Genomic DNA, 57,671 nt, shown 5'->3' with positions numbered 1-57,671 from the left:
ATGTCGCATCTGCGCTACCAGGCTCAATACCCAAGCTCTCCGGTGGCCCATAGATGTGGTAGATCGGCTCCGCTGTGGTCCAGAACAGCACCCCCACCGCCAATGTGGTACAGAGTACAATCATAAACCAGCGCTTTTTGCTGATACGAGGAGTACTTGACTCACCACCAATACGAATATTACCCAACTTGGAAAAATAGGTGATCACGATCAGCACCAGTAAATAGAAGCTCCCAAGGCTGAATAGCCAAGAAAAATTCTGCAAGATAGTGTTGTTGATCGCGCCAGTTACAGCGGTGAAACTTTCTAAATCAACCAAGCTCAGCACTAAGGCGGCCATCAATATTAAGAAAGTCGGAAAAAAGACCAAAGGTCGAATATTTTTTATCATAAGTTCTTCCGTGAACATTAATTACATGTAGTTGCGTTTGATGGTCTCATCAAAGCTTTTCTCGAAGATCACATCGCCATCGCAACAGGCTTTCCACTGCGCCTGAATATAAAAATGTTGAGCATCACATGTCATAACATAATGCGCATCTATAGCCGTACGCCAACCATCACGCCCCATATCCACACTCAAGCGAAGATCATTTTTCGCACTTAAAGGATCTTGCGGGTGAATCGACATCGACTGCTCAATCGTAAAATCAATTTCACTTTGTGATGAATTGATAAACTGACAGCCAAAATCTTCAACGGTTTCAAGGGTACTGACACCCGTTTTATAGTCACGGTGAACGACGCGTTTGCTACTTGCCGCACGCATTACTTGACCATCAAACCTGACTGGCTTGTCATAACTCGGTACCAATTCTGACACCACAGGTGAATCGTTCAGTGGAATACTGACCGAACATTGCGATGGATACAGCGTCAGCGTAGCATCTTCTGCACATGGCCATATCAGGGGCCAGTAAGAAGTTGAAACGGCAATCCGCACCTTGTGACCTTTGGGCACCACATAAGCCATATGGTTTAACGCAACGTCGACATCATACACTTCGCCCACCACAAGAGGTTCGGGAAATTCGTGACTGTTACGGTGAGACAAGTTCAACAGGCCGTGAGTTATCCGAGTCACCTCGCCTGTAGGATGTACATCACAGATCCTGACAATAACATAGGCCTGCGGTTTGTCGCTTGAGAGGGACAAGCGTGCTTTTACCTGCCCTGCTATCGGCAAAGCTTCAGACAGTGTCTCTGAGTCAAAAACCAATGAGCCTGCATCATCGATGCGTTGATCGGCGGGGTTTTCCATATCTAGCCGAATGCCGACGCAAAAGCGGCCTCCGTCTAAACCGACCGTTTGCGGAGAGCGGATAGATTGCGGGCGACTGTCAGTGGCAGTGTCCGATAAACCGTAATCAGAGAAGTGCCATTCCCTATACTGGGTATGTGGGGATGGCCATGTTGGCTCACTAACCCAACATCCCGGGCGATGATCGTAATCGGTGTGTGGCAGTACGCTATCTTGCAAGTAATAATGCAGCTCAGGCTCTTTATCAATACCGTTATCAACGCCTTTCAGCCATCGATCCCACCACCTTACAGATTCAGCAACGTAATCCATTTTAGGATTTGGATAGGCGATATTGGGGTACTTGTGTGCCCATGGCCCCACTAAGCCTTTCTTAGGGCCAGATAAATTGCTCAACAGGGAAAAGATAGTATTGCGATAACCATCTGCCCAGCCCCCCATCGCATACACAGGTATATCGATACTTGAGTAGTCTTCACAGACCGAACCGTGTTTCCAGTAATCAGAACGTGTTTGCTCTGTCAGCCACGGCTTGGCCAAAAACGGCATCTGATTGAGCCGGTCCAGCCAGATATTTTTCCAGTTATCACCCACCAGCTTGGCATCGGGAGAACGACCCAGCGCATAGGCCCAGAAGAAAGCCGCCCAATCCATATTATCGTTAAGCAGGCAGCCCCCAGCAAAGTGGATATCGTCCCTGAAACGGTCGTCAGTCGAGCACTGGGTAATAATCGCCTTTAATGCAGGAGGCCTAAGCGCGGCAACCTGTAGCGAGTTAAACCCGCCCCAAGATATTCCTACCATGCCGACATTCCCATCACACCACTTCTGCTTGGCAATCCAGGCAATCACATCGCAACCGTCTTGAAGCTCCTGTTGGGAATATTCATCATCAAACAGGCCTTCAGATTCACCGCAGCCCCGAAGATCCACTCGAATACACGCGTAACCGTTCGCAGCCGTTTCTGGCATTGTGATTTCATCACGGATGATGGTGCCATCGTTTTTACGGTAGGGAAGAAATTCCAGTATCGCGGGAACAGGGGTTGTTGCTGCATCATCAGGCATCCACGCGCGATATGCGAGGCGTGTACCGTCAGGAAGGGTTAGCCAGTCATGGTGGATCTCTTGTACGGTCTTCATTCTCATCCTTGTTTTATAGCCAAAGGACCCTCTATGTTATAGACCGTAGTTTGTCAGTAAATCAGTAATTAGTTACCATGGTGTTAACTATAAGTTCATACAAGTAAAACTATGCCCATAAACTCCAGATTAATACCCTCCACAAATAGCTTAATTATGTTTGAAGCCGCAGCGAGGTTGGGGAGTTTAACGAAAGCAGCAGATGAGCTATGTGTAACGCCAACGGCGGTAAGCAAGCAGATTAAACAGTTAGAATCACTACTGAGCACGGAGCTGTTTACCCGCTCCCCACAAGGGGTTCGCCTGTCTGACAATGGGCGGCGCTATTTAGACCGAGTTACGGAAGCTCTGACAATCCTTGCCGAAGAAACGCTTAGCATGGATGAGGCGGCCAATGTTCCAGCACTGGATATTGAAGTTGGTCCCTGCTTCTTGCACTTTTGGTTACTGCCTAAATTAGACCAATTCCGCCAGGAGCATCCTGACGTGCTGTTTAACCTGAATGTGAACAACGAGCGTCAAGTTGCTACCGATGACAGCTACGATGTTGCGTTTTTCTATTCCCCTATACACTCGCAAAACCATAATAACTATCTGGTATTTCATGAGCGGGTATTGCTGGTTTGCAGCCCGGGATTCCTCGAAAAACACGATGGGCATATTGATATATCAACCGTGTTTGATTTGCCCCTTGTGATGCTAAAGGATGAACTGGAATTCTGGGAAGGCTGGCAGACGTGGGCGAAAAAAGCGGGCTTGGAATATCGAATTCCACATGATGCGATTTGCATGACAGATCAAGTTGCCGTGATACAAGCGGCTATCAATGATGCCGGGATCGCTCTCGTGTGGGACTGGCATGTTGAAGAGCTGTTAGACACTGGCCAGTTAGTTGCCCTGACTGAATTATTCGATTTCACAGATAAAGCCTACTTTCTCTCGATTGCCGATCACTGCACCGATCCTGCCGCGAAAACATTCGTTGATTGGGTACTGAAACAAGTTAACTCAACGCCTATCAGCAAATAATGATGCCTATACAAAAACGCCGACTCATTCAGTCGGCGTTTTAGTTAATTGGCAGGCATTGTAAGCTGCATCAATTATTTTTTCTTTGGACGGAAAGGCTTCATCACCTCTTCGTTACACTCAAGGAATGGACCTTCCATCAAGTCGATACAGTAAGGGATTGCAGGGAATACGGCATCCAAGCATTCACGAATTGATTTTGGTTTACCCGGTAGGTTAACAATCAGGCTATCGCCACGCAGGCCCGCCGTCTGGCGCGACAAAATGGCAGTCGGTACAAACTTCAACGACTCAGCACGCATCAACTCACCAAAGCCAGGCATCATGCGATCACATACCGCTTCAGTGGCTTCTGGGGTCACATCACGCTTCGCAGGGCCGGTACCACCTGTAGTTACAATCAAGCTGCAGTCTTGCTCATCGGCCATTTTGATCAGCGTTGCTTCAATCACGTCCTGCTCATCAGGAATGACTTCGTATACTGGCTCCCACTCCGAGGTCAGGTAATCATTCAATGTATCGATAATCGCCTGTCCAGAGATATCTTCGTAAACACCTGCGCTAGCGCGATCGCTGACAGTCACGATGCCGATTTTTGCTTTAGTCATTGGTTGTTCCTCAGGCTGAGCCTTGTTATCCATTTCTACTTTCTTGTAAGCAGGAAAGTAATGTTTCTTCATGCATGCAAGTTTAAGAAATTCTCTTGAATTGTTAAACACCTAAAAGCAAAAAGCCCTGCCAGTGACAGAGCTTTTAAATATCTGTACCCCTTTGAGGGTAATAAAAGTGAAGACTATACCCAAATCACTTGGGTATAACACTTGGGTATAACGTATGTTAAGCCACACATTCTTCAAGTTGTTGCTCAGTCAACTGGCGGTAAGTGACGAGGTCAGAAATCAATCCCAGCTTCAAATCGTGTTTCTGTGCATACACTTCAAGTTCAGGACGTCTTGCCATGGTGCCATCTTCGTTCATGATTTCGACAATCACGCTTGCAGGTTCAAAGCCGGCTAATCGGGCCAAGTCACACCCCGCTTCAGTATGCCCTTCACGAACTAAAACACCACCGTCGCGTGCTTTAAGTGGGAAGATATGTCCAGGGCGAGTTAAATCTGACGCTTTAGCCCCTTTACGTACAGCCGTCTGTACCGTGTGGGCACGATCATGAGCCGAAATACCCGTTGTCACACCTTCTGCCGCTTCAATGGTAATCGTAAAACCCGTGCCTTGCGGATCGGTACTGTTCTCAACCATCATAGGTAAACCAAGCTGCTCACAACGTTCGGCGGTCAGGGTTAAGCAAATAAGTCCACAGGCCTTACGCGCCATAAAATTAATGTGCTCTGGCGTGACGCATTCAGCCGCCATCACAAGATCACCCTCATTTTCACGACCTTCGTCATCCATTAAGATCACCATTTTTCCTAATCGAATATCTTCAATGATGCCTTCAATATTACTGATCGCCATGTTACGTCCTCTGAACTGTGTGGTCATTTGTAGCGTATAAATGTTAATTCAAACAAGGGTTAACATTACCAAAAGGGTGTACTAGCCCCTGTTCATAGCACCCCATGTATAAACCAAATTGGCCGTGGTCTTCTTCATTGATATATCGGCTAAGTATTTGGCCTATCGCAGGATAGGTTAAAGCCTGCCAAGGTACTTCGTCTTTCGTAACAAAAGTAACTTCTGCGGTTTCATCACCGAATGGTTGTTGAAAGCCAATGAACCGAGCGCGAAAGATGATATAAACCTGATTCATTTGCGGCACACTGAAAATCGAGTACGGACCAAGAACGTCAACCCTTGCCCCCGTCTCTTCCAGCACTTCCCGTACTGCAGCTTGTTCAACTGTTTCGCCATTTTCCATAAACCCTGCTGGAATACTCCATTTCCCCATCATGGGTTCAATGGCACGCTTACCAAGCAGAAACTTTCCTTCATGCTCAATAATACATCCGGCAATAACGGTAGGGTTTTGATATACAACGTGACCACATTGCTGACACACAGGCCGCTGGTGTGTATCCCCAGAAGGCACCTGCATCAGCACCTCATTACCCCCGCATTGTGAGCAAAAGTGAATCGTTTTATGCAACATACCTTCCTCCTTGGTTATATCTTGATATCAATCGCACTGGGATTAAAGTCAGCACAAAAAGTGTGTGCTAAGCGGGTTGGGCTTCACGCTCGTACTCATCAATCACTTCTTTAGCCGTACGGAAAGCATCGATCGCCGCAGGTACACCACAATAAATCGCCGTTTGCAGTAGCACTTCACGAATTTCTTCTTTGGTACAACCGTTATTAAGCGCCCCACGCACGTGTAATTTAAGCTCATGCGGACGATTGAGAGCCGTGATCATCGCGAGGTTAATCATGCTACGCGTTTTCAGCGGTAAGGTGTCTCTCCCCCACACTTCACCCCAACAATACTTGGTGACCAATTCCTGCATCGGCATCGTAAAATCAGTGGCGTTATTAATCGAAGCATCAACATAGTCAGCACCTAATACCTGACGGCGAATAGCTAGGCCTTCCTCAAACTTATCGCTCATTTTCATATCCTTATTGATTATTCGCACAGTTGCTTAGCTGCTTAATTGCACAGCTGATTGTTCCTATCAAGAGGCGAGCATTGAGTGGAGGCCTAAAGGCCTCCCATCATCACATATTTGGTTTCCATATAATCTTCAATGCCCTGACGTGCGCCTTCACGGCCTAGGCCTGATTCTTTTACTCCACCAAATGGAGCAACCTCGGTCGAAATCAGTCCTTCATTGATCCCTACCATGCCAGACTCAAGCTCTTCACTTACCCGCCATGCGCGTTGCAGCGAACGGGTATAGGCATAGGCTGCCAAACCAGAATCCGTATCATTAGCACGGGCAATGACCTCATCATCGGTGCTGAAGCGGAACAATGCGGCCAACGGGCCAAAGGTTTCTTCTTTTGCAACCAACATGTCATCGGTGATTTCTGTCAGGATCTGTGGTGGGAAGAAGTTAGTCCCTGCAGGCTGAATATCACCAAAGATGCGTTTTGCACCTTTAGATAGCGCATCATCAACATGGCTTTGTACTTTAGCAACAGCGGCTCGGTTGATTAGCGGGCCGATCGTCGCACCAGGGGTAAAGCCATCTGCAACCTTTAACTCAGCAACACGCGCCACCAGCTTTTGTGCAAATTGATCATAAACTGCATCATGCACATACAAGCGGTTGGCACAAACGCAGGTTTGCCCAGCATTACGGAATTTTGCGATCATGACACCGTCAACGGCCGCATCTAAATCCGCATCGTCGAAGATAAGAAATGGCGCATTGCCCCCTAACTCCAATGACATTTTCTTCACCGATGAAGCAGACTGCTCCATCAGCAATTTACCAATTGCCGTTGAGCCGGTGAACGAGATTTTTTTCACCGTTTTACTACTTGTTAATGCCCCACCGATTTCGACAGCATTACCTGTAATGACACTAAACAACCCGGCAGGGATCCCTGCTCGTTCAGCAAGCTCAGCCAGGGCTAATGCAGTTAACGGGGTTTCAGGTGCAGGTTTCAACACCACTGCACAGCCGGCGGCAAAAGCAGGGCCACATTTACGGGTGATCATCGCGGCGGGAAAGTTCCACGGGGTAATTGCGCCAACCACTCCTACAGGCTCTTTGCTTACCACTAAACGTGAGTTCGGTTTATGGCTTGGGATCATTTCACCATAAGTACGCTTAGCTTCTTCAGCAAACCATTCAATAAAGTTTGCAGCATAAGTAATTTCGCCTTTTGCTTCAGCCAGTGGTTTACCTTGCTCAGCCGTTAAAATCGCCGCTAAGTCATCAGCATTTTCAACGAGCAGCTGATACCAATTACGTAAGATAACTGAACGTTCTTTCGCTGTGACTTTCTTCCATGCTTTCTGCGCTTGCTCTGCCGCTTCAATGGCTGACAATGTTTCTTCACGCCCTAGCTCTGGCACATAGGCAATCACCTCACCGTTTGATGGGTTTAAAACAGGCACAGTCGCTTCATTTTCTGCTGTTACCCATTGTCCGGCGATATAACAAGACTGCTTAAGTAAACTTGAATCAATTAGCTTCACTGGAAATTCCTCATCGCATCTTTATTTAAATTTGTGCCAAGTGGCCTACTCTCACCATGGCGCTGCAGCACACGGTAATAACGCCACTTTAACTTTTTAATTCATATCAGGAATACTACCCATTTTGCTGCGGCAATAAAGTAAGGGATGTTCTTCATTTGTATCTGCCAGTTCAGCATTTACAACCTGACCGACCAAAATAGCATGATCTCCACCGGGATAATCATTCCATAGCTCACACTCCAGCACCGCTAATGCCCCCTCAATAACAGGTAGGCCATGTTCACTTTTTTGGATATTCAACCCTTCGGACTTATCAATCCCTTTTTTAGCGAATTGGTAAGCAACGGCTTGCTGGTCGTCAGCCAAGATATGGATTGCAAACTTCTTGGTATCGCGGATCACCGGGTACGAATCAGACGAATAGCTAGGACAAACCAGCACCAGAGCCGGATCGATTGAAAGCGCGCTAAAAGCACTTGCGGTAAAGCCAACCACATCACCCAAATCGTTATAGGCGGTGATCACAGTAACGCCTGTTGGGAACTGGCCCATAATGTTCTTGTATAAATCCGGTGATACGGCTTGTTCTACTTGTTGTGTTGTCATAATGATTCCCTTCTTAACGCATGGTAAATGGGTCAGCCATTGGCTCGGATGAAGTATTGATCCAGACAGCTTTTAACTGCGTGAACTCATTAATTGCATCACTGCCGCATTCTCGGCCATAGCCACTCTGGCCATAGCCCCCAATCGGCGCAGAAGCAGAAACCGCTCGATAGGTATTCACCCATACAATGCCAGAGCGGATGCCTTTGATCATACGGTGTGCTTTAGCCAGGTTTTGCGTCCAGATCCCAGCGGCAAGGCCATACTTAGTATCATTCGCAAGCAATAACGCTTCAGCTTCATCGGCAAAAGGGATCACCGTTGCCACTGGGCCGAAGATTTCTTCCTGAACGACGGTATCACTATGATTGGTGCACTCTAAAATGGTTGGGGTGTAGTACCAACCCGATGCAATATCTGGACGTTTACCACCGGTACGCAATGTGGCACCTTCGGTTAAGGCGATATCAACAAAGCGTTCTACCGTTTCTAACTGAGCTAATGTTGCCATTGGGCCCATTTCAGTTTCAGGCTGTGATGGGTCACCTATCACGATTTGTTCGGCGCGTGCTGTTAACTTGGCGACAAACTCATCATAAATATCTTGTTGAACCAGCAGGCGAGAGCCCGATACACAGCTTTGGCCAGCCGCCGCAAAGATACCTGCGACAGCCCCGTTAACCGCGCTCTCGATATCAGCATCATTAAAGATAATATTGGGCGACTTGCCACCGAGCTCCAGCGAAAGTTTGGCGTAGTTTTCTGCAGAATTTCGAATAACATGCTTCGAACTTTCGCTACCCCCGGTAAACGCAATTTTACGTACCAAAGGATGACGGGTTAATGCCGCACCACACGGTAAGCCATAGCCGGTAATGACGTTAACGGCACCGGCAGGAAAGCCAGCCTCAAGGACTAACCGCCCTAATTCAAGCAAAGTTGCAGACGCATGTTCAGAAGGTTTAAGAACGACGGTGTTACCCGTGGCCAATGCAGGTGCAATTTTTATTGCGGTTAAATACAGCGGCGAATTCCAAGGAATAATGCCAGCAATAACACCCAGTGGTTCACGGACGGTGTACCCAAACATGTCAGATTTATCGAGCGCTAAGGTTTCACCTTCAACTTTATCGGCCAAGCCAGCAAAGTAATAAAAGAACTCAGGTAAGTAGCTAACTTGGCCACGTGTTTCGCGAATTAGCTTGCCATTGTCACGGCTTTCAAGCTGGGCTAGTTGCTCTGTGTTCTCGGCAATCAAATCACCGAGGCGGCGAAGTAGTTTCCCGCGTTGGGCTGGTGTGGTCGATGCCCACTCTGGCGATAAAAATGTGGCATGTGCCGATTGTACTGCCTGCTCAACATCTTGCTCGTCAGCATACGGGAACAATGCCCACGGCTGTTCATTGGCAGGGTTAATACTTTCGAATGTTTTACCGCTTTGTGCTGAAACCCACTCTCCGTGGATTAGCATTTGAAATTGTTCAAGCGCCATTGACGACCTCCTGTATTGTCACTTGCTCTTGCTGGCTTTGCTTCAGGCTTTCAAGGAAGGTTCGAAGCATGTCATTCACTAACTGTGGTGATTCAACGGGCATCATGTGGCGTTGTTGATCAAGTACAACCACCTTGGCATTAGATAAATACCGCGCCAATCCATAGGCCATTTCAGGGGTCGAACCTACATCAAGCTCACCTGTCGCGACCAACACGGGTAAATGCAGGGTGTTGAGTTGCGAAAGACCATAATTATCATTTTCACCAAATAACTGATAGGTATGTAAATAACCATTTTTGCTATTCGTGATAATACGCGCTGTAATTGCGTCGATTTGGGCCGGGTTTGCACCTCGGTACTCTTTGCTAAACCAACGCTCAATCGCGGCCTCGACATTGGCACCAGGGCCTAGCTTTTTTACGTCTTCGCAGCGAGAAAGCACGTTCATACGCTGCTCGTCACTGCGGTTGAAGACGCTGTTTAGAATGACCAGGTTATCAATGCGGTGCGAGTATTTAAGCGCAAACGCACGGGCAACCAAGCCCCCCATTGAAAAGCCAGCAATGGTAATTGGCTTATTAAGTTCTAATTCTGTGATCAAGCGTTCCAATTGCTCGGCATACGCGTCGATTGTGTCACCCCTTTCTGGCTCAGGGCTATCGCCGTGGCCAAGCATGTCATAACCGATCACATGGTAATGTTGCATGAGGCCAGCCACTTGGCCACCCCACATTGATTTGTCCAGACCTACACCATGAATGAAGATGACGGTATCGCCATCTCCACATGAAAAGTAGCTGGTTCCATCAACTAATTTCATGTCCTCCATATCGCTTCCTTATTGCTGCTGTTGGGCGGCTTTCTCTTTTGCGATTTCTTCTAGATCGATATAGCGGTTACCAATTCGTGGGTGCACACGTCCACCATCAGATGCTCCGAGTACCACAACGATTTCATTGGCTGCTGGCGCATCTTCAATTTTCATTTCCAGCGTAACGTAGTGCGAACGCAGCCCTTCGTCATCCTTATGCATCATCGGCACTTGAATTGACGTACCACCTGCACCACGTTTGTTGGTGAAGCTTAAGTAACTTTTTGCATCAACCGCTTCGCGATAGTGGTTCCCGAAGCGCAACGTATGAATAACGGCGGAGGCATGCTCGATTTCACCCTCCATACCAACAACGGCTGCCTTACCGTAAGCTTCAATATTACCCGCACCGCCCATTACGCCAGCGAGCTTATCGACAATTAAGGCACCTAAGTCTGAACAATGCTCCGTAATTTCAGGACGAAGGTTTTCAACAAAGCCTTTGCCATGCCAAGGGTTTTCAATCACAACAGCAACCGCTGCCATCGTGACTGGCTTATCACCGACTTTGCCGCCTTCAATGCGAGTTTCTTCAATATAGGTACAGATCTTACGGATATTAAAAGCCATTGCGTTTTCCTTCTTACATGTATGTTTTCTAGCGATAGGATATATGTCATCGCCCAACTCGTATTATGGTATACCAAACTTTTAGTACAAAAAGAAACCACTCATCTCTTAGTTAACAGCTATCGCTCTATACCAATGCCTATAAAAACACCCTAAAAACAACAACTTAAACAGTGCACCTGCCATAATATCGATATTGGTACTTTTATCAAAAAATCTACAATGATCACAATTTGTTAAATTCCCATCACTAATTGATTTGGTTGCAAACAAGCTCAAACCCAAAGTTAAACCATAAAATTCAAACACTTAAATAAAATCCCATGTTAAATCGTTGTTAAAATCAATGGTTGATGCGCTATTTTTTGGTGTTATGGTATACCAACAAAACACATACAATATCAGCCAGGAATGTGCTGATGACATAACGAAAGGGGTGTTCGAGGGTTATGTAGTCTGAAGGCTGCTGCAGTTTATCCAAGGCACGATAATACAGCGCATAAAGGAGCAATCCTGCTATGACATCCAATGACAGCATGGTTAACAAAAAAGGTTTATTTTCCGGTGTTAACCAAACGATGACAGTAGCTTCATTAACTATGGTTACGGCTTTTGTACTATTTTCCGTTTTACAGATAGATCTCGCGAACACGGTTTACAGTGGCGTGAAAAATTGGATCACAACGAACTTCAGCTGGTACTACATAGCCGCTGTCGCCGTTATTTTTGTTTTCTCGGTATGGGTTACTTTTAGCCAGTTCGGTAAAATACGCTTGGGCAAAGATACAGATCGACCTGAGTTTAATAATTTCACTTGGTTTGCGATGCTATTTAGTGCCGCAGTCGGTACTGGATTAATGTTCTGGAGTATTGCAGAGCCACTTACCTATATTCAAGGTAACCCGTTTGCGGAAATGGCCAATGTTGCTGCAAGTACCCCAGACGCCGCTCAGATTGGTATGCGCATTACGATCTTCCACTGGGGATTGAATGCATGGAGTGTGTATGTACTCGTGGGTTTGATCTTGGCCTATTTCGCCTACCGAAAAGGCCTGCCGCTCACGATCCGTTCAGCGTTATACCCCGTTCTGGGCGATCGTATCTATGGGCCAATTGGGCACGCGGTCGATTTACTCGCTATTTTCAGTACTCTTTTTGGTACCGCGACAACACTCGGCCTAGGTGTATCGCAAATGAACGCAGGGCTGAATTACCTGTTTGGCATTGAAATCAACTCGGTTAACCAGCTCATTTTGATCGTGCTGGTTGGTTCGATTGCGACCTTCTCGGCGGTCTCAGGTTTACAGAAAGGGATTAAGTTCCTGAGCCAGTGGAACGTTAGGATTAGCTGTGTTTTATTTGGCTTCTTCCTCATTGCTGGGCCAACCGTTTATTTGTTCAGCACTTTCTTCACCAACATGGGTGATTACCTTGCCAACTTTATTGGGATGTCTCTTTGGGTTGACCCACAGCCTGAACGCCAATGGCAAGGTTGGTGGACAGTCTTCTACTGGGCTTGGTGGTTAAGCTGGGGCCCATATGTCGGTATTTTCATCGCCCGTATCTCGAAAGGACGCACCATTCGTGAACTGATGCTAGGCGGGATTTTAGCAAGCACACTCGGCGCCTTTACTTGGATCACCATCATGGGCGGCACAGCAACGTACCTTGAACTGTATACCGCTAGCAACCTTACGGCTGTAGTGAATGAGAACCTTACCATGGTCCTATACAGCACAATCGAAGCCTTGAATGTTCACTGGCTAACATGGCCGATGGCTGCACTCGCAACAGTGATGATTATTTCGTGGTTCGTCACTTCGGCCGACTCAGCCACGCTCGTAATTTGTACCATCTTGTCGATGGGTGGAAACCACCCGCCTATTAAGATGCGCGTTATTTGGGGGGCTGGACTGGGTTTAGTTGCCGGTATTTTGCTGATGGCGGGTGGACTGGAGGGCTTGCAAGCAGCTTCCATTGCCGCAGCATTACCGTTCTCAATGGTGCTCATCGTCATGGCTTATTGCCTAATGAAAGATTTGTACTCAGGGACTGAATATCAAGAGTCGCCACAACCATTGGTAAAAAAAGACGCTCAAACGTTAAAGCCCGCATCTGCACTATCTAAATAAGATTTTGTAGAGAGCAAATAAAAAGAATGAGGCTGCTTGCCAGCCTCCTATAAACATCACAGAAAGGATACTGCTATGAAATTCTCTCTTTTCCTGCACATGGAACGCTATGATGACAACAAAACTCACCAAGAATCATTGGCTGAACTGACAGAGCTGGTGCAAATTGCTGAAAAAGGTGGTTTTGAAATGGCGTGGGTTGGCGAGCACCATGCTATGGAGTTCACCATTGCGCCCAACCCCATTAACTACATTACTTACCTTGCCAACAAAACCAGTACAATTCGCCTTGGCGCTGGTACGTTTATCGCTCCATTCTGGCATCCGGTAAAGTTAGCAGGAGAAGCCGCACTCGCAGATATCATGTGTGATGGCCGTTTAGAATTTGGTATTGCCCGCGGCGCTTACCAAGCCGAATTTGATCGTCTGATGAATGGTATGCCAGCAGCCGATGGCGGCAAATACCTTCGTGAAATGGTGCCCGCATTACAGAAGCTATGGACTAGCGATTATGCCCACGACGGTGAACTCTTTCAGTTCCCAACAACCACCAGCGTGCCAAAACCTCTCCAGCACCCTCACCCACCAATGTGGGTTGCAGCACGCGATCCCGATTCACACAACTTCGCCATTAGTAGTGGCTGTAATGTGATGGTAACGCCACTACAGAAAAACGATGAGGAAGTACAAGATCTGATGAACAAGTTCAATGAGGCTTGTGCAAACAACCCGCAAGTTGACCGCCCAGACATCATGCTACTTCGACACACATTCGTTGGCGAAAACGAACAAGACTTAGCGGCAGGTACCGATGCCCTGCACCACTGGTATTCCATGTTTATGGCTTGGGCACGTAATAACCAAACCCCTGACGATGGCTTCGTCAACCGTCTAAGTAGCGAAGATCTTGGTGAAGGTTTCAGCAAAGAAGTACTCCGTAACAACCTTGCAGTTGGTACACCAGAGGAAATTGTTTCCCGCTTGAAGTACTACGAAACACTCGGAGTAAGCCAATACAGCTACTGGGCAGATAACAGCCTTAGCTTTGAAGAAAAGAAGAAGTCACTACAGCTGTTCATCGACAAGGTTATTCCACAATTTAAATAGACGTAACACTTGTAACTACTGCACTTGAGACAATCTCTCTTTCCTAGCTTGCCCCATTAGCGTGGGGCCTTTTTACCTAAAGCAATTCAGCGAAAACGGAGTAGACCATGAAGGGATACTGGCTTGCCCATGTAACTGTACACAATCCGGAACAATACCAGCGCTATACGGCATTAGCGCCGCAAGCTTTTGCCACTTACCACGGGAAATTACTTGCTCGCGGTGGGCGCTACGTCCAGATGGAAGGTGAAGAACGCCAACGCCATGTAGTGATTGAATTCCCGTCTTTTGAGTCGGCGCTGGCATGTTACCATTCTGATGCTTACCAGCAGGCTGCCGCCCAACGCAAAGGGGTTGCAACGGCCGAAGTGGCGATTGTTGAGGGCATCTAGATAACAATGGGCATAGAAGCAAAATAAACCGACATTGGAATTAACAATCACTTATAATCGCCAATGTAGAACGACTTATAATCAAAGAGATGCACTAAAAAGCACATGGTTTTATCAGCTTCCCAGCAGCTTGCTAATGGAATGCTATACAGTAGTGAGAATACAGCATGATTAGGCAACCTTCGCAAATTACCAAGATTGACAACAGCCGCATTCCTTTGCGCGAGAAAGTGCTAGCAACCCTCAGAAGCGCTATCATGAATTTCCAGTTAATGCCGGGTGATCGCTTAGTTGAGCGGGATCTTTGTGACATGCTCGGAGTCAGCCGTACATCCGTACGTGAAGCCCTGCGTCATTTAGAGTCAGAGGGACTGGTTGATTATCTTGAAAACAAAGGGCCCATTGTTACTCGCCTAACGCTGGAAACTGCCAAAGAAATATACGAGTTGCGAGCAAGTCTAGAAAGCCTGATCGTCCAGCTGTACACGCTTAATGCCACCGACAAGCAATTACAGATGCTTGAAACCACCTTACACTTGCTGACTCGCCGTTTAACCCAAGGTAACGTAGCCAACATCCTTGATAGTGTGAATGACTTCTATGAATTACTTTACGAAGGCTGTGGAAATCAAACGGCGGCCAAATTACTTCGCCAGCAACAAGCTCGCATCAACCTGCTACGCGCGACATCTATCTCACAAGAGAACCGCTATATGCAGAGCATTGAAGAAATGAGTGCCATTGTTGATGCCATCATGAAGCGTGATTGTGCTGCTGCACACCATGCCTGTATTGAGCACGTCCGCCTCGCATCAGAAGTTGCACTTGCGGCAATGGCGGAAAAAGAAGGCATCAATGAAGTACCCTCTATCTTCGTTTCTGAGTATTCGCTGACATAATCTTCTCAAACCGCCTCTGTACATAAAGAGGAGCCAAGCGGCAACGAGTTTGCCGTTTGGCCTGAAACGATTTAATAAAACTTAGCCGCCAACTATTTCAACGCTGTGTGTTACGTTAATTTTCGGCTGTAACATTAAGCAAACGTGGCAGTATTTTTCCAATGCCCCTTTTGCAGCCGCCGACACCTGTGCAGCTGATACATTGTCAGCTTCAACAATAAAGTGCAGGTTAACCGTTTTGTACAAACGCGGGGAATCCTCTGTTAATGTATAGGTCAGTTTATTCTCTAGGTGTTTAAGAACAACGCCCTGCTCCTGCAACCCCATCACTACATCGGTGGCACTGCAAGACCCCAGCGCAGACAACAAGATCTCTGTCGGACAGGGTGCCTGCTTACCATCGGCGTCAACGGTGAATTCAAATTTATCTTCAGTAACAACGTTAAACTGGCAGTTATCCAGCCAACTGACACTTATTGCCATCGTGATTTTCCTACAAAATTAAGCAACTCAATCTCCCTGTCTCCTAACACTCATCCACACTGTGCCCCAAACCGCCTCATTAGATAACAGCGACTTAACTTCGGCTCACTAGTTTCATCAATAAAAAAATGGATAGAAGCAGATTTATCCCTATTATCAATACGTTTGATTCACAATCAACAGTAGATTACTCTGTTTGCCACAGGAGTAAACACAACACAAGGCGAATAATGGAAATCTCAAATACATACCCTATCGGTACCGTAGGCCAAAAATGGGGTGAAGAAGAAAAAGCCCAATGGCTAGCTCAGCAAACAATTAAGCGCTCTTACCAAGATGAAGTTGTCACGAAGATAGACGCCCTTCGTGATCGTTTTGATGTATCGCAATATGGTGCCCTCAGCTATGATCCAACAAAATATCCGCTATTGGTGATTAAGTCGCGTAACTGGAGTAACGATAAGCCAACAGCACTAGTAACCGGTGGTGTCCATGGTTACGAAACCAGTGGTGTACATGGTGCGCTTATGTTTGCTGATACTGAAGCTGAAAAATACGCAGAGCACTTCAATATCGTCATCGCGCCTTGTGTTAGCCCTTGGGGTTATGAAGTCATCAACCGCTGGAACCCACAAGCCGTTGATCCAAACCGCTCATTCTTCGAAAACAGCCCATCGGAAGAAGCCGCTAGCCTAATGGCTATGGTGAAAGAGCTTGGCGTAGAGATCCTTGTTCATGTCGACTTGCACGAAACCACAGACTCTGATGAAACGGAATTCCGACGCGCACGCGCAGCACGAGACGGCTTAGATCATTTTGAAGAAATGATCCCTGATGGCTTCTACACCGTGGGTGATACCGAAAACCCACAACCTGAACTACAAAAAGCCATTATCGACTCTGTTCGTAAAGTCACCCACATCGCTCCGCCAGATGCTAACGGCAAGATCATCGGATCACCGATTACCCAAGAAGGCGTCATCAACTATCCGCTAAAAGAACTAAGCCTTTGCAATGGCTTGTCTGATTGTACCTATGGCACAACCACGGAAGTTTACCCAGATAGCGAAAAAGTCACCGACCAAGAGTGTAATATTGCTCAGGTTGCAGCAATTACCGGTGCGCTGGATTACGTGATTAAACAACTAGGCTAGTCACTGCACTCACGTTATGGCTACACAGTTCGAAAGCTGGAGCCTAGGGCTCCAGCTTTCTTTATTTGCCCCTATCCGATCCCTGCGGGATGCCACCACAGCCTCAATCCATCGCACAAATTCCAACACATCTCTCAAATTAACCCGACACCCCGTGGTTAAAACTTCTATAATTATTTAATTTCAACAAGTTATAATCTCTGGTGGCTATGCGCATATTCTTTTTATTGATATTAGCGATGTTCGTTAGCGCCTGTTCGAGTACCCATCACACGGTTTATTCAAAAGACCTACAAAGCTGCTTCAACCACTTAATCACATTCAAACAAGAAGTGAAGCGCCAGCAAGTCCGCGATGGACAAGTTATCAACGACAAGACATTTCCTTATCTGGCCTTCGACCGCTTCAGCCAATCTCAATTACAACGTATTGAAACCGAAAACGACCGACGTCAGTGGCTCGACTACACATCACAGCTCGCGACTCACCAGCGCCAAGCTGAATTCAATAATCTGATTATTAACCCGTTCGACCTGCCGGTACTGGATTACTGCGCAGACAAGCTCACCGAAGAAGCCAAGCACAATGATCGGGTATGGGAACAAATCAACCAACAACAGATCTCTGTTGCTGACAGCTATGAGCCTTGGTTACGTGTATTTGGCCTATACCCACTAAGCAGCCGAGTTGCTCAATCCTCCATCGATAAAGAAAAGAAAAGGATCTTGCTGGGGTTTAGTGAAAATGGCTTCAACGAGCCAGACAGCCGCACTCGTCAATACCAAATCGCACAGAGCCATATAACACAGAGCTTTGCCCAAGACAGAAACTCAGAAAGTGCGTCTCTTATAAGCCAAGTAAAAATAGAAGAATGGTTCAGTGATGCCCTTATAGAATCGACAATAGGGTGGCCGATGCTAAGCGATAATCAGATCTCACGGCTGTATCACTATTACTCCCCTTTAATAAAAATAGAAAACAGGACCTATGATGATATCCCCGGAACAGTACGTTATTTAGCGAATGAGCAGCAACCGGCGGTCGATCCCTCAAAACCTGCTATCTACCTGCACCACAGTTACACCCAGTTATACGGTAAGACATACCTACAGTTGAACTACAGCCTGTGGTTTGCCAACCGTACCCCAACATCATCATTCGATCCCTACGCAGGAAAGTTTGACGGGGTATTACTGAGGCTAACACTCGATCACCAAGGACGGCCACTCTTACTCGACTCTATCCATCACTGCGGGTGTTACCACATGGTTTTCAACCTTACCGGCCGCTTCGAATTCAACAACCCAAGACCTGATGTTGAAACGCCGCTAATGTTCCAGCGGCTTGTTCCTACTGGCTCATCATCATGGTCAGTGACCCTGTCACACAGAGAGCACATGATTAAGCAGTTGGATTGGTATGATCAAGACCCAGCCACAGAGGCTCAAAGCCTGCCTCTCAAGCCCGTCTATTATGACCAACTGCGCCAGCTTCCCACCAGCAAAAAGCATACGGTCAGCCTGTTCAATCAACGCGGAATGCTTCCTAGCAGCGAGCGGTTAGAAAGTACCTACCTATGGCTATTCGGCATTCCCTCAGCAGGCGCAATGCGTCAGCTCGGCCACCATGCCATTGCCTTTGTCGGCATCCGCCACTTCGACGAACCCAAGCTGTTTGAACAAATCATACGACCAGTGGAACCATGATGGGTTTATCGCGAGATGAGAATAAAAAGGTGTTAGTATGAGATCCTATCAGTTTGAATTCGCTAGTAAAGGAGCTACCTGTGCAAACCTCTTTCATCGATGGTGATTTACTTTACCGTCAGCATATCTTTGAAGTCCCTCTTGATTACACCAAGCCAGATGCACAGTCTATTTCGGTCTTTGCCCGCGAAGTTGTTGACCTTGACCGCCAAAACGAAGACCTACCTTGGCTAGTCTACTTCCAAGGCGGTCCCGGCTTTCCATCACCGCGGCCAGACAGCCGCTCAGGTTGGTTGAAGCGTGCGCTGCAACAGTATCGCGTACTGCTATTGGATCAGCGTGGCACTGGCAACAGCACAGTGATCAGCCACCAAACATTGGCCCACATGTCTGCTCAAGAACAAGCTGACTACCTCGGTCATTTCCGTGCCGACAATATTGTCCGTGATGCCGAAACCATAAGGGAAAAGCTAGGTGTCCAGCAATGGTCAACCCTCGGCCAGAGCTTTGGGGGCTTTTGTACCCTGACTTACCTCTCTTTCTACCCACAGAGCCTGTCACGTTCTTATATCACCGGCGGTGTCCCCTCGTTGGTTCGCCATGCCGATGAGGTCTATCAGGCTACTTATCAGCGGGTTCAGGACAAGAACGATGCGTTTTTTGCCCAGTTCCCGTCCGCACAAGCGCAATGCCAAAAGATTGCCGATTACCTATTGGATAACGATGTTCGTTTGCCTAATGGGCAGCGTTTCACCGTTGAGCAATTTCAGATGATTGGCATCAACCTTGGCCGCAGTGATGCCAATGTGCCGATGTACTACCTGCTCGAAGATGCCTTTGTTGAAGCCAACGGTAACGCAGCCCTCAGCTATGCTTTCCTAAACGCTATGCTGGCTGAGCAAAGCTACCAGACCAACCCTATCTATGCGATTTTGCACGAGCCCTTATACTGCCAGCACTCAGCATCGAATTGGTCTGCCCACCGAGTACGAGATAGCTTCCCGCAGTTCAATTACCAGAAAGGCGGTACCTTTAACTTCACTGGTGAAATGGTCTACCCGTGGATGTTCGATCAGTTCGAGTGCCTGAAGCCATTACAAGAAGCCGCAAACCTGTTGGCGGGGCGCACTGATTGGGCTGATTTATACGATATTGAAACACTGGCAAAGAATACCGTACCGGTAGCCTGCGCAGTGTATGCGGATGATATGTATGTTGAAATGCAGTACTCGCAGGAAACGTTAAAAGGCATTCCTAACACCAAAGCATGGATCACCAACGAATATGAGCACAACGGCCTTCGCGCCGACGGTGAGCGCATTCTGGATAAGCTGATTCAGATGGCTGATAGCGTGGCAAACTTACCGTAAATTTATCTTTTATTTTTCCCCTTGAGGCACTTCGCTTCTCGGGGAGAAATAACACAGATAACTGATTCAAAAACCTTTTTCCACCAAAGTTTTGCAAAGATTCTGTTAGAATTACTGAATCTTTGCTGAATTGGTGCCAATAAGCCGCTTTAGCGCTACCTTTAAACAGTACACTTAACCAATTGAATTTCCCTTCGCTAATTGATACAGGAAACCTATGACTTCCCTACGACTGTTGACCACCTTGTGCTTGGCAGCCTTCGCTGCTTCTCCCGCCATGGCGAAAAACACCCAGTATGAAAGCATTATTGAAAGCCGCGCTGAAATCGACAATAAAGTAGTGTTAGGCCGCACCGAACTCGTCTACTTTCCTGCTATTGATTCGCTCGATAATATTGGCCTTCCAGCCAAGATTGATACCGGTGCTGATTCAACCTCTATCCATGCCGAGAACATCACGATTACGACGAGTGAGCCGGTATTTAAGGGACTTGAAGGTGAAGAGTTGCTCGATGCTATCGCTGTCGAATATGACGCACTGGGTAGCACTCAGCTTCGCGATCGGGAAGACAAAACCAATATCATGGTGAGCTTTGATATCAGGCACCCATACAGTGGCGAGTTAATCCGACTCGAAAAGCCTCTGTTTCGATTAGCCATGATCAAAAGCCGAGGCGATGGGCACTTAGCCCGCCCCGTGGTTAATTTAGATCTCACCATCGCAGGGAAAACTGTCCCTACCGAAGTCAACCTGGCCAACCGCGAGCGATTTTCCACCCCTATTCTGATTGGTAAAACGTTTCTTCGAAATACCGCTTGGGTCGATGCCGGTTTTGATTACTTACAGGCACAGCCTGATGCGAAAATCATCGGCCGCAAAGAGCATGCTTCTATTGGTACCTTGCCGCTAGAAGTGAGTACCTCTTTCGATAGCCGCTACAGTATTCTGCACGCTCTTGATATCAAGGTCGACGAAAAGCAAAAGACCGTTAGCTTTACCCTAGAAGGCCGTGATAAAACCCGCCAGACAATGACCGCACCGCTTAGCCGAATGCTGCGCTTTAGCAATGTACAAAGACCTATGGTCTATTTGCCAGTTAAGCTAGGAGACTCTGAACAGTATATTCAGGTATATCTAAAAGATCGCACCAAAAACCACAGCCAGCTGCGTTTAGGTACTGAAGCGCTTAATCAATATTTTGTGGTCAATTTAGGTGCCAGCTACTTAGGTAAATCTGACTTGGCACCGATTTCGTCAATGGCGAAAGACGACTCGATTTTAATGATAAGTGGTGAAGAAACGATCAAGATAGACGGGGTCAACCTCAATGCTGGTCCTTCAGGCATTATCAAAACGCCACTGCTAAAAGTCTCGCAAATCGACGAGCAACGAACTGAATACGGCCGCATGATCCAATACACCATCACAGATGCCAATGGCAAAACCCACAAAATAGACAAACCACTGAAAAGGAAGATCCGTGTGGGTGATCAAGTCCGCCCTGTTGTCGGAACTGAAATTTCACTGCCATCGTCATTATTGCTGCGTGATATTGCTCTCGAAACCAGCGAGCAAAACAATAGCCCATACAGTCAGTTAGAAATCAGCCCTGATTTGATCCCTGGCGATCTATTAGTCAATACCCGCACCACCCAGCTTCTCGATAAGCACTCCCCAACGCAAGCGGGTTATATCGAGCAACTGAATATGGATAGCATGCAGTTCCCGGTTAAGCTGGATACCGGTGCCGATGTCAGCTCAATGCACGCCACCGATATCAAAACTTTTACCGATAACGGCAAAGAGATGGTCACGTTTACTTATAGTAACCATCAAGGCAATGAGAAAACCTATACCCGCGAAGTCGTAAAAACTATGCGAATCAAGGCGCGAGCTGGTGAGAAACCGAGCAGCCGCTATGTGGTTAAAATGACGGTGAAACTGGGGAATACAGAAACGGAAATTAACGTCAATTTACGTGATCGCAGCCGTTTTGAATACAGCATGATTTTGGGTAAAAATTTCTTGAAGAACAATATCGTGGTGAGCAGTGATGCACAATTTATCCTGACCAACAAAAAATAACGCCCTAAACACAAAGGAGCTTTTCAGCTCCTTTGTGTTTTTCTGACTCTTCTTTATCGAATACCTTTACTCTATCTGTCCGCGGACTTCACCACTCGGCACATCCGGGGTATGAACATTGAGGTAAAGACCTGCCGACAATAATGTTTCTGCCGTGTCATCATCAATCTCAACTTGACCAGGACTTCGCCAGGTTGAAGCTCCATCTTGCTCCAACGCCACAATGACCCCACCATTGATACCCGCTTCACCCTCGTGAACATGGGCGGCAACGGCATCATCCAAGCCCGTGGTGTAAATAAGCACAGAAAGTAGGTTGGTATCAGTATCAAGCCAAACATAGCCATCACCAGCACCATCAGTGACAACTGGAGGCACTTCCTGGCTTCCATCAAGCCCGAAGGCAAACAGCGTAACCGAACTTGAAAATATCTGGCCTCTTAGCTCGCCACTTGGCACATCAGGGGTATGAACATTGACATAGTGTCCACCCGCTAACAAATCCTCAATAACATCGGCATCAAGGGTTGCTCCTTCTGGCGTTTGCCATACGTTTGGATCATCAGTGCCCTGCTCAAGGAAGACCACGACGCCCCCATTTTCACCCACTTCACCTTCATGGATATGGGCTGCAACCGCATCCTCTACGCCTGTCGTCACCACTTTCAAGTTCACGGCGTTTGTATCGGTGTTGACTGTCGCATAGCCGTTACCCATAGCATCAGACTCTATTGCCGGCACTTCTTGGCGGCCGCTAAGGACAAAGGCCAAAACTTCGGTGTCACCATCAACGATTTGCCCTCTGACTTCACCCGAAGGGGTCTGCTGGGTATGCACATTGATATACCACTCTTCATTAAGCAGCATGTCTGCTTGTTCAGCAGTGATCTCTACCTCCTCAACCGACATCGTGCCATCACCATTATCGATGAACTCAAAAGCTACCGGGCCATTTTCACCAACTGTGCCCTGATGGATGTGTGCGGCAACCACTTCTTCAACACCACTAACGTCAATTTCTGCGGATAAAAGAAAACGCTCTTCATCGTTTTCTCCACCATCACCGTCATCATCATCCTTTTTATATGAAGCGTTATTACCCTCTTTATCGTCTATTTTATCTCCTGCCGACACTTCATTGATCGTCACATTCACAAAATCATCATCATGGCTCTTTTCAATCAGGAGCGTCACCACACCAGAAGCCATGGCCACAGTTTCAACGGGTGGCACTTCCTGTGCACCAGACATAGTGACGTCAAATGTCATTTCTTCGTCATGACAACCAACCAATGATGTTACCGTCATCAGCAATACCCAAATCAAGTGTTTACCCATACCCCCTCCAACACCAACTACTGACTTGTGACGCAAAGTGTAGTTGTCAGGATGTGCCTCAAAAGCCATACATTGACTCAGAATTAAGACACCCAACTCAAGGGTAAGAAAAGTCCTAACTATCCGGAAATTCCAAGCCAGAAACTGGCCACTGAGCTAAGGTGAAATATCTCCCATAAAGAGCAAGTTGCGCAGAGCGCTGTGATAGCGAAAGTAAATCAATGTCAAAGAGGAGGACTTTTTGCGTCGATTAATTACAATTAATAAGTTAATGAATTAAATCTTAGGGAATGAGTATGAACACTCAGAAGCTCGTTTGGTCCGTTGCTGGGATGCTTATTACGTTTCCAACGCTTGCCGTTGGTGTATCTGAATGGCTCCACTGCCCGCTGATCGATCTCATGTATTAATCACAATATCCATACTGGGCAGCAGAGCACCTCATCGTTTATTAGGCCAACGCTGACTTATCGTCATTGATAGCCAAAGTACGAATAGGCTTCGCTGGAGAGCCTACACATACCGTATTCGCAGGCAAATCTTTCGTCACCACACTACCCGCGCCAACCACAACATTATCGCCAATCGTTACGCCTGGGCATACTGTCACATTGGCGCCAAACCAGACATCACTACCAATCGTGATTTCCTTTGCAAACTCTTCGCCAGATGCACGCTCAACCGGGTCAAGCGGGTGCCCAGCTGTCGCAATGACCACTCCCGGAGCTAGCAAACAGTTGTCACCAATAGTGATCGGCGCACAATCTAGGATGCTACAACCGTGGTTAGCGTAAAAGCCCTTGCCCACTTTCAGGTTGTAGCCATAGTCACAGTTAAACGGTGACTCGAGCCAAGCGTCAGTCTCTTTGCCCAGTAGCTCATTAATCAATGCTTTACGGGTAGCTTGCTCTGTTGGGCACGTTTGGTTCAATGCAAAGCACAATTTCTTTGCTTTTTGGCGCTCTGCGACAAGTTCTTCATCCCACGCTTGGTACATCTCGCCTGAGATCATCTTCTGTTTTTCTGTTACTGCCATGTTTGGATCTGCACCTTATTAATCCGGCAAAACCGGCTAAAAAATTGAAGCTATGATTATTCCTTAGCACTTTAACAATTGCTGCTTTTACGCTGGTTTACGTTGTCAAAAACGCGCCTAGATCACATTCGGCGCAAAGAAATGGGAAAGTTCCCATTCAGCCCAAACTAATCACTCATAAGGTTGGGGTGTCCATTCACTCAACAGGTGGATTAACTTGGAATTCATTAGACCAATAGAGGAAATTCCTGTCAGCTTACTGATAAGCAACTAAGCAATGATCAAGAACGTGAAGTGAAACACGTTTTGCAGTAACACCGACTGCGCTGAATGTGAGGATTAAATTATTGATTCTTTGAGGTATGCCTAGTTTTATTGGTACTTGGTATGACAAAAATCAAAGTAAGAAAAATCATTTCTGCCCTCTTCAAAATAAGATAAAAAGATGCTCGTTTTTCTCATTTTCAGCGAAAAGTGAGAATGTTTTTCTCCTATTGATAGCACTATTATGCCCACACAAAACTTCTAACACATATCGGCCCACATAGGCTGCTGAGTCTATTTATATAATTTTATAAAATAAAATCAGCACCTTAGCTGGGCTAGCAATAATAATAAACCCTACACGGAGTAGCTATGAGTGCGCAATCAGAGGCCCTAACCGGCACCCCCAACCACCTCCCACCACACATTAAAGCAGGCATGAGCGAAGCGGAATGGAAGAAAGCCACTAAATTCGATAATGTCGATATTGGCTGGATTGTCATGAGTATTGGTATGGCAATTGGGGCTGGCATTGTCTTCTTACCTGTCCAAGTTGGAATCATGGGTATTTGGGTATTCCTGCTCTCCTCCATCATTGGCTATCCAGCGATGTATCTGTTCCAAAAACTGTTTATCAATACCCTTGCTGAATCTAAAGAGTGCAACGATTACCCTGCAATCATATCGGGCTACCTTGGGAAAAACTGGGGGATCGCTCTGGGTGTACTCTACTTCATCATGTTGGTGATTTGGGTGCTGGTCTATTCACTCGCAGTAACCAACGACAGTGCCTCTTACCTGCACTCTTTTGGTGTCACTGAAGGACACCTCAATGAGAATATCTTCTATGGACTGGGCCTGATCTGTATCTTGTCTTTCATTGGCAGTAAAGGCGAAAAGTTACTGTTCAAACTGTCTGGCTTTATGGCAGTTACCGTGCTGTCACTCGTTGCTGTAATGGGGCTATTGCTTGTTGCGCGTTGGGACTTCAATAATATCCCTGCTGTCGGTGATGTTCTGCCAATGCTCAAAGATGCCATCATCACCTTGCCATTTACCCTTACCTCTATCTTATTTATCCAATCTCTGAGCCCAATGGTGATTTCTTACCGCTCCCATGAAAAGTCTATTGAAGTGGCACGTTACAAAGCAACCCGCGCAATGACAGTGGCTTTCAGTATTCTATTTGTTATCGTTTTCTTCTTCGCCATCTCGTTTACTTTTGCTATCAGCCAAGAGCAGGCTATGGATGCGATGAACAAAAACGTGTCGGCTCTAGCCATTATCGCTCACTATTACTCAGGTAGCTGGGCAACAGTTGCAGGAATTGTCATTAACATCTTTGCAGTTGTCACTTCATTCTTCGGTGTGTTCCTTGCTTTCCGTGAAGCATGTAAAGGTTTAGCGATGAATATTTTGCTTCGTAAATATAAAGAAGAAGAGATAAATAAAGAGTGGGTCAACAAGGGCGTTATCACCTTCATTATCTTGCTGGCATGGTCGGCGATTGCCCTAAATGCACCAATCCTATCATTCACATCGATTTGTAGCCCAGTGTTTGGTTTAGTTGGCTGCTTGATCCCAGCTTACCTTGTCTACAAGGTTCCATCCCTACACAAATACAAAGGCACAGCAACCTATATGATCATCGCAACGGGTATCTTGCTATGTATCTCACCGATTCTGGCCTTCATCTAAATACCTAAACCCAAGTTACCTCAAGGTGAAATAGCTCGGGTATAATACAAGCCCACGACAACGTAGCGTGTGTGGGCTTTTTACTCGCTGTTCAAACGCGACAGAGCTTCCAAAACGACAAGCACTCTTTCCCCACCAGACAAAAACAGGCTGAAGTCACTCGCACAAAATGAAATTGACCATTTTTCGTACAAACAGATAAAACCTCTACTCCAAATAGCCAAAGCAGCCCACTGCCAGTCACAGTGACCAATAAACCAGGCATGCTAGATATTTACATTCAAAATACCCTTATCACTTAGTCGATCCCTCTAATCCCTTTCACCTCACCTTCAATAACAATCTCTTTATAGTTAGTTATCTCTAAGCATTTTGTGCTGACACAAAGGCAACCTCACACCTTTAGCACACATGCTAAACCTGCGGAATGTTGATGTGTAATCTCGACATCAAGAGTAGAACAGGATCGGCATGGCTTAGCGCACATTAAAAACGTGAAACTAAAATTAAAGGAATAATGACATGTTGAAAAAGCACACTCTCGTCGCCTTAATTGGCTGTACGATGGCAGCCAGCAGCTTTGCGATGACAGTCCAACCAGACCCTGACACTCCTGATGGCTACCTCGTTCTACGCGCTGATGTACTAGCCGCAGAACAAGCAAAAACAGCCAACCCCATGTACGCCATATGGGCCGATGCCCTCAGAACCCTACCCAATAACAACGTTGAAGCCATACAACCCGGTTTAGCAAGCAATCCGATCAACGTGGTTCGAGCAGAAAAAGTCTTTCCTGAAACAGAGTGGAGCTATCTCACTCAAATGGCTGCCCCGGAATATACCTATACCCGTTTTCTCAGGGCTATTGGAAAATTCCCGGCGTTTTGTGGCGACTATACCGATGGCCGGGACGCAGATGCCATCTGTAAGAAATCCATCATCACCGCTTTTGCCCACTTTGCTCAGGAAACCGGTGGGCATATTGCTGTTGATAACACCTGGGATAATCCTCACGGCTTAGAAGAGTGGCAGCAGGCGTTAGTGCACGTTCGGGAAATGGGGTGGTCGGAAGGTCAACCTGGCTATACCACCGGATGTGGCCAGAATGATTGGCAAAATAAGAAGTGGCCATGTGCGACAGGCCAAGGCTACTTTGGCCGTGGCGCTAAACAACTCTCATACCATTTTAACTACGGTGCTTTTTCAGAAGTCATGTTTGACGGTGATGCAACGGTGTTGCTCAATAACCCGGGGCTAGTTGCCGATTCATGGCTAAACTTGGCGTCCGCTATTTGGTTTTTCCTCACTCCGCAAGCGCCTAAACCTGCCATGCTCCATGTTATCGATCGTACCTGGACGCCGTCACAGCTAGAAACCGATGCCGGCATCGGTTACGGCTTCGGTACCACGATTAATATTATCAATGGCGGTATTGAGTGTGGTGAGCATAACAAGGATAAAGGCCAACCCGTTAACCGTATCCGGTACTGGGAAGGGTTATCAAGTCATTATCAGCTTCCGACTCCAAGCGATGAGAAAAACACCTGTTGGCAGCAAACACCTTATGGCAGCCTAAACCTACAAGGGGCAGCAGATGTCCTTTACACCAACTGGGATGGCGATTGGTCCTACCATGCAGACCGCCCAGGTGGGGTGTCGTTCGAATGTAAACTCGTCGGCTACCAAACCGCATACTCAGCATTGGTCGAAGGGGATTACGAGAAGTGTGTCGCCAATCTGTATGAATCACATGCTGGCTGGCCAAAAGTGAAGGTTGTTAACGATTTGGGTACAATCAATCCCCCAACCGAACCACCTGTCACTGGCGATTTTCCAGCTTGGGATAGCACTAAAGTCTATGTTGGTGGAGATAAAGTCAGCTACAAGGGCGTAAACTATGAAGCTAAATGGTGGTCTCAAGGCAATGATCCTAGCAAAGGCGACCCTTGGAAAATAATCTAAGTTCTCTTAAATACACAGCTTTTAAATAAATTAATAAAAACAACGCCCACCATACGGTGGGCGTTTCTTCTAAACCTAGAACATACATCCAAAAGAGTACAAATAAGCGACACTCTCTAGATAGCGAAAATTAATCAAACCTAGAGTATCGGAGTAAGTAACTCCATCTAATGAAAAAACACACAGAACTGTGTTAAAACAGGTCTGTCACTCAATCAAATATATGAAGTTGTTAAGTTGCGGTTTATTTAATCTAAGGGGTAATAGCCCAGAACATCATTCCAGTTACTAGTGGAATATTTATATGGCTAAAATCGAAATCATCGCTATAGTAGGTCGGTTCTATGTCACTAAATAAATTAGTTTGACCATCAATAAAAACTAGCTTTCCATTTATTTTCTCTGCATACAAATAATGACTGTTATCTCTAATTAAATCTTCCATCAATCCAACGCCAACGACAAATCGAGTTCCATCGCCATATTTACTCATTTCAGAGTATGCTTTACTGCTTGTGATATCTGCCTGAACTAATCGATACCATTCACTTCCATTGGGAGTATCTAAAATAAGCCCATCATTTTCTGTCTTTGACTTCAGATACATAGACAAACACGACACTTGATCTTCTACTGGCTGCACATATCTACTCCAAAAGAAAAAATCACGATTACGCAATAATGCCATTGCTTCTGCCTCCACCAGATGAGTAGACTGTCTGGTTGCTAAGCCCACCGCATTTAAGGAGCAGTTATTAAGTTTGTTATCACTGTTTTCGGTAACAACTGCAGTATTAATTATTCCTCCTATATCACTACATATAGACATACCATAATCATACTCATCTGGATGATCTTTCTTAAATCTAGAGTTGAAAACTGTCACTGTAGTCATTAACTTATCAAGCGTTTCATTATCAACAGTAGCTTTATCTTCAACCCAAGTGTTCATATTTACCATTTTAATATCCCTTTATCCTTTAAATTAAGCCTAATATTATTTAGCAGAGGCAGGTTCCGTTTGTAAAACCTCCTGCTCCTCAGACTGAAGGTATGTTGGGTCCTGGGCCATTTTCCTTTTAGTGAAAAAAGCATAAAGGAAGAATGCCGTAAATACACCCGTAAACCATGATACTTGCGATAGTGGTTTCAAAGCAGGAATAAATTCACCAATAATAGCGGCAATTGCTGCAGTTATCGTGACACCAAAAGCCAATGTGTTATAGCCATTTTTAAAGTAATTATATTGTCCAGGCTTTGTATAGAGTGTTTCGAGATCAACATTTCCTTTAAGGATGACAAAGTAGTGAGCTAGCATAACGCCTAAAACTGGACCGAGCATGGCACCAATCAAGTTAAGAAACATAAACAAACTATCTTGGCTTTCCATCAATTTCCAAGGGCAGATGATGACACTTATCACACCAGCAATCATGACCCCTTGACGATATGTCAGTTTTGGAAATAAGGCGACTACCTGATAGCCTGCAGGGATAATATTAGCGGTCGCATTGGTTGAAATCGTAGTCATGAGAATTACAACACTTGCAAATGCAGGAATAAACCATCCATCAAAGTTGTTAACAATATCAAGGACATTCCATGTATCCACACCGTAATGAATGCTAGCACCAGCCAAAATCATCACACTGGTTATGGCGAATAGTGTGTAAGCCACAAAGAATCCAAGAGTCTGGCCTCTCGCTTGCGCTTTGTCATTTTTCGCATATTGTGTGAAATCGCAGTTTCCAACCGCAGGGCATGCCCACACAGCCACCAACGAGTTCATCACAATAAAAAATTTAAAGAATGAGCTACCTTCAGATTGAACTTGTTCAGGAACATAACTAAATATATTACTCAAGCCTGCCTGATATACAGCCCAAATGGCTAAACCACCAAAGACAAGCCAAATAAGGGGGTTAAGAATTGCAGTAAACTTATTTAGTACATCACCGCCGTAAAATGCAATCACCATATTAATAGCCCAAAAAACTAAAAACGCTATCATTGCGGGGATGCCGAGGCCAAGAATACTTCCTCCTCCGCCAATTTCTAAGAATGCAGGCCAAAATTTGCCGATCAAAATCAACATGGCGCCAGTACCAGCAGTATTCATGATGCCAAACCACATAATTGAAGCGATCCCGCCTCTTAACGTACCAGGCAACAGTGCCCCCTTCACGCCATATGAACCTCTCAATATCATGGCGAATGGAATACCATACTTAGAGCCTGCCAAACCATTTAGCACCATTGCCGCTGCAACCACAAAACTACTGAGAATAATCGCGGTCATCAGGCCAAATGTACTGAGCCCTAATGTTAAAAAGCCACCCACAGCAATGTAGCTTGGAATATTGTGTACAGATCCCTGCCATAAAGTGAAATAGTTAAAAGCATTCCATGTCCGCTTCTCACTAGGTTTGGGGAGCATATCATCCTTATAACCTCTTGAGCGGTACTCTTCTATGATGGCCTTATTTGTTTCACTCATTATATTTCCTCTAATCATATTGGTGTTATTTATGATTAAATATAAAACCCATAGAAAAGATAATAATTGAATACAGGCACATAATATGAAGAAAAATAATTATTTTGATAATCCCAATTATACCATTCAAACAGTTTATAAGGTCAACCAACTAAAAACGTTCAGACATAACAGTAAAATACTATAAATCAACAAGATAAAGATTAAATGAGACTTGGGATGAACAAGTGTTTTTATATTAAAAAATCTTATTACAAATTAAAATATGATTTGCATCTCAACAATTCACACCCGAGCTTTTCAACTGACCATCCATTACCTTAATTAACACCATCATATTTATTGATCAACAATAAATTCAATGTCAACTGACATAATATGTAACTAATGACTACCAGATAACTAAAACCGTCAATATATAAGTAGGAAGAAATTAAATGTGCGTAATGTTTTTAGTGATAGGAAATCAGGAAGATAAACCAATCAATGTCATTAATCCTTGATTAGCTTTTTCAGGTATCAAGAGGGAGAAAAAACCTCCCTCTTCAGCTGATGATCACAGAGGTTACTTAACAGCGATCACTTCAATTTCTACTTTGGCATCAAGAGGTAGGCGAGCGACTTCTACACAGCTGCGGGCTGGGCAGTTTTCACCAAAGAACGCCGCATAGACTTCATTGACGATAGCAAAGTCATTCAAGTCTTTTACAAACACTGTCGCTTTTACAATATCCGCTTTGGTCATACCGGCTTCGTTCACAATCGCTTCGACATTTGCCAATGACTGCTTAGCCTGCTCTGCCACATTGTCAGGCATGGTATTTGTCTCTGGGTTCAGCGGCAGCTGTCCCGATGTGATCAGCATATTGCCAAAGTGCTTGCCTTGAACATATGGGCCAACAGCGGCAGGTGCATTCACGGTATTGATTGTTTGAGTCATTGTTTTTCCCTTTTTTATGGTACCGGGTTGAGCCGGTGGAATCGCATTGGCCACCGACTTAACCCGTTCGCTTTAATAGAAATATACACTGCGAAAGGGAGAAATTATTTTCATAGTTTTCTTTAAATCTGCCGCTTGATGGAATCTTTTTCTATAACCTTGGCTATTAGCTATTGGCTTCGAACTGACCCCTAAACCAATTCCTTAGTGTGAGTACGCTGTCTTCTTTCAGTTTTTCGGGCAGGCAGACAAAATAAAATTCCTGATAAGGGTTCAATACGGGCTCTCCCACCTGTACCAACATGTTGTGCTTGATGTCATCGCGGACAAATTGCTTATGAGTGATCAGTACCCCCAACCTTCGTATCGTTGCCTGAACAGCTTGCACCGACGCGGTAAAGGTTAAGTTTTTCTGTTGGCTCGGCACCGCTAGCTGATGATGGTCACACCACACTTGCCAGTCATTCTGACGCCGGGGATTGGTTGCAAATATAGCCGGATACTTCGCCAATAGCTGCTGGGGAGTCGCTTGCTGGATTTCTTCCAACAAATGCGGACTGCACACCATGATTAGCTCATCGTCACCGAGTTTTTCGCAATAGTAATCCTGCCACTCTTCCGTTTTTCCATGCAGAAGGGCCACATCGACACCTTCTCTCTCCAGATCAAAGGCATGGATTATGTTGGAGATCCGAATATCAATATGCGGAGCGTATTCGTTAAAATCTTGGACGCGGGGGATCCACCAGTGAAGTGCCAGCGAATTAACCATATTTAAGGTAATACGGTTACTCGGCTTTTTATGGGCTATCGCTTCACTGGCTTCGACAATTTGAGTTAAAGCAGGGGCGACTTTACGGTAGTACTTGCGGCCTACCTGATTAAGCTCAACCCGGCGGCCTACCCTGCGAAACAAACTGACATCAAGCTGGGATTCCAAAGCTTTGATCGCTTGGCTGACAGCCGAATGGCTGACGCTGAGCACCTCCGCAGCATCCGTCATACTGCCGGTTTCTGCAACGGCCACAAATGCATAGATTGACTTAAGGGGAACCAACTTTCTCATATGTAAGTTTATCTAACAGTTTTAGTCAGTATTACTCGCTTTTTTCCCTTGGGCAAGCGCTCTAAAATCAAACCATATTTAGCTCTTTAGCAACGTCAGTTATCAAGCGATATCAGCTATCAGCTATCAGCTATCAGCTATCAGCTATCAGCATCACATATCCAGTCATAACCACTGCAAAGTGTCTCTTTTCTATATTTATGGAGTGAAAATTTATGCCCTCAGACCTCAGGCCTGTCCTTTTTATGCTTATCTCGACCTTCAGCCTGTCGTTTAATGGCCTCATGGGGAAACTGCTTACGGATAGTTTTAGCACCGAGGTACTGGGATTTCTGAGGTTCTTCCTGCCAGCAACCATTATGCTGTTGATGTTAAAAGCATCCGGCTGGGTTGTCCCCGATAAACACAATAGCAGGCCCATTATCATACGCGCCTTGTGCGTGGTAGGCAGTCAGCTCTGTTTTCTTTCGGCATTAAACGAATTAACCTTGGTCGAAAGTGTTGTGCTATTTAGTACCGGGCCATTATTTATACCGGTGTTAGAAAAACTGATGTATCGAACGCCCATTCAAGGGGTCACCTTAATTTGCCTGGCTATGACCTTTTTCGGCGTACTGCTGCAGGCAGGAGATCCGGCTGGGATAGAGTTACGCCCAGAACTGTTCATCGGCTTGGCGGCCGGAGGGTTCAATGCCCTCTCACAAGTGACCTTATTCAAGGGAGCCAAATCGAACCTACCACCAGCGGCGCTTAACGGCTGGTGCTTCATGCTGGCTGCGCTTATTCTGCTACCCGTTGCCACGATGCGAGTCGCAACATCAAGCAGTATGATGATTTCGTCCAACCCGTTCGATAGCAGCATTTTATTAGCAATGCTGGCGGTATTGGCGGTGAGTATTGTAAGCACACAGATGTTCCGCGCTAAAGCTTATCAATTAGTCTCTACCGGCTCGCAACTGGCACCCTTGATTTTCACCAACCTACTGTTTGCGCTAATTTGGCAAGTAAGCTTTTTCGATGAAACGCTCGGGATGAATAAGGTCGCGGGAATAAGCCTGATCGTTATTGCCACAATCATTAATACCGTTGGCCCGAGGTGGGTACAGCACCGCCGAGCTACTGCTCACTAGACAAAATCCCCTGTAGGCACACTACAGGGGATTCAATCTTTCAACTTTATTTTTCACCGTAAATATCGAAGCTAAAGTATTTAGCTGCGATTTTGTCATATGTTCCATTGGCACGAATAGTCGCGATAGCCTGGTTAAACTTCTCAGCCAGCGCCTTGTCATTCTTCCGCATTGCCAATGCCGTTCCTTCGCCGATGTAAGCAGGATCTGTCACCGCTTCTCCCACAAACTCAAAGCCTTTCCCCTGCTCTTTATCAAGAAAAGCGAGGGCAAGTTGATCAGAATTTCCAAAGACAGCATCCAAACGGCCACTTTGCAGATCAAGGTAGACCTCATTCTGCCCGTTATAGCGGCGGATATTCGCAACGTCACCAAATTTATCCGTTACATAGCGGTCATGTATCGTCCCTAGCTGAACCCCAATGCGCTTACCCTCTAAGCTTTGCTCATCAATCGTAACGCCAGAATCCACCCCGGCGACAAACCGCGCAGGGGTTTGATAATATTTGTCAGTAAATAGCACACGCTGCTTACGCTCTTCAGTGATACGCATCGATGCCATAATCACATCCGACTTACGTGCCAACAGTGAAGGGATCAAGCCATCCCAGCTTTGCGACACCCACTCACAGTTCAGTTTTGCTTCTTCACAGAGTGCATCAGCTATCTCGATATCAAACCCTTTCGGCGTACCCGACTCATCCTTGTAATTAAATGGTGGGTACGTGAAATCCGAAGCAAGACGGACAGGCTTTTGATCAGCAATCGCTGAACCCGATACAAAAGAAGCCAGCATTAGTGCTAATGTCATTGTTTTTTTCATCATAAGTTCCTTTTATATTTTCTCTGCTTCCGTCTGTTTAAGGGCAAGAAGCGTTTCACACATACTTTCTTTTGAACCAATCGTGATCCTGACGCAATTGGACAATGCCGGCTCGTGGGCCTGATTCCGGGTGACAATCCCCTTGCTGCACAAATAGCGATACATACATGTTGGCGAATTGAATTTGACCAGCAAAAAGTTAGTCGATGACATAAATACCTGTTCGACAATCTCAAGCTGGTTAAGCTCTGACGCAAACCACTCTCTGACGGTAATGAGCTCGTCCGTTTGAGCGTTCATCTGCTGAATACCCTTTTCCGTCATCGCTGACAGGGCAATTTCAGCGGTCGGATCAGCAATCGGATAAGGCGCAATCAATCGGGCCACCAAGTCCATCACACTATCATCTGCCAGCAAGAAACCACAGCGGATCGAGGCAAGACCAAAGGCTTTAGACAAGGTTCTAATAACAACCAGGTTAGGGTATTGCTCAATTAAGCCAACGACCGTCGTTTGCGGAGCGAATTCTATATAGGCCTCATCGACAACCACTAGCGCTTTATCTTTCGCCAGCTCCAGCAAGGTAATAATGTCTGCATGAGAAATAACGTTACCCGTTGGGTTATTTGGTGAGCAAAGAAACAGAATATTAACTAAGTCTAACTGTGAAGCAATCGTCTCCACATCCAATTGAAAATTAGATAATAAAGGGGCTTTGACCGTTTCAACCGCAATCGAATCGGCGCAAAACTCATACATCGCATAAGTCGGAGGACACACCATGATTTTGTCCTTACCCGGCTGGCAGAACGTCCTCACCAGCAAATCGATAGCTTCATCAGCACCGCGCAACGCAACCGCATTACCACCCATAAATTCAGTATGGGTTTGGCAGTAAGTCAAATACGCATTAGCAAGCTCATCGGGCAAAAAATCGGGGTATCGGTGGTAATCACCTTGCTGCCCCTCATAGACGCAACTGGCCTCTAATTCATTAGCATTCAACCAAATATGGCCGTCGCCCCCAATCCGGCGAGCAGACTGGTAAGGTATGAGTTTTTTTATAGCATCAGGCGCAATTTTTTCTGCCAGTGATTTCATCTAGGAACTCCATTCGCGAAAATGCTTCAATAAAACTCACCACTAAAGCATAAATAATCACATTTAAAGAATTTAAAATCATTATATGCAGTTTCTTCTTGATAAATGAATCGATAAATCGGCATACTAGCCATGAGAAAACCTCATAGCTAAGGAAGGGATGCAGCTAATGAAGGATCTACCGACCATCAAAGAACTCACTGCCTTTTTGATTACCTCGAAAACACTCAGTTTCACCAGTGCTGCAGATGAACTGAATGTCACCCAGGGGGCGATTAGCCGCCAAATAATCGCATTAGAAAATAGGCTGCAGACAACCTTGTTCCACCGTCAAGCGAGAGGTTTAGCCTTAACGGACAAAGGCCGAGAGTTCCTTCCGCAGATAGAAAAAGCGATCAATCAAATCCAGCATGCCGTCACTAAAGTCAGTGCTGATAAGAACCTGATAAAGTTGAAGGCACCAAGCTGCATCACAACCTGGCTTTTGCCAAAATTAATGGCCTTTCAGCAAGCCCACCCAGAGATTGATGTCGAGCTGACCTCCGCCATTAACCACAGCGTGAACTTTTCGACTGAGCCTTTCAATGCTGCAATCTGCTATGGACACAAGCCACATTCAGCTGAACTGTCCGCAAACTTATTGTTTAAGGAAATACTGGCACCGATGTGCTCACCCACGCTGATAGTGGGTAATGAAGAAGTCATGTCAGCCGAGAGAATGAGTCAATTTACTTGGCTACATGCAACGCCAGATAAAAGTGATTGGCAACTTTGGCTCAGCAACAATGCTGATAACCCGCCTGCACTCGCCACTCAAAACCAGCATTTTGCGACGCTTGACTTGGCCGTGAGTGCTTCACTTCAAGGGTTCGGTATTGCCATTGGTGATACGACCTTAGCCAAACCAGATCTAGACAGTCAACGCCTAGTTATGCCCAACCCAAATACCGTTACATCTGGAAAGGGCTATTATCTGGTTTACCCCGAAAGCCAGATTTCACCGGCAATGAAACTTTTAATTCAATGGCTTACTCGGGCGTGTTGACCTTTCTATATTTTCAATCACATTTTGGAAAACTCTGTCATCCAGCTTTCAAGCTTGAGTCATTGCAATGTCATCTGCGGTTCCAATAATGATCAACCGCCTAAATAGACACGTTACACCTTAAATTTGGGCAGCGTAAACCACCATGCATTAATCATTATGGAGACTGCTTGAATGTTACGGCAGCAACGTTTAGAAAGACTCATCCACCGCGCTCGATCATTCCCTTTATGTATTGCCCATCGCGGTGCCAGTGGTCACAAGTTGGAAAACACCCTAGAAGCTTTTGCCTACGCGGCCAAACTTAACGCTGAAATGTGGGAAATAGATGTACGATTAACAGCGGACGGTGTTTGTGTGGTCAGCCATGATGACAACTTGGAGCATACCGCTGGTATTGATAAAAACATCTCTCAGTTAACCAACGAGCAACTCCAACAGCATGCCCTCTACAATGGAGAAACCGTCCCGACGTTCCAGCAAGTGCTTGACCTCGCCATTGCAACCGACTGCGGCTTGTATATCGAGCTAAAAGGTGAAGGCGCTGGTATCGAAGTACTGCGTCTTCTTGAGCAAACACCTTATGACAACGTCGTTATAGGTAGTTTTATTTCCAAATGGGTCGAAGAGCTGGATAACCATGGCTCTGCATACCCACTTTCGGTGCTAGTTCGTGCCAATGAATGTCCGTTTGAGCAAGCACAATTGTCGAAAGCCGACATGATCCATCTCTGCTGGGAAAGAGCGTCAGAAACACCTCATGAACATCTCACTCCAGAGCTATTCGCCAAAGCCCAAGCACGTAACCTCCCAGTGGTGATCTGGCATGAAGAACGCCCTAGCGAGATAGCAAAGCTTATCCAGATGCCTGTGATTGGGATCTGCTCTGATCTTCCGGAACTGATTACTCGCTACCAACCACATCCATCTAACCCGGTTGAACTGGTTTTACACCGCGGTGCCAATGATGTCGCACCAGAAAATACGATAGCCAGTGCAACCATCGGCTATCGCATGGGTGCAATGGTGATCGAGTTGGATCTCAATACCAGTGCTGATGGTAAATTAATGGTGATCCACGATCATACAGCTGATCGTACTACTGATTTATCAGGGCCTATCCGGGAGCTCAGCAGCCAACAGCTCCTCAACTGCGATGCTGGCAGCTGGTACAACCCAAGCTTTGACGCTCAGTATGTCAGCCTGTTTTCGGACTACCTTATGCTGGCCAATCAATTTGACGGCCAACTCTATGTCGAGCTAAAGGACGCTGACGTTGATCAGGTCATCGCTGAAGTAAAACAAAACAACGCCCTTGAGCGCTGCTTCTTTTGGAGTTTCAATAATGACTACCTAAGCCAGCTGAACACCCATTACCCAGAAGCAAAGCTCATGAGACGTCGACAAGACTTTGAGTCTTTACTGAGCTTAATTGAGGCAGGTAAACCCGCTATCGTCGAATTTGATTACCAGATTGATAACTTGAATGAATTCAGTCTATGTCGCGATTTTGGCATCAAAACAATGTTACGTTATCCCGATGCCAATATTGATAAATGGGTAGCACTGATCAAGCTACAACCTGATATGGTTAATATCGATCACCCTTTTGCTTTCAGTAAAGCTTACCGCCAGTGGAGACAAGAGCAAAAGCTAGAAATTAATAGTTAGGTACTAAATGAAAAACGAATTACTACATCGCTATAGCTTTGCCTGCCAACTAGCACGGGAAGCAGGTTCACTGGCCTTGAACTATCAAAACCAGCTCAAGGAAGAAGGCCTTGCCGTAGACGTCAAAGGCAAACAAGACTTCGTCAGCATAGCCGATCGTGAAACGGAAAATTTCATCCGCCAACAACTGGCAGCTAACTTCTCCGAAGATAGCTTTCTAGGAGAAGAAAGCGGGGAAACTACGCACACCCATACACAATCGGGCACCGGGACTTGGGTTGTCGACCCCATTGACGGCACAACCAATTTCCTGCGTAAACAGCCTATGTGGTGTGTTTCTATCGCTTATGTCGTCAATGACGAGCCTGTCATCGGTGCCATTTACGACCCATGCCATGATGAATTATTTTCTGCGATTAAAAGTGAAGGCGCATGGTTAAATGACAAGCGTCTGACTGTCGACCGAGATAGTCAAGATGTCGTTGGCTTGGTAGATCTGGGGTATTCAGCAAAAATGCCTTTGGAAAACTACCTAGGTACAATGCAACGCCTGCTTGACCATGGAATAGAGCACCGCCGCCACGGTTCAGCAGCACTGGGACTCGCCCATGTCGCATCGGGGCAATTTGATGGCTTCCGTGAAGATTTCATCAACGCCTGGGATATCATGGCCGGCATTGTGATAGTCCAAGAAGCAGGGGCAGACGTTCTGGTCGATAAGGTAAAAGGCGGCTATACCATCCAAGCAAGTATTCCCAGCTTGACCACCTTGCTCAAAGGCTAACGCGACCTTTCTGACTAAACGGACATAAAATAACAGTCACCCAATGTTATCGAACATCCGGTGACTGTTTTTTATTCTATATATCTATTTAAAGCAATTAACCAGCATTAGCGGGCTCAGCTGAAGCTTGTTCGGCTGCTTGCTCACTCTCTTTCGCATAACGATTAGCCAGGATCGCACAATAAAAAATCTGGATTTGGTGATAGAACATAATTGGTAGCAACATCATGCCCAGCATCGGATTAGCCCCAAAAATCACTTTTGCCATAGGCACGCCAGCCGCCAAGGTTTTCTTGGTGCCACAAAATACAGCGGCAATTTCATCTTCACGATTAAAGCCAGCCTTACGGGCAATCCACTGCATACTGTGTACCACCAGCAACAAGATAACGGTGGTGAGCAGCAAGGCCATCGCCAAAGTACTTAAGGCAAAATCAGACCAGATCCCATCTTTCACCGAATCACTAAATGCATTGAAGACAATAAGCAGGATTACCCACTTGTCGATTTTGTTGATGATTGACTTTCGTTTCTCCAAAAGCTTAAGAAGTACCGGACGTAACAGTTGACCAACAATCATTGGCAGCAGCAGCATAGAAGAAATGGACACTACGGTATCAATAATATCCATCTCGACCCCTTCCATCCCCATGAACCATTGAATTAACAATGGTGTGATCAGCACACCCAATACGCTGGATAGTGAGGCATTAAAAATCGCTCCCGGTACATTGCCTTTGGCCGCACTGGTCATAGCGACCGATGACGAAATCGTACTCGGCAATACAAATAAATAACAGAAACCAAAGGCCAATGCGGCGGGCATCATGGCATGGAAAACATTACCGAAAATAAGCCAGAGCAATGGATAGGCTATAAAGGTCGCGCTCTGAACAAAGAGATGCAGCTTCCAGTTAGTGATACCGGCTTTAATCGCTTTCGGCGACAGTCCAATACCATGCAAGAAGAAAATAACGGCAATACCCACAGCTGTCACTTGGTCTAACTGAAGTATTCCACCTGACTGTCCAACGGAAGGCATTATGGCTGCTAACGCAACCGCGACTAGCATTCCGCTTAAAAACCATTCTTTTTTGAAGTAATTGATAACTTGTTTGAACACACTCTCACCTTTCCAGCTTGCCTGCCATCCATTGGCAACGTTTAGCTAATAGGATACGCTGGTGAGAACTTCCTGCTATCGCAAAGAAGATAACTTTTATCGATAATAGGACAAAGTAGCCCACTATATCCCCGGCAGGTTATGAAACAGACAATCAGCAGAAGCCAGAGACAACATAGGCAAGTCCCCCTACTTAGGGAGCTCCCCCGTCCCGTTTATGCCCGAGTCGAAAGTTGGCAGCAGTCCGGTAGCCAAACCCACTGGCATACCCACGGTTGGGGCCAGTGGTCCTATGCAGCCGAAGGCATGCTCATCGTCCATACCCGCCAAGGCCATTATGTGGCCCCTCCTCAATTTGCAATTTGGATCCCCGAGGGGATTGAGCACAAGGTGATTTCCAATGGCGCCGCGCAAATGCGAAGTCTCTATATCGACACCACATCATTACCCGGTAAAGAATGGAAACAACCAAGAGTCTGTAGCATTACCCCTTTGGTGCGCGAACTCACCCTGCAATTTTGTGAGCTTCCCACTGACTACAACATCACCAGTGCCGACGGGCGGTTGGCGCAAGTACTGATCGATCAAATAGCTTGCCTTCCCCCCGCGGCAACTCAATTAACGATACCAAGTGATAAACGCCTTGCCACACTCGCTGATCTTCTCCAGGTACATCCCGAAGAGCCGAGGGACATTGAAAAACTCGGGGAGCTCGTTGGCTTATCAGGTCGAAGCGTCAGCAGACTTTTCAAGCAACAAACAGGGCTGACGTTTCAGCAATGGCGTCAACGAGCCAGGTTACTTGAAGCCTTAAACCGATTGGAATCTGGCACGCCGGTTACCAGGGTCTCCCTGGAATGCGGCTACGATTCCGTCTCTGCCTTTGTTTCCATATTCAAAAAACAATTTGGCGTTACGCCCGGAAAGTACCTCCGAAAAAGCTAGTGACAGACACAGAAGCTCTGTGGTGCCTGACCAACTAGTGAAATCACACTATCCGTATTAGTCTTTAAATACTTCACAGCAAAAGGCAAACACGATGACGACCAGCAAGGAAATCCATTGGCCTGAATATTACCACCCCAAGAATGCGCAATTGCATGTGAGAAACGAAACACTGATCCCCGCAACAGCCGATGCTATCTGGTCCAGTCTCATCCATGCCCCTTGCTGGCCCCAATGGGGGCGGGCCAAAACATCAGTACAGATCATCAATGGTGATGGCGTCGAACTGCATAAGGGAACAATCTTTCGTTGGAGAGCAAGGGCTCTGCATTTTGATTGTACCGTTGTGGAATATATCCCCCATGAGCGGATCGCATGGAAAGGAAAATGTGGTGATGTCGATATGTACCATGCATGGCTGATAGAACCGACCGATGATGGTTGTGTTATCTTAACAGAATCAACCCAACGCGGCGGGATGACTTGGTTGACCAAATACTTCACCAGCCGAAACATTCACTCTTACCACAGAAGATGGCTGGATGAACTCAAACAGCAGCCTGAGTGTCAAAAACGGAGCTCGATTGGCAACTGCAGCAAAGACAGATAGTCCGACATAAAAAGCCTAACAATGAGCTCAGCCTGCAGTATCCTATCGAGATTGAATGGCAGGCATACAAGTCAATGATTTAAATTGCTATTAGCATCATTCGAGCTATCGTAGCGTCGAATTAATCGTGCTTGACTGAAGTAAATCGCTTTACATTCGGTAAAAATCACAATATAAAAGCAACTGAGGACGACCTCAGCATTTGAGTAAAGATATGGGACGGCCCATTAAGGGCATAACATGTTTTTTTCTCAAGTTGATCTGCTTCACGAAGTTATCACCATCCTTCCTATTTTGGTTGCTATCTCTCTTTTCGATAGCACTTCCATGGTATCAATAGGCATTATTCCGTTTATCAGTCTGCTTGGTAACAAGAAACCTTTTTCCGGCACTTTCTCTTTTTTGCTGGGAATATATACTGTCTGCATGATCTTCGGGCTGATAATGCTACTCGGCGGCGAGTTTGCTGTAGATACACTAGGTCCATTCATCAGTGAGATTTTCAACAGTAATATCAGGTATATACTTCAGATTTTCATTGGGCTACTGATTGTCTTCATGTCGGTCAAGTCATACAGAGCACTTGCGAGCAATAGCGATAGCAATAACCAAATAAATATTCCATCAGGTAATGCATACTTGCTCGGAGCAACGCTAACTGTTTTAGGCGTACCTGGGGCTTTTCCCTATTTGGGCGCAATCAGCCAAATACTCAGTCTAGATGCCGGCTTACCGATGTCTTTACTATTAGCCGCATTTTATAATTTCGTCTTTTTGACGCCCTTTATATTGATTATGGGGATTGTGATGCTATATCCAAAATATACCCAAAAGCTCATCGTATTTATCAATAATAATTTTAAGAAGGGTGCTATAGGAATCCTGTTCCTGATTGGTATTCTTCTCCTTGGTGATGCAGCCTACACATTAACAAAGCAACTGATAGCAATGTAGTTAGCAAGCAGGCAATAAGGGATCCAGCGAGAAATGGCTGTTATTCTTACTCAGCCATTTCTCGCGACTTGCTTGTAACCTCTACGTAACCATAAGCAAAGCTCACGAGCAGCGTGAGCATTTATAGCAATGATTGTTGCACAAAGGCTAAGGCTTCCGCTTCAACGCCTCATCAATATCACTGGCACTGTGGCGTTCGGGTACCTGTTCCCACTCTTCCCCCCAGGTACGGTTGACCATTTTGCCGCGCTGTACCGCAAGACGGGCATCAATTTCTTTGGCCCAACGGACTAAATGCGTGTATTGCTCCACCTGCAAGAACTCAGCTGCATCATAAAGCTTGCCCAGTACCAAATTGCCATACCACGGCCAGATAGCCATATCCGCAATGGTATATTCATCACCAGCCACGAACGCATTATTCGCCAACTGTTTATCAAGCACATCCAACTGCCGCTTGGCTTCCATCGTAAAGCGGTCAATTGGGTATTCAAATTTCTCAGGCGCATAGGCATAGAAATGACCAAATCCGCCCCCCAAGTATGGCGCAGAGCCTTGAAGCCAGAATAACCAGTTCATTACCTTGGTCTTTGCAGCTACATCTTGTGGTAGAAAGTGACCAAACTTCTCAGCGAGATAAAGTAAAATACCACCAGACTCAAAGACGTTAATCGGCTTTTCAACGGAGTAGTCAACCAGCGCAGGAATTTTAGAGTTAGGGTTCACCTCAACAAAGCCAGATGAAAACTGATCACCTTCGCCAATTCTAATCAAGTGGGCATCATACTCCGCTTCAGAAACCCCGGCGGCCAGCAGCTCTTCCAACATGATCGTGACTTTCTGCCCATTTGGCGTCCCCATCGAGTAAAGTTGCAGGGGATGAGAACCGACAGGCAATGCCTGTTCATGCCTAGCGCCAGAGTCTGGGCGATTGATGCTGGACCATTCCCCACCGTTTTCACTGTCGTAAGTCCAAATTTGAGGTGGGTTATATTCTTTTGCCATTGGCATTTCTCCTCTCAGATACTTAGCAACATCAAAAAAGAATAATCGTTAAAACACATTAGTCAATGGCATAAAAACGCGCAACAAATTTGGGGACTGTACCCACTTCAATTTTCTCTCTGTGTGCATTTACTACAACGTCAGTGAAAAGTTAAATAAACAATAAATGGCTAATTCTGGAAATAATTTCTCACTTATATATCAATATTCTTTATATGGTTATGAGCATTGATATATTGACATTAATAAAAGCAATAACATAAAACAAACACAGCTTACTTACCGATAAACATAATTAATTTATACGCAAGGAAAAGTAATGGCAGAAAATTACCGTCAAGCTTATCGGACGCTAGTACAAAGTACTTTAGGTCCAAGTGAAAGTGATATAAATAGCTTTCTCTCATATTCAGGTGTTGCCGAGTGGGTTGAAAGCCAAAAAGAGCTACCACCAACTTCATGGCAAAGCCTATTCGAGTACCAGCAAGAAAACCATTCAAAACCTGGCTGGACTGATGTCCACCTTAATTGTAGTTGGATGTATATGGCCGTTGAAAAGACAGATATATTACGCCAGCGTGTCGCCTATATATTCACACAGCTATTTGTTGTCAGCAAAACAGTACCGACCCTTCGCAGCCATGATAGGAAAATTGCCTTTGCTCATTACTATGATCAATTAGCCAATAATTGTCTTGGTACGTTCAGATCAACGCTTGGCGCTATGGCCCTGCACGCAATAATGGGTGAGTTTTTAACTTACCGAGATAACAACTATGTTGAGGGCAAAAGCCCTGATGAGAACTTCGCCCGTGAAATTTTACAGCTCTTCACCATAGGGCCATATTTACTCAATCTAGATGGCACTCCTGTGCTCGATAGCCATGGCCGGGAAACCCCAAGCTACACGCAGAAAGACATAGAAAACTTAGCCCGCGTATTTACCGGTTGGAAACTGGATGACAAAAATTGGCTAAAGCCAATGGTCGATAGTGGCACCCATGATCCAGAAAGTAAAAATGTACTGGGACTAGAGATCCCAGCCGGCTTAAGCGCAAAAGATGAAATGCAGCAGGTATTGGATATGCTAAGTAGCCATCCAAACACCGCACCATTTATTGCCAAATTTTTTATCAAAAAAATGGTTACAGCTAACCCTAGCCCAGACTACGTAAAGCGAGTTGCATCGGCGTTTAACCGCACCCACGGAGATATGTCAGCAACCATCACAGCAATCCTTGATGATCAAGAAGCAAGACAAACTGGTGGGCAATATGATGGAAAACTCCGTGAACCAGAAATTGTTTATATACACGCACACCGAGCTTTGGGCATGCAGCGCAAAGCTGGTCAGTTAATTTGGGATAATTTGTACGCCTGGCGGGGGCAGCGCTTCTGGCCAATGGCCTCACCGTCAGTATTTTACTATTACCAGCCTGATGATGCCCCAAATGACGGTATTTTCGACAAACATGTTAGCCCTGAGTTTGCGGTATATAACTGGATAGACTGCCATTATTACCACGACCAAATTCGCCGTGCCTGTCATCAGCATGGTATAGAGTATGACTTCTCTGAATTCAAATCTTTATTTGAAGGTTTCGAAGATGAAGAATTAATTACGAAACTTGATCAGTGTTTATTTGGCTATACCATGCCAGAAAATGTACGGTCTGCCGTCCGCAACTACCTCATAGCAACACCAAGCAATAGAAGTAGTAATACAAGACTGTGGCAACTATTTATCCAGTTGATCTTTTCGCCATCATTTCACACTCAGGGTTAAGCTATGAAACTATCAAGAAGAAATTTTATTAAATCAAGTATCAGTGGCATAGGCATCTCAACCCTAAGTATGAATAGCACGCTTGCTCGAGCTTTTGATACCTGCGAACCAAAGCAATATAAGGCTTTAATTGCCATTAACTTATCCGGTGGGTGCGACGGATTTAATATGTTCATCCCGCGGGAAGACGTTAAATACCAGGAATATTCTACAGCTAGAGAAAATTTAGCAATCAAGTTTGATGATATCATTCCGCTCTATCTAAATGATGATTCTAACCAACTTGGTTTGCATCCGGCCTTAGCCCCGTTACAAACGTTTTTCGACTTAGGCCTTGCCGCTCCGATTGTAAACACTGGACCACTGTTACAGCCAGTGACAAAAGAGCAAATTCAAAATGATCCATCACTGTTGCCAGATAAGCTTTATGCGCATAACTACCAGTCGCAAATAGTTCAAACAAATACGAGTACCAGCCTCAAACAAGATGGTTGGGGCGGCGAAGGACTTGACCTCGTTATCAATGGCTATAGTGATACATCACCAATGTACTCAATGTCATCGTCATCGAATATTTGGGCATACTCAAGGAATATAACCCCAAGCCTATTAGGTAACTCACTACCACCAGACTATAACTTTGATGGTTACCAGCAGGCAGAAGACCTATTCAGCGAACTACGTAAAGCCGACTCATTAGATAGCAACATCCATCGACAGTATTTCAGTACTGAGAGCCAAAGGGCACGTGAACAATATACGCTCTTTAGCAGCATCATCTCTGATGATAGTGATCTTGGTTTTCCAAGTTCTGACTTTGGCCAGCAATGCCGCCGTGTCTATCTGATGATCAAAGAGCGAGCCCAACTATCACAAGATGTTCAGTGCTTTTCGCTAAACTTAGGCGGGTTTGATACCCACTCAAACCAACTAAGAGATCAGCACAGTCTATTTGAGACTCTCGCAGCCAGTCTAGCCGTACTTTTTTCTAAACTAAAAGAAGATGGGCTTGCCGAAAATGTTGCCGCTTTTACGTTTTCAGAATTTGGTCGAACCGTAGAGCCGAATGCCTCCGGCACGGACCATGGCTGGGGAAGTAATCACTTGGTCATTAGTGGCGACTTAAACGGCAACCAGATTTTTGGCCAATGGCCATCACTTGTGATTGATGGCGAACAATCACTCAGCCGCGGCAGAATGATCCCGACTCTGGCGAGCGATCAACTTCATGCCACACTATTAAATTGGCTTGGCGTTTCTCCTGATGGTCTGGAATACCTATTTCCATCATTGAAAAAGTTTAACCCGCAGTTGCTACCTCTATTCTCAAGCTGCGACAGTGGGCTCGGTGATTATCAAGTTACCCCACAATCCATTGAAGCTGAACAACAAAAGCCGGATGAGCCACCAAGCCATGCTGTTGATGGTCAATTAGAAACCAAGTGGTCAGCAAAAGGCAAAGGGCTTCCTTTCACGTTACATTTCGACCAGCAGCATCAAATACACACATTGAAAGTAGCGCAAGCCAAGGGTGACCAACGCCAGTACTTCTTTACCGTCGAATATAGCGAAGACGGTACTGTATTTAACAAGCTCATAGATATCACAACTCCAGGGGATAGTGATCAGCTCATTGAGCTATCTCTCGGCACCGTTTCGGCCCAAAGTATCCGCTTAGTCTGTAACGGCAATAACGATCCAGACGCCAAACGCCTAAGGGAGTGGAACAACTTCAGAATCATTGAACTCTGGGCACGATAAGCTCCTAAACAGAAAGGAAGCCATAAGGCTTCCTTTATTATTTCACCAACTTATTCAGCGTTACCTTAACAGGCATGAAAGGCTTCCACATAAGCCTTCGCATTGTTTCTAACTTCATCGATACTCATACCCGGCTTATATAGCGCAGCACCTAAACCGAAGCCTTGGGCACCCAACTCTGTATACGGTTTCATGCTATCAACACTTGGGCTAATGCCCCCTACTGGCAAGCAAATAGCATCTGGCGGCAACACTGACTTAAGCGCCTTGAAACCTGACGTACCCAGCATGGTTACCGGAAACAGCTTGAGACCGGTTGCTCCTGCAGCAATTGCATCAAAAGCTTCTGTTGGTGTTACTACGCCAGGGAAAGTGGCACAGCCCGCTTCAACCGACATTTTAACGACGTCTTCGTTGTAGTTTGGTGTGACCACTAAATTTGCACCCGTTTCAATAACCTGCTGAGCAAGCTCTGGCGTTGTAACCGTACCCGCACCAATGTAGTAATCACTACCGAAGTGGTCCACCAGCGTCTTGATACTGACTAGCGCATCAGGGCTGTTGAGTGGAACTTCAATCATGGTGAAGCCCTCTTCGATAAGCACTTGTGTCACATCAATCACTTCAGACGGTGTCACACCACGGATGATCGCCACAAGAGGCAAGTTATCAGCCAAGTTAAATGGTTTAGTTGTCATTGTTCATTACCTCTTGAATTGCAGCCATTCCGGCAATGAAACACTCATCGCCATTGATATAGGTTGATTCGATGCCAAGTTCTTGGCAGGCAAGTTGATAGCGTTCGCACAGCTTACTTCCCCCCACCAGGTAGACTTGCGCCTGTTTAACGTCTAGCGCTTTGAGTTCATTGCCAATCAACACACCGGATAGGTAATCCAGTACTTCTGCATCGGTAATGTTGTCGAACAAGCGATGGGTTCGCGCCATAAACAAGGTATTGGTAAGCTGCTCTCCCTGCCCTTCACTTACGCCTTTAAGAAATACCAAGTCATCGGTTAGCGGCTCCGCTTCCGGCAAGCCTCGCCCCAAAATCGTATGCTTTGAAATCACAGAAAATAACTCGCCGGTCATATAGGATGAGAATTCAACCAATTCCCCCTTGCTAAAGACGGCATGTTTGCTGTGAGTTCCCGGCATAACCGCAACTAAGTCAGCCATACCTGTTAGCTTCGCCAGACCAAAAAGCTGCACCTCTTCACCTCGCATCACATCGTACAAACCATTTTCAGTTTGATGACTGACACCGGGAACAATCGTTGCAGTTGCTCCCCACGGTAGTTCGAACCGGTATGCTTTATCGGCAAGTTGCCGGGCAGACACCGAAGTCGGCGCATAATCGACATTGGCCCAACCTTGCTGTGAGCCCACCATACCGGCCATGAAAATAGGCAGGTGCTTATACTCGTCTAGCCAGTCTGACAACACATTTTCCAGTTCGATAGCAAACTCGCCTTCCTTTACCTGCAACAGGCCCAGCGACAACTCAACCTTATCGAGTACGTCACCTTGCTTGCCCATCGCAAAAGCACGGAAGTTCGTCGTTCCCCAGTCAATAACGAGCCAATGTGCTGGTAATTGTTTTTTCATCATTCGACAAGATCCCTAGCATTGCCCCGCTATCACGGGGCAAAATATTAAAATTCAGAAAGTTAGTTGATCTTATAGCGTTCGATGATCTCTCGGTTTACATCTACGCCGATACCCGGCTTAGTCGATATTTGAACCTTGCCTTCGACCATCTTGATACCGTCACAAATCAAGTCTTTGCGGAATGGATGAGAAGACTGGTCGTACTCAAGCATTGGCTCAATCGGGTTCAATGAAAGCGGTGCAGCTGGCAATGAAGCAATGAATTGCAGTGATGCCGCAATGCCAATGCCCGAGCCCCAGACATGCGGGATCATGCGGGTATTGTTAGCCTGTGCCATCGCCGCAATTTTCTTGCACTCGGTAATACCACCCGACGAGCACAGATCCGGCTGGATAATGTCGAGTGCATTACCTTCAAGCCATGGGCGGTAGCCCGTTTTGCCAAAGACCTGTTCACCCGCCGCAATATACGTTTTCGATAGGTTTTTGATCTGCTGGTAGCCTTCCAGATCTTCCGGTGCCAGCAACTCTTCGAGGAAGTACGGGTTATACTCTTCGGTTTCCTTGATGATGCGGCGTGCCGCCCCGACGCTGTAGGCACCGTTAGCGTCAGCCATGATCTTCACATCATCACCCACCGCTTCGCGGATCGCTCGGATCAACGCGACATCCTCGTCGATACCAAACCCGATCTTCAGCTTGAATGCACCAAAACCAGACTCGACATGACGGTGCGCCTCGTCGATAGAATCAGCAGGGTAAGTCGCCCCTTCTACGCGGTAGAAACCTGTCGCGTATGGCGTTACCTCTTTACGGAAAGCACCGCCGATCAGTTTGTGGATTGGTTGATTAAGCGCCTTACCCATAATGTCCCACAGCGCAATGTCAACGCCACTGATAGCATTGACCGCTGAGCCACCTTGGCCATACGGACGGGTCAAGTTGTACATCTCTTCCCACAGCACTTCGACATCAAACGGGTCGCGGTTAAGCAGCAGTGGTTTGAAAGCATGCTCAATGAACGCAGCAGCAATATGCGGTGGTTGCAGGCCATGACATAGCGCTTCACCAAACCCTGTGATCCCTTCATCTGTCACGATTTCCACAATCAGCGAGCTACGGTTATGCACCCAGCCTTGCGAGAAATAGAACGGTTGCTCCAGCGGTACAGAAATCGCGTGAGGAATAACGTCAATAATTTTCATAGTGTTACCTTATTAAATCAGTGCCAGAGACAGTTGCGGGATGAAGATGACAAACATCAGGGCAATCAGCATTGCGACGAAGAACGGCACAATGGCTTTCGACAGGCGTTCAACGGAGATCCCCGAAACACTCGAACCGACGAACAAATTCAAGCCAAGCGGTGGGGTTATAAACCCGATAGCCAGAGTGACAACCATGATGATACCGATGTGTACCGGATTGAATCCGAACAGCATGGCTACTGGCACGAGGATTGGTGTCAGGATGATGATGGCGGCAACGGTTTCCATGAAACAGCCCACAACAAGCAGTAGCGCGACCATCAGCAGAATAAAGACAATTTTGCTGTCAGAGAAAGCCAGCATGGCATTGGCAATTTGTGTTGGGATTTGCTCAAGTGCCAAGTACTTACCGAAGGCAGTCGCCGTACCGACAATTAGCAATACAATTACTGAGGTCAGGACAGATTTGGTGAAGATCTGCGGTAGATCCTTGAACGTGATTTCCTTGTAGACAAACAGGCTGACAACCAAACCGTATACCACAGCCACCACACTGGCTTCGGTCGGCGTGAAGATACCGCCGTAGATACCACCCAGGATGATCACAGGTATAAGCAGCGCCAACTGCGCATGCTTGAGCTGTTCGAACACTTCTTTGAATGAGAATGGCTCATCAGATCCCTTGTAGCCTTTCTTCTTGGAATAAATATACGCCCAAACAATCAAGCAAAATGTCACAAGAAGGCCAGGGACAACACCGGCAATAAACAAGTCGCCAATTGATGTGCTAGCAGACACGCCATACATCACCATTGGGATACTCGGTGGGATCATCACACCAATTGCACCGGCAGCAGTCACAACCGCAGTAGCAAAGCCTTTGTCATAGCCATATTTGATCATCGCAGGGATCATGATGCCGCCAACAGCAGCAACGGTAGCCGGGCCCGAACCAGAAATCGCCGCAAAGAACATACAGGTTATGATTGAGGCAATGGCAAAGCCACCGGTGATATTTTTCACTAATGAGTTAGCAAAATTCACCAAGCGCTGGGAGATGCCGCCGCTTCCCATGATGTCACCGGCCAAGATAAAGAACGGCACGGCCATGATAGGGAAAGAGTCAACAGAGGTAATAAGCGTGCTTACTAGGAAATCAACACTCAGGTTTCCTGTTGAAAGAATCGTTACCAAGGTAGCGATACCCAGTGCGATCGCAATCGGCACGGTATAGACCACCAAGAAGGCAAAGGTTGAAAAAAGAATAAATATAGACATGCTTCCCTTCCTTATTCGCTAGCTTTGATTTGGCCAAGCTTGATCGCTTCAAGCTCATCAAAAGTGATAATCATTTGCTGAATCAAACGAAACGACGTAAGCCCAAAGCCAACCGGCCCAGCTAAGTACACAATCCACATTGGCAACCCTAGCGCTGGCGAAGTTTGACCAAGGTGATAAAGCTCCAAAACCATTTGCGTAGAGTGGAAAAGAATAAAACATGCAAACGTAAAGAAAACGAAGTCAGCTAGCAACGACAAATACTTCTTTTCTTTGTCATCCAATAACATCGCAATCGCGTCAATTTTAATATGACTCTTGCGCGAAGCCGCAAAACTCACTCCGATATAAACCAGCCAAATAAAGCAATAACGGGCAAGTTCTTCAGTCCAAGAAAGGGATATATCTAACGTACGTGTCACAACCTGAGTAAATATCGCAATAACCATCACCGCGAGTAAAATACAGGCCAATGTATTTTCTAAGTATTTATCTAACCATTTAATCATAAGGTTTTCCTTATTCCGCTTGGTAATTACCTTCACCAAGCGGAAATACCGATAGAGTGGCTTATTTCAGTTACTGAACCGCTGATTCTTTTTCAGCTTTGGCAATTTCTTTAGTGAATGAATCAATGATATCGCCACCGATTACATCACGGTATTTATCAACCACAGATTCAGTCGCCTTACGGAATTCACTACGCGCTTCCGGTGTAAGCTCAGTGACCTGCATATTGGCCTTAATAGTATCTAGGCTATCGTTATTAACGCGGCGGTTAACCTCACGCTGGTAATCCCCAGCCTCGACTGCAGCCTGACGCACTGCCGCCTGATCATAGGCACTCAACTTATTCCAGCTCGCCTCACTGAAAATCAGTACCAGCGGTGTGTAAACATGGCCAGTATCTGTCATTTGCTCTTGCACTTCATAGAGGTTATTCAGTGCAATGTTCGGGTATGGGTTTTCCTGCCCATCAACCGTACCTTGCTGAAGCGCGGTAAACAGTTCATTGAAGGCCATAGGTGTTGGTGTCGCACCCAGTGCTTTCCAAGCATCAAGGTGTAGCGGACTTTCCATAGTACGGACTTTCAAGCCTTTTACGTCATCAACGTTTGTCACTGTACGGCGCGAGTTGGTTAGGTGGCGGAAGCCATTCTCCCAAAAATCCAAACCAATCAAGCGACGAGATTGCAGCATGTCCAACATACCATCAGCAAAGTCACTACGTAGTACTTTATCGGCAACCGCTTCATTCGGGATCATAAAAGGAAGATCAAAAACATTATATTCCGGATAAAAGTTTGCCAATGGTGCAGTTGATGGAATGGACACATCCAGTGTTCCCAACTGCAGCATTTCAATCGCTGCTCGGTCATCGCCTAATTGCGCCGAAGGGTAAATATCCACGGTTAAATCCGTTGATTTTTCAACAAGCTCTTTAAATTTACTCGCGCCATCATAAATAGGATGCTGAGTATTGGAACTCATACTAAAACGCAGGGTTTTAATTTGAGATTCACAGGCTAAATTTGCTGTCGTTGTTGTATTATTGCCATTCGTTACAATAGCGGCGCCAATAATGGAGGCGATAAAAATCCCACCAATGGCTAGAATTTTACCTGATCTAGACATAGTATCTTCCTAATAGGTCTTATATATAACGATAGTTCGTTATTTGTAGAGGTTAGTTAAGTTGTTCAGATATCTTCTGACTATATGATTTCATTAAGGGAATAAGTGCCTGCATTCTTTCATCGGGCATATATTCTTTAATACTGGTAACGGAAATAGCAGCAATAATATTATTGTATTTGTTGCGGATAGGCACTGCTACACATCGTACGAGATCTTCATTATCTTCAAGATCAAAGCTGTAATCACTTTTAGCGTATTCTTCCATGCGGACTAGCATGGCTTCTAAATCAACGCCCTGTTGTTTTTTGATTAGACGTTGCCATTCTGTTTTAGGCATATCAACCATCAACGCTTTCCCAATACCGGTTGCCGCCATCGGCAGTCGGTCACCCACTTGGGAGCGAAGTTGTATCGCCCTTTCGCCCGGGATCTTATCGAGATAGAAGATCTCATCCTCATCTTTGATCCCAAGGTGTACGGTATCTTGCGTTTCTTCAGCCAATGCCCGTAAGAATGGCTTCGCTATCTCTTTAAGTGGCATATCTTGCTGGGCACGGATCCCCAATTGGATCATCTTCGTCCCAAGCACTAGGCCAATACCTTTCACTTCGCGAACATAGCGCGCTTCAATCAAGCCCTGCAGAATGCGGTGAACAGTCGACTTAGGTAAATCCAACAATTCACAAATATCTTTCAATTGGCGGTGTCCATCAGCAATAGCATCGATCACTGCGATAGCTTTGTTTAATGCCTGATTGCCTTGTTTAGAACTCATAGTCACGCCCCCCAATTTCTGATGGGGTAAATATAGCGTGCTGGAATTTTAGAAAATGTGACCATGGTCAACGTTCCATTTTGCGGAACACGGTTCCCACATAGTGGAACTTTTACTGAATTGTGAACGAATATCGCTGGATATGTGACCTGTTTCATTGTGTTTCGCGACCAAGAAACTTCTCATATTTACCATTACTTATTAGTGGTTTATTCCAAATTGATATAATTATTTACAAACACCACTGGCGACGCAAACGATTGCGCTGTATATTCCCCGCCGTAGACAATTAAGCGCTTAAGCTAAAAACAAGGATCCCCCTATGCTATCGCAATCTAAAAAAGTGTTATTCACCATCGGTGCACTACTACTTTCAACTGTCGCAACGGCTTCAACCGTGAAGAGCGTCATCGTCCCATCACACGAAGCACCAAAGCAGCCAATTTTAATCCAAGGCCCAATGCCTATCGAAGCGGAGTACTTCGCTGACTTGCTTAAGGATGTTCGCATCGAACACAGCGGTAACTTCACTTTCTATATTGGTATGCTTAACGACTATCCAATCGTAGTGACCAAAACCAGCAAAGGTGTAGAGAATACGGCGGCGGCAACAGCGATTGCTATCGAGCGCTACAAACCACGCGCCATCATCAACCAAGGTACTTCTGGCGGCCATGACAAGTCACTCAATGTTGGTGATATTGTTCTAGGCAAGCGATCATTTAATGCAGGCAACTTCAAGACACCTCGCCTTGCTGAAGGCGAAGGTTCTCACCCTATGGATTGGATCCCGATGGATGTGATGGCATCTGAAAGCAGCGCAGGTGAAGGCGATGCTGCGGCTGATGCTGAAAAGGTTCGTTATTATGCAGGTAACGAAGATCTGTTAGCTTCTGCTCACGCAGTAAAAGAAACGCATAAGCGCGGTAAAGTTGTTGAGGGGACTATCGCTTCAGCAAACTTCTGGAACAATGAAATCGATCGCATGAACTGGCTACACGAAAACTACGGCACCAGCGTTGAAGAAATGGAAACCGCTTCTGCAGCAATGATGGCTGAAGCCTACGGCGTTCCATTCCTAGGTATTCGTATCCTATCGAACAACCTGACAAACGGTGGCAAGTACGACCCATCAACGGCAACGGATAACCAGAAGTTCGTGAAAAACGTCGTTCTACACTATATCTCTACACTGTAATCACCGTTCAAATTTCTTATCGTAAGCCCGCTAAGTGTATACTTGGCGGGCTTTTAATTTTGTTAAATCAGCAGGTTATCACCTATTGTATTTACACATCAAAGTAATAGGTTGAATCGATTAGCCTAATTTTCTAAATATTAGACAATGGCCAAAAGTTAAAAAAGAGCCAGTCCCATATGTTTAACAAACAATTTGAAGAAACAGTCAAAGCTTCCATCACTAACATTCAATCACTGCTGACAATCAACTTTGACAATCCACACCTTAACATCCATAAAGTGGTCTTTGATGATTACTACAAACCTTGTTTTGAAGTACATATTCAAAACCCAATGAATAACACAGACAGTATTGAATTAGACTTTGAGCAACTTTCATATTACTTGAAACACCCCAAAGATCTTATCGTCTATTACTACAAAGAAAGATATGTCGACTATCTTGAGTGGCTAAAAACCGGTGGATTGGTCCAGTGTTCCGCGATCACCACCACAGGCATCCGCTGCAAAAATTACATCAATAACAAGACATACAACTTACACGAACACATCAAGTTGAAAAACAAAGGGCGAATGTGCTTCAAGCACCAAAGTGAACCCGAAAGCCAACGTTAACTTGCTCACACTATCTTAGAAAACAGGATACCTGTGTGATTATTCGTGACGCTTTCACCTAAATCCGCATGCCAATATAACTGCCAACGTGAACAAAACAACAACAAGCATGAGGTCTAAATGAAACCTACAGCAATGGCAGTAGTACTCTCAGGTATCCTATTTGGCGGCTTGGCTAACGCCAGCACAAACACGAATGAAAGTAATGTTATCCATAATCCGGGCTTTGAAGATAAAGGGCTGGGATGGAGTTATTGGTTTGCCAATATTCGTAGCGACGGTGCTTATGAGGGTACGTACCGTGGTCGTATCGCTATTGGTGCCGAGCACCATATCAGCCAAATCATCACCGTTCCCGAAACCGCCTATTACGATTTATCAGCCTTTATTCAGAATGATAAACAAGGCGGTCAGTTTGGACTGAAGAACTTGGCAGGAGAAACCTTGTTATCAAAGCAGGTTGGTGCAAACAGACAATACTCGCTAAACAAAATCAAACATATTGCGCTTGAAGAAGGCGAAGTGCTTTCTGTGTTTTTCTCCGGTTCGGACAAAACAGCCGTCAGTATTGATAATGTCACTTTAGCTAAGTCGAAAAACGACAAGCTGCCGGCATTCAACCAAATCATCCAATTCAATGTCGCCGAGCAATCCGGTACAACCACGATTAATCGTAATGAGCAGCGCATTGAGTTTTCAGTACCTTATGACACAGACGTAACCCAATTAACGATAAGCAACCTATTGGCTTCACCTCAAAGCCAAACTAGCCTGCGCCAAGGTGACATTGTTGATTTCTCGAACCCAATAACGGTTGATGTCATCAATGAAAAAGGAAAAAGTGAAACTTGGACGGTTAGCGGCCAGGTCAGCGAGAAAGAAGTCACCATTTCATCCTCTAACACCGAGCTTGAAGATGCCTTTAACTGGGCCATCGATAAAACCAAGCAATTTGTGATGACCGGCCAAAGCGGCCTAGTTAACCGTGATGAGCGTAACAACGACGGTAGCGGCACTGCTGACTATATCCCTTCCTACTGGGCTGGGTATTTCGACCGAACTGCCTTCTATTCGCGTGACTTCCTCCACCAAGCCAGTGGTGGCTGGTTAGCCGGCCTAGGGGCGGAAAACCTTTCCATGTTCCAAACCTTTGCCCGTCACTCAACCGAGCCGCGTAAATGGTACACCTTGTGGGCTATCAACTTCGACGGCACCCCGCACACCATCGATTACCACCACGATGATTACTTCGTTCGAGAAGTACCGGCACAATTTGAATTTGTCGAAAAGGCCTTTGAGCAGTACCGTTGGACTGGTGATGACCGCTATATCAATGATCCAGACTTATGGCAATTCTATACCAAGGTACTAACCGACTACATCGCCCTGCATATG

At 45.9% G+C, this 57,671-nt stretch carries 49 protein-coding genes and 3 pseudogenes (1 of these 52 running past the window's edge); 23 read left to right on the top strand and 29 right to left on the bottom strand.

What is annotated here, in order from left to right:
- Nucleotides 1–391, bottom strand: partial view of a BCCT family transporter gene (locus L4D79_RS00420; RefSeq protein ID WP_428645858.1) — the start only. The gene continues 1,202 nt to the left of window position 1, outside the view; the window shows 391 of its 1,593 coding nt (coding positions 1–391); the start codon lies at nucleotides 389–391; the stop codon falls past the left edge of the window.
- Between the two features lie 21 nt (nucleotides 392–412).
- Complete coding sequence (locus tag L4D79_RS00415) at nucleotides 413–2,404, bottom strand: CocE/NonD family hydrolase (RefSeq protein WP_428645855.1); 1,992 nt, start codon at nucleotides 2,402–2,404, stop codon at nucleotides 413–415.
- A gap of 156 nt (nucleotides 2,405–2,560) precedes the next feature.
- On the opposite strand from L4D79_RS00415, the gene L4D79_RS00410 reads away from it, so the two are divergent.
- Nucleotides 2,561–3,433, top strand: coding sequence for a LysR substrate-binding domain-containing protein (locus tag L4D79_RS00410; protein ID WP_428645852.1), 873 nt, complete (start codon nucleotides 2,561–2,563; stop codon nucleotides 3,431–3,433).
- Nucleotides 3,434–3,507: 74 nt separating this feature from the next.
- Here the strand turns inward: L4D79_RS00410 and mog are convergent, their stop codons facing one another.
- The 9 genes and pseudogenes from mog to L4D79_RS00365 all read right to left on the bottom strand — a co-directional run bounded on the left by mog (nucleotide 3,508) and on the right by L4D79_RS00365 (nucleotide 11,083).
- On the bottom strand, nucleotides 3,508–4,041 hold the full coding sequence (gene mog / locus L4D79_RS00405; protein WP_428645849.1) for a molybdopterin adenylyltransferase: 534 nt from the start codon (nucleotides 4,039–4,041) through the stop codon (nucleotides 3,508–3,510).
- A 244-nt stretch (nucleotides 4,042–4,285) separates the two neighbouring features.
- Nucleotides 4,286–4,906, bottom strand: a pseudogene (ribB, locus tag L4D79_RS00400) (3,4-dihydroxy-2-butanone-4-phosphate synthase); the annotation flags it as partial.
- Between the two features lie 43 nt (nucleotides 4,907–4,949).
- Nucleotides 4,950–5,540, bottom strand: a complete 591-nt coding sequence (locus L4D79_RS00395) for an NUDIX hydrolase (RefSeq protein WP_428645846.1) — start codon at nucleotides 5,538–5,540, stop codon at nucleotides 4,950–4,952.
- 67 nt (nucleotides 5,541–5,607) lie between these two features.
- Nucleotides 5,608–5,997: a carboxymuconolactone decarboxylase family protein gene (locus L4D79_RS00390; RefSeq protein WP_428645843.1), complete on the bottom strand. Its 390-nt coding sequence runs from the start codon at nucleotides 5,995–5,997 to the stop codon at nucleotides 5,608–5,610.
- Between the two features lie 92 nt (nucleotides 5,998–6,089).
- Complete coding sequence (locus L4D79_RS00385) at nucleotides 6,090–7,538, bottom strand: NAD-dependent succinate-semialdehyde dehydrogenase (protein ID WP_428645840.1); 1,449 nt, start codon at nucleotides 7,536–7,538, stop codon at nucleotides 6,090–6,092.
- 96 nt (nucleotides 7,539–7,634) lie between these two features.
- Nucleotides 7,635–8,147, bottom strand: a complete 513-nt coding sequence (locus L4D79_RS00380) for a flavin reductase family protein (protein WP_428645837.1) — start codon at nucleotides 8,145–8,147, stop codon at nucleotides 7,635–7,637.
- Nucleotides 8,148–8,160: 13 nt separating this feature from the next.
- The gene (locus L4D79_RS00375; protein ID WP_428645834.1) at nucleotides 8,161–9,639 is read right to left on the bottom strand and encodes an aldehyde dehydrogenase; all 1,479 of its coding nucleotides are present in this window, start codon (nucleotides 9,637–9,639) and stop codon (nucleotides 8,161–8,163) included.
- Nucleotides 9,629–10,471 (bottom strand): alpha/beta fold hydrolase, encoded by an 843-nt coding sequence (locus L4D79_RS00370; protein WP_428645832.1) that lies wholly within the window; start codon nucleotides 10,469–10,471, stop codon nucleotides 9,629–9,631. The genes L4D79_RS00375 and L4D79_RS00370 overlap by 11 nt, the downstream gene beginning before the upstream one ends.
- Nucleotides 10,472–10,480: 9 nt before the next feature.
- Nucleotides 10,481–11,083 (bottom strand): amino acid synthesis family protein, encoded by a 603-nt coding sequence (locus L4D79_RS00365; RefSeq protein WP_428645829.1) that lies wholly within the window; start codon nucleotides 11,081–11,083, stop codon nucleotides 10,481–10,483.
- Nucleotides 11,084–11,601: 518 nt separating this feature from the next.
- Between L4D79_RS00365 and L4D79_RS00360 the strand changes: the two genes are divergently transcribed.
- The 4 genes from L4D79_RS00360 to L4D79_RS00345 all read left to right on the top strand — a co-directional run bounded on the left by L4D79_RS00360 (nucleotide 11,602) and on the right by L4D79_RS00345 (nucleotide 15,613).
- Complete coding sequence (locus tag L4D79_RS00360; RefSeq protein ID WP_428645826.1) at nucleotides 11,602–13,215, top strand: BCCT family transporter; 1,614 nt, start codon at nucleotides 11,602–11,604, stop codon at nucleotides 13,213–13,215.
- Nucleotides 13,216–13,290: 75 nt separating this feature from the next.
- Nucleotides 13,291–14,322: an LLM class flavin-dependent oxidoreductase gene (locus L4D79_RS00355; RefSeq protein WP_428645824.1), complete on the top strand. Its 1,032-nt coding sequence runs from the start codon at nucleotides 13,291–13,293 to the stop codon at nucleotides 14,320–14,322.
- A 107-nt stretch (nucleotides 14,323–14,429) separates the two neighbouring features.
- On the top strand, nucleotides 14,430–14,714 hold the full coding sequence (locus L4D79_RS00350) for a DUF1330 domain-containing protein (protein WP_428645821.1): 285 nt from the start codon (nucleotides 14,430–14,432) through the stop codon (nucleotides 14,712–14,714).
- A gap of 167 nt (nucleotides 14,715–14,881) precedes the next feature.
- A complete protein-coding gene (locus L4D79_RS00345) occupies nucleotides 14,882–15,613 on the top strand; it encodes a GntR family transcriptional regulator (RefSeq protein ID WP_428645818.1) in 732 nt (243 codons plus the stop codon).
- An 81-nt stretch (nucleotides 15,614–15,694) separates the two neighbouring features.
- Here the strand turns inward: L4D79_RS00345 and L4D79_RS00340 are convergent, their stop codons facing one another.
- Entirely contained in the window at nucleotides 15,695–16,096 is a 402-nt protein-coding gene (locus L4D79_RS00340; protein WP_428645815.1) for an OsmC family protein, read from the bottom strand.
- Nucleotides 16,097–16,326: 230 nt separating this feature from the next.
- Between L4D79_RS00340 and L4D79_RS00335 the strand changes: the two genes are divergently transcribed.
- The 4 genes from L4D79_RS00335 (at nucleotide 16,327) to L4D79_RS00320 (ending at nucleotide 22,412) form a co-directional block, all read left to right on the top strand.
- A complete protein-coding gene (locus L4D79_RS00335) occupies nucleotides 16,327–17,250 on the top strand; it encodes a M14 family metallopeptidase (protein ID WP_428645812.1) in 924 nt (307 codons plus the stop codon).
- 209 nt (nucleotides 17,251–17,459) lie between these two features.
- The gene (locus L4D79_RS00330; RefSeq protein WP_428645809.1) at nucleotides 17,460–18,956 is read left to right on the top strand and encodes a hypothetical protein; all 1,497 of its coding nucleotides are present in this window, start codon (nucleotides 17,460–17,462) and stop codon (nucleotides 18,954–18,956) included.
- An 80-nt stretch (nucleotides 18,957–19,036) separates the two neighbouring features.
- Nucleotides 19,037–20,326, top strand: coding sequence for an alpha/beta fold hydrolase (locus tag L4D79_RS00325; protein WP_428645807.1), 1,290 nt, complete (start codon nucleotides 19,037–19,039; stop codon nucleotides 20,324–20,326).
- Between the two features lie 217 nt (nucleotides 20,327–20,543).
- Nucleotides 20,544–22,412, top strand: a complete 1,869-nt coding sequence (locus L4D79_RS00320) for a putative ATP-dependent zinc protease (protein WP_428645804.1) — start codon at nucleotides 20,544–20,546, stop codon at nucleotides 22,410–22,412.
- Nucleotides 22,413–22,478: 66 nt separating this feature from the next.
- On the opposite strand, the gene L4D79_RS00315 is transcribed toward L4D79_RS00320, so the two are convergent.
- Entirely contained in the window at nucleotides 22,479–23,750 is a 1,272-nt protein-coding gene (locus L4D79_RS00315) for a CHRD domain-containing protein (RefSeq protein WP_428645801.1), read from the bottom strand.
- A gap of 451 nt (nucleotides 23,751–24,201) precedes the next feature.
- The gene (locus L4D79_RS00310) at nucleotides 24,202–24,786 is read right to left on the bottom strand and encodes a sugar O-acetyltransferase (protein ID WP_428645798.1); all 585 of its coding nucleotides are present in this window, start codon (nucleotides 24,784–24,786) and stop codon (nucleotides 24,202–24,204) included.
- Between the two features lie 702 nt (nucleotides 24,787–25,488).
- On the opposite strand from L4D79_RS00310, the gene L4D79_RS00305 reads away from it, so the two are divergent.
- A complete protein-coding gene (locus L4D79_RS00305; protein WP_428651666.1) occupies nucleotides 25,489–26,748 on the top strand; it encodes an SLC5/6 family protein in 1,260 nt (419 codons plus the stop codon).
- A 522-nt stretch (nucleotides 26,749–27,270) separates the two neighbouring features.
- A pseudogene (locus L4D79_RS00300) lies at nucleotides 27,271–28,707 on the top strand (chitinase); the annotation flags it as partial.
- 256 nt (nucleotides 28,708–28,963) lie between these two features.
- Here the strand turns inward: L4D79_RS00300 and L4D79_RS00295 are convergent.
- The 4 genes from L4D79_RS00295 to L4D79_RS00280 all read right to left on the bottom strand — a co-directional run bounded on the left by L4D79_RS00295 (nucleotide 28,964) and on the right by L4D79_RS00280 (nucleotide 33,213).
- Nucleotides 28,964–29,671: a hypothetical protein gene (locus L4D79_RS00295; RefSeq protein WP_428645795.1), complete on the bottom strand. Its 708-nt coding sequence runs from the start codon at nucleotides 29,669–29,671 to the stop codon at nucleotides 28,964–28,966.
- Between the two features lie 36 nt (nucleotides 29,672–29,707).
- Nucleotides 29,708–31,207 carry an allantoin transporter gene (locus L4D79_RS00290; RefSeq protein ID WP_428645792.1) on the bottom strand — a complete coding sequence of 500 codons (1,500 nt, stop codon included), beginning with the start codon at nucleotides 31,205–31,207 and terminating at the stop codon, nucleotides 29,708–29,710.
- 565 nt (nucleotides 31,208–31,772) lie between these two features.
- Entirely contained in the window at nucleotides 31,773–32,147 is a 375-nt protein-coding gene (locus tag L4D79_RS00285) for a Rid family detoxifying hydrolase (protein WP_428645790.1), read from the bottom strand.
- Between the two features lie 166 nt (nucleotides 32,148–32,313).
- Complete coding sequence (locus tag L4D79_RS00280; protein WP_428645787.1) at nucleotides 32,314–33,213, bottom strand: LysR substrate-binding domain-containing protein; 900 nt, start codon at nucleotides 33,211–33,213, stop codon at nucleotides 32,314–32,316.
- Between the two features lie 215 nt (nucleotides 33,214–33,428).
- On the opposite strand from L4D79_RS00280, the gene L4D79_RS00275 reads away from it, so the two are divergent.
- Nucleotides 33,429–34,343 (top strand): DMT family transporter, encoded by a 915-nt coding sequence (locus L4D79_RS00275; RefSeq protein WP_428645784.1) that lies wholly within the window; start codon nucleotides 33,429–33,431, stop codon nucleotides 34,341–34,343.
- 46 nt (nucleotides 34,344–34,389) lie between these two features.
- On the opposite strand, the gene L4D79_RS00270 is transcribed toward L4D79_RS00275, so the two are convergent.
- Both L4D79_RS00270 and hisC read right to left on the bottom strand, forming a co-directional pair.
- Nucleotides 34,390–35,154, bottom strand: coding sequence for an ABC transporter substrate-binding protein (locus tag L4D79_RS00270; RefSeq protein WP_428651664.1), 765 nt, complete (start codon nucleotides 35,152–35,154; stop codon nucleotides 34,390–34,392).
- A gap of 24 nt (nucleotides 35,155–35,178) precedes the next feature.
- Nucleotides 35,179–36,267 (bottom strand): histidinol-phosphate transaminase, encoded by a 1,089-nt coding sequence (gene hisC / locus L4D79_RS00265; RefSeq protein ID WP_428645781.1) that lies wholly within the window; start codon nucleotides 36,265–36,267, stop codon nucleotides 35,179–35,181.
- A gap of 169 nt (nucleotides 36,268–36,436) precedes the next feature.
- Between hisC and L4D79_RS00260 the strand changes: the two genes are divergently transcribed.
- From L4D79_RS00260 to L4D79_RS00250, 3 genes are all read left to right on the top strand, one after another.
- Complete coding sequence (locus L4D79_RS00260; protein ID WP_428645778.1) at nucleotides 36,437–37,312, top strand: LysR substrate-binding domain-containing protein; 876 nt, start codon at nucleotides 36,437–36,439, stop codon at nucleotides 37,310–37,312.
- 174 nt (nucleotides 37,313–37,486) lie between these two features.
- Nucleotides 37,487–38,983, top strand: a complete 1,497-nt coding sequence (locus tag L4D79_RS00255; protein ID WP_428645775.1) for a glycerophosphodiester phosphodiesterase family protein — start codon at nucleotides 37,487–37,489, stop codon at nucleotides 38,981–38,983.
- A gap of 7 nt (nucleotides 38,984–38,990) precedes the next feature.
- A complete protein-coding gene (locus L4D79_RS00250; protein ID WP_428645772.1) occupies nucleotides 38,991–39,767 on the top strand; it encodes an inositol monophosphatase family protein in 777 nt (258 codons plus the stop codon).
- Between the two features lie 97 nt (nucleotides 39,768–39,864).
- Here L4D79_RS00250 and L4D79_RS00245 read toward each other — a convergent pair whose 3' ends face one another.
- The gene (locus L4D79_RS00245; protein WP_428645769.1) at nucleotides 39,865–40,890 is read right to left on the bottom strand and encodes a bile acid:sodium symporter family protein; all 1,026 of its coding nucleotides are present in this window, start codon (nucleotides 40,888–40,890) and stop codon (nucleotides 39,865–39,867) included.
- A gap of 141 nt (nucleotides 40,891–41,031) precedes the next feature.
- Here L4D79_RS00245 and L4D79_RS00240 point away from each other — a divergent pair, with 141 nt between their 5' ends.
- From L4D79_RS00240 to L4D79_RS00230, 3 genes are all read left to right on the top strand, one after another.
- Nucleotides 41,032–41,835, top strand: a complete 804-nt coding sequence (locus tag L4D79_RS00240; RefSeq protein ID WP_428645766.1) for an AraC family ligand binding domain-containing protein — start codon at nucleotides 41,032–41,034, stop codon at nucleotides 41,833–41,835.
- A gap of 94 nt (nucleotides 41,836–41,929) precedes the next feature.
- Nucleotides 41,930–42,445, top strand: coding sequence for an SRPBCC domain-containing protein (locus L4D79_RS00235; RefSeq protein WP_428645764.1), 516 nt, complete (start codon nucleotides 41,930–41,932; stop codon nucleotides 42,443–42,445).
- Nucleotides 42,446–42,685: 240 nt separating this feature from the next.
- Nucleotides 42,686–43,399, top strand: a complete 714-nt coding sequence (locus L4D79_RS00230) for a GAP family protein (protein WP_428645762.1) — start codon at nucleotides 42,686–42,688, stop codon at nucleotides 43,397–43,399.
- Nucleotides 43,400–43,546: 147 nt separating this feature from the next.
- Here L4D79_RS00230 and yghU read toward each other — a convergent pair whose 3' ends face one another.
- Nucleotides 43,547–44,404 (bottom strand): glutathione-dependent disulfide-bond oxidoreductase, encoded by an 858-nt coding sequence (gene yghU / locus L4D79_RS00225; RefSeq protein WP_428645760.1) that lies wholly within the window; start codon nucleotides 44,402–44,404, stop codon nucleotides 43,547–43,549.
- A gap of 319 nt (nucleotides 44,405–44,723) precedes the next feature.
- On the opposite strand from yghU, the gene L4D79_RS00220 reads away from it, so the two are divergent.
- Nucleotides 44,724–46,190, top strand: coding sequence for a DUF1800 family protein (locus L4D79_RS00220; protein ID WP_428645757.1), 1,467 nt, complete (start codon nucleotides 44,724–44,726; stop codon nucleotides 46,188–46,190).
- 3 nt (nucleotides 46,191–46,193) lie between these two features.
- Entirely contained in the window at nucleotides 46,194–47,951 is a 1,758-nt protein-coding gene (locus L4D79_RS00215; RefSeq protein ID WP_428645754.1) for a DUF1501 domain-containing protein, read from the top strand.
- Nucleotides 47,952–48,016: 65 nt separating this feature from the next.
- On the opposite strand, the gene L4D79_RS00210 is transcribed toward L4D79_RS00215, so the two are convergent.
- From L4D79_RS00210 to L4D79_RS00180, 7 genes are all read right to left on the bottom strand, one after another.
- On the bottom strand, nucleotides 48,017–48,649 hold the full coding sequence (locus tag L4D79_RS00210) for a 2-dehydro-3-deoxy-6-phosphogalactonate aldolase (protein WP_428645751.1): 633 nt from the start codon (nucleotides 48,647–48,649) through the stop codon (nucleotides 48,017–48,019).
- Nucleotides 48,639–49,562 (bottom strand): 2-dehydro-3-deoxygalactonokinase, encoded by a 924-nt coding sequence (locus L4D79_RS00205; protein WP_428645748.1) that lies wholly within the window; start codon nucleotides 49,560–49,562, stop codon nucleotides 48,639–48,641. Before L4D79_RS00205 ends, L4D79_RS00210 begins: the two co-directional genes overlap by 11 nt.
- A 59-nt stretch (nucleotides 49,563–49,621) precedes the next feature.
- Nucleotides 49,622–50,767, bottom strand: a complete 1,146-nt coding sequence (locus L4D79_RS00200) for a mandelate racemase/muconate lactonizing enzyme family protein (protein ID WP_428645745.1) — start codon at nucleotides 50,765–50,767, stop codon at nucleotides 49,622–49,624.
- Nucleotides 50,768–50,779: 12 nt separating this feature from the next.
- Nucleotides 50,780–52,048, bottom strand: coding sequence for a TRAP transporter large permease (locus L4D79_RS00195; RefSeq protein ID WP_428645742.1), 1,269 nt, complete (start codon nucleotides 52,046–52,048; stop codon nucleotides 50,780–50,782).
- Nucleotides 52,049–52,059: 11 nt separating this feature from the next.
- The gene (locus tag L4D79_RS00190) at nucleotides 52,060–52,557 is read right to left on the bottom strand and encodes a TRAP transporter small permease (RefSeq protein WP_428645739.1); all 498 of its coding nucleotides are present in this window, start codon (nucleotides 52,555–52,557) and stop codon (nucleotides 52,060–52,062) included.
- 70 nt (nucleotides 52,558–52,627) lie between these two features.
- Entirely contained in the window at nucleotides 52,628–53,683 is a 1,056-nt protein-coding gene (locus tag L4D79_RS00185; RefSeq protein WP_428645737.1) for a TRAP transporter substrate-binding protein, read from the bottom strand.
- A gap of 52 nt (nucleotides 53,684–53,735) precedes the next feature.
- Nucleotides 53,736–54,461, bottom strand: coding sequence for an IclR family transcriptional regulator (locus L4D79_RS00180; RefSeq protein WP_428645734.1), 726 nt, complete (start codon nucleotides 54,459–54,461; stop codon nucleotides 53,736–53,738).
- A gap of 322 nt (nucleotides 54,462–54,783) precedes the next feature.
- Between L4D79_RS00180 and L4D79_RS00175 the strand changes: the two genes are divergently transcribed.
- The 3 genes and pseudogenes from L4D79_RS00175 to L4D79_RS00165 form a co-directional block, all read left to right on the top strand.
- Nucleotides 54,784–55,659, top strand: a complete 876-nt coding sequence (locus L4D79_RS00175; RefSeq protein ID WP_428645731.1) for a 5'-methylthioadenosine/S-adenosylhomocysteine nucleosidase — start codon at nucleotides 54,784–54,786, stop codon at nucleotides 55,657–55,659.
- Between the two features lie 179 nt (nucleotides 55,660–55,838).
- The gene (locus L4D79_RS00170) at nucleotides 55,839–56,276 is read left to right on the top strand and encodes a hypothetical protein (RefSeq protein ID WP_428645728.1); all 438 of its coding nucleotides are present in this window, start codon (nucleotides 55,839–55,841) and stop codon (nucleotides 56,274–56,276) included.
- A gap of 120 nt (nucleotides 56,277–56,396) precedes the next feature.
- Nucleotides 56,397–57,671, top strand: a pseudogene (locus L4D79_RS00165) (hypothetical protein); the annotation flags it as partial.

Source organism: Photobacterium satsumensis (assembly GCF_050336935.1).
In the GTDB taxonomy this organism is placed as follows: domain Bacteria; phylum Pseudomonadota; class Gammaproteobacteria; order Enterobacterales; family Vibrionaceae; genus Photobacterium; species Photobacterium satsumensis.
This window is presented reverse-complemented; position numbering and strand designations above follow the sequence as displayed.

Bases quoted from the DNA above. Each gene is read 5' to 3' on its own strand.
- L4D79_RS00360 (WP_428645826.1), top strand. From the start codon at position 11,602: ATGACATCCAATGACAGCATGGTTAACAAAAAAGGTTTATTTTCCGGT.
- L4D79_RS00240 (WP_428645766.1), top strand. From the start codon at position 41,032: ATGAAACAGACAATCAGCAGAAGCCAGAGACAACATAGGCAAGTCCCC.
- L4D79_RS00175 (WP_428645731.1), top strand. From the start codon at position 54,784: ATGCTATCGCAATCTAAAAAAGTGTTATTCACCATCGGTGCACTACTA.
- L4D79_RS00355 (WP_428645824.1), top strand. From the start codon at position 13,291: ATGAAATTCTCTCTTTTCCTGCACATGGAACGCTATGATGACAACAAA.
- L4D79_RS00180 (WP_428645734.1), bottom strand. From the start codon at position 54,461: ATGAGTTCTAAACAAGGCAATCAGGCATTAAACAAAGCTATCGCAGTG.
- L4D79_RS00310 (WP_428645798.1), bottom strand. From the start codon at position 24,786: ATGGCAGTAACAGAAAAACAGAAGATGATCTCAGGCGAGATGTACCAA.
- L4D79_RS00305 (WP_428651666.1), top strand. From the start codon at position 25,489: ATGAGCGAAGCGGAATGGAAGAAAGCCACTAAATTCGATAATGTCGAT.
- L4D79_RS00365 (WP_428645829.1), bottom strand. From the start codon at position 11,083: ATGGCTTTTAATATCCGTAAGATCTGTACCTATATTGAAGAAACTCGC.
- L4D79_RS00280 (WP_428645787.1), bottom strand. From the start codon at position 33,213: ATGAGAAAGTTGGTTCCCCTTAAGTCAATCTATGCATTTGTGGCCGTT.
- L4D79_RS00350 (WP_428645821.1), top strand. From the start codon at position 14,430: ATGAAGGGATACTGGCTTGCCCATGTAACTGTACACAATCCGGAACAA.
- L4D79_RS00390 (WP_428645843.1), bottom strand. From the start codon at position 5,997: ATGAGCGATAAGTTTGAGGAAGGCCTAGCTATTCGCCGTCAGGTATTA.
- L4D79_RS00330 (WP_428645809.1), top strand. From the start codon at position 17,460: ATGCGCATATTCTTTTTATTGATATTAGCGATGTTCGTTAGCGCCTGT.
- hisC (WP_428645781.1), bottom strand. From the start codon at position 36,267: ATGAAATCACTGGCAGAAAAAATTGCGCCTGATGCTATAAAAAAACTC.
- L4D79_RS00335 (WP_428645812.1), top strand. From the start codon at position 16,327: ATGGAAATCTCAAATACATACCCTATCGGTACCGTAGGCCAAAAATGG.
- L4D79_RS00415 (WP_428645855.1), bottom strand. From the start codon at position 2,404: ATGAAGACCGTACAAGAGATCCACCATGACTGGCTAACCCTTCCTGAC.
- L4D79_RS00255 (WP_428645775.1), top strand. From the start codon at position 37,487: ATGTTACGGCAGCAACGTTTAGAAAGACTCATCCACCGCGCTCGATCA.
- L4D79_RS00190 (WP_428645739.1), bottom strand. From the start codon at position 52,557: ATGATTAAATGGTTAGATAAATACTTAGAAAATACATTGGCCTGTATT.
- L4D79_RS00320 (WP_428645804.1), top strand. From the start codon at position 20,544: ATGACTTCCCTACGACTGTTGACCACCTTGTGCTTGGCAGCCTTCGCT.
- L4D79_RS00340 (WP_428645815.1), bottom strand. From the start codon at position 16,096: ATGGCAATAAGTGTCAGTTGGCTGGATAACTGCCAGTTTAACGTTGTT.
- L4D79_RS00200 (WP_428645745.1), bottom strand. From the start codon at position 50,767: ATGAAAATTATTGACGTTATTCCTCACGCGATTTCTGTACCGCTGGAG.
- L4D79_RS00380 (WP_428645837.1), bottom strand. From the start codon at position 8,147: ATGACAACACAACAAGTAGAACAAGCCGTATCACCGGATTTATACAAG.
- L4D79_RS00235 (WP_428645764.1), top strand. From the start codon at position 41,930: ATGACGACCAGCAAGGAAATCCATTGGCCTGAATATTACCACCCCAAG.
- L4D79_RS00275 (WP_428645784.1), top strand. From the start codon at position 33,429: ATGCCCTCAGACCTCAGGCCTGTCCTTTTTATGCTTATCTCGACCTTC.
- L4D79_RS00215 (WP_428645754.1), top strand. From the start codon at position 46,194: ATGAAACTATCAAGAAGAAATTTTATTAAATCAAGTATCAGTGGCATA.
- L4D79_RS00205 (WP_428645748.1), bottom strand. From the start codon at position 49,562: ATGATGAAAAAACAATTACCAGCACATTGGCTCGTTATTGACTGGGGA.
- L4D79_RS00250 (WP_428645772.1), top strand. From the start codon at position 38,991: ATGAAAAACGAATTACTACATCGCTATAGCTTTGCCTGCCAACTAGCA.
- L4D79_RS00295 (WP_428645795.1), bottom strand. From the start codon at position 29,671: ATGGTAAATATGAACACTTGGGTTGAAGATAAAGCTACTGTTGATAAT.
- L4D79_RS00270 (WP_428651664.1), bottom strand. From the start codon at position 35,154: ATGACATTAGCACTAATGCTGGCTTCTTTTGTATCGGGTTCAGCGATT.
- L4D79_RS00285 (WP_428645790.1), bottom strand. From the start codon at position 32,147: ATGACTCAAACAATCAATACCGTGAATGCACCTGCCGCTGTTGGCCCA.
- L4D79_RS00345 (WP_428645818.1), top strand. From the start codon at position 14,882: ATGATTAGGCAACCTTCGCAAATTACCAAGATTGACAACAGCCGCATT.
- mog (WP_428645849.1), bottom strand. From the start codon at position 4,041: ATGACTAAAGCAAAAATCGGCATCGTGACTGTCAGCGATCGCGCTAGC.
- yghU (WP_428645760.1), bottom strand. From the start codon at position 44,404: ATGGCAAAAGAATATAACCCACCTCAAATTTGGACTTACGACAGTGAA.
- L4D79_RS00220 (WP_428645757.1), top strand. From the start codon at position 44,724: ATGGCAGAAAATTACCGTCAAGCTTATCGGACGCTAGTACAAAGTACT.
- L4D79_RS00370 (WP_428645832.1), bottom strand. From the start codon at position 10,471: ATGGAGGACATGAAATTAGTTGATGGAACCAGCTACTTTTCATGTGGA.
- L4D79_RS00395 (WP_428645846.1), bottom strand. From the start codon at position 5,540: ATGTTGCATAAAACGATTCACTTTTGCTCACAATGCGGGGGTAATGAG.
- L4D79_RS00410 (WP_428645852.1), top strand. From the start codon at position 2,561: ATGTTTGAAGCCGCAGCGAGGTTGGGGAGTTTAACGAAAGCAGCAGAT.
- L4D79_RS00230 (WP_428645762.1), top strand. From the start codon at position 42,686: ATGTTTTTTTCTCAAGTTGATCTGCTTCACGAAGTTATCACCATCCTT.
- L4D79_RS00375 (WP_428645834.1), bottom strand. From the start codon at position 9,639: ATGGCGCTTGAACAATTTCAAATGCTAATCCACGGAGAGTGGGTTTCA.
- L4D79_RS00290 (WP_428645792.1), bottom strand. From the start codon at position 31,207: ATGAGTGAAACAAATAAGGCCATCATAGAAGAGTACCGCTCAAGAGGT.
- L4D79_RS00210 (WP_428645751.1), bottom strand. From the start codon at position 48,649: ATGACAACTAAACCATTTAACTTGGCTGATAACTTGCCTCTTGTGGCG.
- L4D79_RS00185 (WP_428645737.1), bottom strand. From the start codon at position 53,683: ATGTCTAGATCAGGTAAAATTCTAGCCATTGGTGGGATTTTTATCGCC.
- L4D79_RS00260 (WP_428645778.1), top strand. From the start codon at position 36,437: ATGAAGGATCTACCGACCATCAAAGAACTCACTGCCTTTTTGATTACC.
- L4D79_RS00195 (WP_428645742.1), bottom strand. From the start codon at position 52,048: ATGTCTATATTTATTCTTTTTTCAACCTTTGCCTTCTTGGTGGTCTAT.
- L4D79_RS00170 (WP_428645728.1), top strand. From the start codon at position 55,839: ATGTTTAACAAACAATTTGAAGAAACAGTCAAAGCTTCCATCACTAAC.
- L4D79_RS00315 (WP_428645801.1), bottom strand. From the start codon at position 23,750: ATGGGTAAACACTTGATTTGGGTATTGCTGATGACGGTAACATCATTG.